The 53,028-nt window shown below is 74.8% G+C and carries 54 protein-coding genes and 1 other RNA gene; 15 read left to right on the forward strand and 40 right to left on the reverse strand.

Going from position 1 to position 53,028, the window contains the following annotated elements; genetic code table 11:
• Both NH342_RS03435 and NH342_RS24050 read right to left on the reverse strand, forming a co-directional pair.
• Positions 1–991 (reverse strand): FAD-binding oxidoreductase (locus NH342_RS03435; protein ID WP_253011275.1); only part of this gene is annotated, 991 nt, incomplete at its 3' end.
• 5 nt (positions 992–996) lie between these two features.
• Positions 997–2,532: an adenylate/guanylate cyclase domain-containing protein gene (locus NH342_RS24050; RefSeq protein WP_253011277.1), complete on the reverse strand. Its 1,536-nt coding sequence runs from the start codon at positions 2,530–2,532 to the stop codon at positions 997–999.
• A 123-nt stretch (positions 2,533–2,655) separates the two neighbouring features.
• On the opposite strand from NH342_RS24050, the gene NH342_RS03445 reads away from it, so the two are divergent.
• A complete protein-coding gene (locus NH342_RS03445; RefSeq protein ID WP_253011279.1) occupies positions 2,656–4,071 on the forward strand; it encodes a glycoside hydrolase 100 family protein in 1,416 nt (471 codons plus the stop codon).
• Between the two features lie 93 nt (positions 4,072–4,164).
• Positions 4,165–4,683 carry a hypothetical protein gene (locus NH342_RS03450; protein ID WP_253011281.1) on the forward strand — a complete coding sequence of 173 codons (519 nt, stop codon included), beginning with the start codon at positions 4,165–4,167 and terminating at the stop codon, positions 4,681–4,683.
• A gap of 7 nt (positions 4,684–4,690) precedes the next feature.
• Here NH342_RS03450 and NH342_RS03455 read toward each other — a convergent pair whose 3' ends face one another.
• Positions 4,691–5,095 (reverse strand): VOC family protein, encoded by a 405-nt coding sequence (locus NH342_RS03455; RefSeq protein WP_253011283.1) that lies wholly within the window; start codon positions 5,093–5,095, stop codon positions 4,691–4,693.
• A 3-nt stretch (positions 5,096–5,098) separates the two neighbouring features.
• Positions 5,099–6,205, reverse strand: a complete 1,107-nt coding sequence (locus tag NH342_RS03460; RefSeq protein ID WP_253011285.1) for an alpha/beta fold hydrolase — start codon at positions 6,203–6,205, stop codon at positions 5,099–5,101.
• 65 nt (positions 6,206–6,270) lie between these two features.
• Here NH342_RS03460 and NH342_RS03465 point away from each other — a divergent pair, with 65 nt between their 5' ends.
• Positions 6,271–7,305, forward strand: coding sequence for a uroporphyrinogen decarboxylase family protein (locus NH342_RS03465; protein ID WP_253011287.1), 1,035 nt, complete (start codon positions 6,271–6,273; stop codon positions 7,303–7,305).
• 103 nt (positions 7,306–7,408) lie between these two features.
• On the opposite strand, the gene NH342_RS03470 is transcribed toward NH342_RS03465, so the two are convergent.
• Positions 7,409–7,975 carry a TetR/AcrR family transcriptional regulator gene (locus NH342_RS03470; RefSeq protein WP_253011290.1) on the reverse strand — a complete coding sequence of 189 codons (567 nt, stop codon included), beginning with the start codon at positions 7,973–7,975 and terminating at the stop codon, positions 7,409–7,411.
• A gap of 65 nt (positions 7,976–8,040) precedes the next feature.
• Between NH342_RS03470 and NH342_RS03475 the strand changes: the two genes are divergently transcribed.
• A complete protein-coding gene (locus NH342_RS03475) occupies positions 8,041–9,045 on the forward strand; it encodes an NADP-dependent oxidoreductase (RefSeq protein WP_253011292.1) in 1,005 nt (334 codons plus the stop codon).
• Here NH342_RS03475 and NH342_RS03480 read toward each other — a convergent pair.
• A complete protein-coding gene (locus tag NH342_RS03480; RefSeq protein ID WP_253011294.1) occupies positions 9,042–9,278 on the reverse strand; it encodes a hypothetical protein in 237 nt (78 codons plus the stop codon). The genes NH342_RS03475 and NH342_RS03480 overlap by 4 nt on opposite strands.
• Positions 9,275–10,150 (reverse strand): sigma-70 family RNA polymerase sigma factor, encoded by an 876-nt coding sequence (locus tag NH342_RS03485; protein WP_253011296.1) that lies wholly within the window; start codon positions 10,148–10,150, stop codon positions 9,275–9,277. Before NH342_RS03485 ends, NH342_RS03480 begins: the two co-directional genes overlap by 4 nt.
• 80 nt (positions 10,151–10,230) lie before the next feature.
• On the opposite strand from NH342_RS03485, the gene NH342_RS24055 reads away from it, so the two are divergent.
• Positions 10,231–12,594: an ATP-binding cassette domain-containing protein gene (locus NH342_RS24055; RefSeq protein WP_253011298.1), complete on the forward strand. Its 2,364-nt coding sequence runs from the start codon at positions 10,231–10,233 to the stop codon at positions 12,592–12,594.
• 78 nt (positions 12,595–12,672) lie between these two features.
• Here NH342_RS24055 and ssrA read toward each other — a convergent pair.
• Both ssrA and NH342_RS03500 read right to left on the reverse strand, forming a co-directional pair.
• Positions 12,673–13,048, reverse strand: a transfer-messenger RNA (tmRNA) gene (ssrA, locus tag NH342_RS03495).
• 28 nt (positions 13,049–13,076) lie between these two features.
• The gene (locus tag NH342_RS03500) at positions 13,077–14,234 is read right to left on the reverse strand and encodes a magnesium and cobalt transport protein CorA (protein WP_253011300.1); all 1,158 of its coding nucleotides are present in this window, start codon (positions 14,232–14,234) and stop codon (positions 13,077–13,079) included.
• A gap of 290 nt (positions 14,235–14,524) precedes the next feature.
• On the opposite strand from NH342_RS03500, the gene NH342_RS03505 reads away from it, so the two are divergent.
• Both NH342_RS03505 and NH342_RS03510 read left to right on the forward strand, forming a co-directional pair.
• A complete protein-coding gene (locus tag NH342_RS03505; protein ID WP_253011302.1) occupies positions 14,525–15,175 on the forward strand; it encodes a YitT family protein in 651 nt (216 codons plus the stop codon).
• Between the two features lie 61 nt (positions 15,176–15,236).
• Positions 15,237–16,724, forward strand: coding sequence for a hypothetical protein (locus NH342_RS03510; RefSeq protein WP_253011304.1), 1,488 nt, complete (start codon positions 15,237–15,239; stop codon positions 16,722–16,724).
• A 10-nt stretch (positions 16,725–16,734) separates the two neighbouring features.
• On the opposite strand, the gene NH342_RS03515 is transcribed toward NH342_RS03510, so the two are convergent.
• From NH342_RS03515 to prfB, 9 genes are read right to left on the reverse strand one after another with little or no spacing between them, the layout of a single operon-like run.
• Positions 16,735–17,301, reverse strand: coding sequence for a carboxymuconolactone decarboxylase family protein (locus NH342_RS03515; protein WP_253011306.1), 567 nt, complete (start codon positions 17,299–17,301; stop codon positions 16,735–16,737).
• Positions 17,298–18,182: a hypothetical protein gene (locus NH342_RS03520; protein ID WP_253011308.1), complete on the reverse strand. Its 885-nt coding sequence runs from the start codon at positions 18,180–18,182 to the stop codon at positions 17,298–17,300. Before NH342_RS03520 ends, NH342_RS03515 begins: the two co-directional genes overlap by 4 nt.
• Positions 18,183–18,202: 20 nt before the next feature.
• The gene (locus NH342_RS03525) at positions 18,203–19,180 is read right to left on the reverse strand and encodes a GNAT family N-acetyltransferase (protein WP_253011310.1); all 978 of its coding nucleotides are present in this window, start codon (positions 19,178–19,180) and stop codon (positions 18,203–18,205) included.
• Between the two features lie 13 nt (positions 19,181–19,193).
• Positions 19,194–20,081, reverse strand: a complete 888-nt coding sequence (locus NH342_RS03530) for an amidohydrolase family protein (protein WP_253011312.1) — start codon at positions 20,079–20,081, stop codon at positions 19,194–19,196.
• 10 nt (positions 20,082–20,091) lie between these two features.
• On the reverse strand, positions 20,092–21,027 hold the full coding sequence (locus tag NH342_RS03535) for an NADP-dependent oxidoreductase (protein ID WP_253011315.1): 936 nt from the start codon (positions 21,025–21,027) through the stop codon (positions 20,092–20,094).
• A complete protein-coding gene (smpB, locus tag NH342_RS03540; protein WP_253011320.1) occupies positions 21,027–21,503 on the reverse strand; it encodes an SsrA-binding protein SmpB in 477 nt (158 codons plus the stop codon). The genes NH342_RS03535 and smpB overlap by 1 nt, the downstream gene beginning before the upstream one ends.
• 39 nt (positions 21,504–21,542) lie before the next feature.
• Positions 21,543–22,427: a permease-like cell division protein FtsX gene (gene ftsX, locus NH342_RS03545; protein ID WP_253011323.1), complete on the reverse strand. Its 885-nt coding sequence runs from the start codon at positions 22,425–22,427 to the stop codon at positions 21,543–21,545.
• Positions 22,428–22,454: 27 nt separating this feature from the next.
• Entirely contained in the window at positions 22,455–23,144 is a 690-nt protein-coding gene (ftsE, locus tag NH342_RS03550; protein ID WP_253011325.1) for a cell division ATP-binding protein FtsE, read from the reverse strand.
• A gap of 52 nt (positions 23,145–23,196) precedes the next feature.
• Positions 23,197–24,312 (reverse strand): peptide chain release factor 2, encoded by a 1,116-nt coding sequence (prfB, locus tag NH342_RS03555; protein ID WP_253011327.1) that lies wholly within the window; start codon positions 24,310–24,312, stop codon positions 23,197–23,199.
• A 38-nt stretch (positions 24,313–24,350) separates the two neighbouring features.
• Here prfB and NH342_RS03560 point away from each other — a divergent pair, with 38 nt between their 5' ends.
• On the forward strand, positions 24,351–24,650 hold the full coding sequence (locus NH342_RS03560) for a DUF6343 family protein (protein ID WP_253011329.1): 300 nt from the start codon (positions 24,351–24,353) through the stop codon (positions 24,648–24,650).
• 6 nt (positions 24,651–24,656) lie between these two features.
• Here NH342_RS03560 and NH342_RS03565 read toward each other — a convergent pair whose 3' ends face one another.
• The 8 genes from NH342_RS03565 to NH342_RS03600 all read right to left on the reverse strand — a co-directional run bounded on the left by NH342_RS03565 (position 24,657) and on the right by NH342_RS03600 (position 34,191).
• A complete protein-coding gene (locus tag NH342_RS03565; protein WP_253011331.1) occupies positions 24,657–28,124 on the reverse strand; it encodes an ATP-binding cassette domain-containing protein in 3,468 nt (1,155 codons plus the stop codon).
• Positions 28,125–28,215: 91 nt separating this feature from the next.
• Positions 28,216–29,988, reverse strand: coding sequence for an EAL domain-containing protein (locus NH342_RS03570; protein WP_253011333.1), 1,773 nt, complete (start codon positions 29,986–29,988; stop codon positions 28,216–28,218).
• A gap of 103 nt (positions 29,989–30,091) precedes the next feature.
• Positions 30,092–30,541 (reverse strand): hypothetical protein, encoded by a 450-nt coding sequence (locus tag NH342_RS03575; protein WP_253011335.1) that lies wholly within the window; start codon positions 30,539–30,541, stop codon positions 30,092–30,094.
• Positions 30,538–30,945: a TadE/TadG family type IV pilus assembly protein gene (locus tag NH342_RS03580; protein WP_253011337.1), complete on the reverse strand. Its 408-nt coding sequence runs from the start codon at positions 30,943–30,945 to the stop codon at positions 30,538–30,540. Before NH342_RS03580 ends, NH342_RS03575 begins: the two co-directional genes overlap by 4 nt.
• Complete coding sequence (locus NH342_RS03585; protein ID WP_253011339.1) at positions 30,935–31,135, reverse strand: hypothetical protein; 201 nt, start codon at positions 31,133–31,135, stop codon at positions 30,935–30,937. The genes NH342_RS03580 and NH342_RS03585 overlap by 11 nt, the downstream gene beginning before the upstream one ends.
• Positions 31,136–31,145: 10 nt before the next feature.
• Positions 31,146–32,087: a type II secretion system F family protein gene (locus tag NH342_RS03590; protein ID WP_253011341.1), complete on the reverse strand. Its 942-nt coding sequence runs from the start codon at positions 32,085–32,087 to the stop codon at positions 31,146–31,148.
• A complete protein-coding gene (locus NH342_RS03595) occupies positions 32,084–32,947 on the reverse strand; it encodes a type II secretion system F family protein (protein ID WP_253011343.1) in 864 nt (287 codons plus the stop codon). Before NH342_RS03595 ends, NH342_RS03590 begins: the two co-directional genes overlap by 4 nt.
• The gene (locus NH342_RS03600) at positions 32,944–34,191 is read right to left on the reverse strand and encodes a CpaF family protein (RefSeq protein WP_253011345.1); all 1,248 of its coding nucleotides are present in this window, start codon (positions 34,189–34,191) and stop codon (positions 32,944–32,946) included. Before NH342_RS03600 ends, NH342_RS03595 begins: the two co-directional genes overlap by 4 nt.
• A gap of 218 nt (positions 34,192–34,409) precedes the next feature.
• Between NH342_RS03600 and NH342_RS03605 the strand changes: the two genes are divergently transcribed.
• Complete coding sequence (locus tag NH342_RS03605) at positions 34,410–34,739, forward strand: group 1 truncated hemoglobin (protein ID WP_253011347.1); 330 nt, start codon at positions 34,410–34,412, stop codon at positions 34,737–34,739.
• 21 nt (positions 34,740–34,760) lie between these two features.
• Here the strand turns inward: NH342_RS03605 and NH342_RS03610 are convergent, their stop codons facing one another.
• Positions 34,761–35,696, reverse strand: coding sequence for an NADP-dependent oxidoreductase (locus NH342_RS03610; RefSeq protein WP_253011349.1), 936 nt, complete (start codon positions 35,694–35,696; stop codon positions 34,761–34,763).
• A gap of 112 nt (positions 35,697–35,808) precedes the next feature.
• Here NH342_RS03610 and NH342_RS03615 point away from each other — a divergent pair, with 112 nt between their 5' ends.
• Entirely contained in the window at positions 35,809–37,086 is a 1,278-nt protein-coding gene (locus NH342_RS03615; RefSeq protein ID WP_253011351.1) for a bifunctional glycosyltransferase family 2/GtrA family protein, read from the forward strand.
• Complete coding sequence (locus tag NH342_RS03620; RefSeq protein ID WP_253011353.1) at positions 37,083–39,176, forward strand: glycosyltransferase family 39 protein; 2,094 nt, start codon at positions 37,083–37,085, stop codon at positions 39,174–39,176. The genes NH342_RS03615 and NH342_RS03620 overlap by 4 nt, the downstream gene beginning before the upstream one ends.
• Here the strand turns inward: NH342_RS03620 and NH342_RS03625 are convergent.
• Genes NH342_RS03625 through NH342_RS03635 form a run of 3 tightly spaced genes read right to left on the reverse strand, consistent with a single transcriptional unit; the run spans position 39,173 to position 41,576 of the window.
• Complete coding sequence (locus tag NH342_RS03625; RefSeq protein ID WP_253011355.1) at positions 39,173–39,775, reverse strand: hypothetical protein; 603 nt, start codon at positions 39,773–39,775, stop codon at positions 39,173–39,175. The two genes, NH342_RS03620 and NH342_RS03625, sit on opposite strands and share 4 nt — an antisense overlap.
• Entirely contained in the window at positions 39,775–40,380 is a 606-nt protein-coding gene (locus tag NH342_RS03630; protein WP_253011357.1) for a hypothetical protein, read from the reverse strand. Before NH342_RS03630 ends, NH342_RS03625 begins: the two co-directional genes overlap by 1 nt.
• Positions 40,377–41,576 carry an acyl-CoA dehydrogenase family protein gene (locus NH342_RS03635; protein ID WP_253011359.1) on the reverse strand — a complete coding sequence of 400 codons (1,200 nt, stop codon included), beginning with the start codon at positions 41,574–41,576 and terminating at the stop codon, positions 40,377–40,379. Before NH342_RS03635 ends, NH342_RS03630 begins: the two co-directional genes overlap by 4 nt.
• A 126-nt stretch (positions 41,577–41,702) precedes the next feature.
• Here NH342_RS03635 and NH342_RS03640 point away from each other — a divergent pair, with 126 nt between their 5' ends.
• On the forward strand, positions 41,703–42,080 hold the full coding sequence (locus NH342_RS03640) for a DUF4190 domain-containing protein (protein ID WP_253011361.1): 378 nt from the start codon (positions 41,703–41,705) through the stop codon (positions 42,078–42,080).
• Positions 42,081–42,104: 24 nt separating this feature from the next.
• Here the strand turns inward: NH342_RS03640 and NH342_RS03645 are convergent, their stop codons facing one another.
• The 3 genes from NH342_RS03645 to NH342_RS03655 form a co-directional block, all read right to left on the reverse strand.
• Positions 42,105–43,058 (reverse strand): CoA ester lyase, encoded by a 954-nt coding sequence (locus NH342_RS03645; RefSeq protein ID WP_253011363.1) that lies wholly within the window; start codon positions 43,056–43,058, stop codon positions 42,105–42,107.
• An 80-nt stretch (positions 43,059–43,138) separates the two neighbouring features.
• Entirely contained in the window at positions 43,139–44,044 is a 906-nt protein-coding gene (locus NH342_RS03650; RefSeq protein ID WP_253011365.1) for a DMT family transporter, read from the reverse strand.
• The gene (locus NH342_RS03655) at positions 44,041–44,895 is read right to left on the reverse strand and encodes a PhzF family phenazine biosynthesis protein (RefSeq protein ID WP_253011367.1); all 855 of its coding nucleotides are present in this window, start codon (positions 44,893–44,895) and stop codon (positions 44,041–44,043) included. Before NH342_RS03655 ends, NH342_RS03650 begins: the two co-directional genes overlap by 4 nt.
• 25 nt (positions 44,896–44,920) lie before the next feature.
• Between NH342_RS03655 and NH342_RS03660 the strand changes: the two genes are divergently transcribed.
• Both NH342_RS03660 and NH342_RS03665 read left to right on the forward strand, forming a co-directional pair.
• Complete coding sequence (locus NH342_RS03660) at positions 44,921–46,159, forward strand: magnesium transporter MgtE N-terminal domain-containing protein (RefSeq protein ID WP_253011368.1); 1,239 nt, start codon at positions 44,921–44,923, stop codon at positions 46,157–46,159.
• On the forward strand, positions 46,152–46,709 hold the full coding sequence (locus NH342_RS03665) for a DUF1003 domain-containing protein (RefSeq protein WP_253011370.1): 558 nt from the start codon (positions 46,152–46,154) through the stop codon (positions 46,707–46,709). Before NH342_RS03660 ends, NH342_RS03665 begins: the two co-directional genes overlap by 8 nt.
• 5 nt (positions 46,710–46,714) lie before the next feature.
• Here NH342_RS03665 and NH342_RS03670 read toward each other — a convergent pair whose 3' ends face one another.
• From NH342_RS03670 to NH342_RS24065, 5 genes are read right to left on the reverse strand one after another with little or no spacing between them, the layout of a single operon-like run.
• The gene (locus NH342_RS03670; protein ID WP_253011372.1) at positions 46,715–48,133 is read right to left on the reverse strand and encodes an aminotransferase class V-fold PLP-dependent enzyme; all 1,419 of its coding nucleotides are present in this window, start codon (positions 48,131–48,133) and stop codon (positions 46,715–46,717) included.
• Positions 48,123–48,623 (reverse strand): hypothetical protein, encoded by a 501-nt coding sequence (locus NH342_RS03675; RefSeq protein WP_253011374.1) that lies wholly within the window; start codon positions 48,621–48,623, stop codon positions 48,123–48,125. The genes NH342_RS03670 and NH342_RS03675 overlap by 11 nt, the downstream gene beginning before the upstream one ends.
• Positions 48,624–48,643: 20 nt before the next feature.
• Positions 48,644–48,961, reverse strand: coding sequence for a CHY zinc finger protein (locus NH342_RS03680; RefSeq protein WP_253011376.1), 318 nt, complete (start codon positions 48,959–48,961; stop codon positions 48,644–48,646).
• A 14-nt stretch (positions 48,962–48,975) separates the two neighbouring features.
• Positions 48,976–49,284 (reverse strand): AzlD domain-containing protein, encoded by a 309-nt coding sequence (locus NH342_RS24060; protein ID WP_253011378.1) that lies wholly within the window; start codon positions 49,282–49,284, stop codon positions 48,976–48,978.
• Positions 49,281–49,967: an AzlC family ABC transporter permease gene (locus NH342_RS24065; RefSeq protein ID WP_253011380.1), complete on the reverse strand. Its 687-nt coding sequence runs from the start codon at positions 49,965–49,967 to the stop codon at positions 49,281–49,283. The genes NH342_RS24060 and NH342_RS24065 overlap by 4 nt, the downstream gene beginning before the upstream one ends.
• 131 nt (positions 49,968–50,098) lie before the next feature.
• On the opposite strand from NH342_RS24065, the gene NH342_RS03695 reads away from it, so the two are divergent.
• Positions 50,099–51,250 (forward strand): Mrp/NBP35 family ATP-binding protein, encoded by a 1,152-nt coding sequence (locus tag NH342_RS03695; RefSeq protein WP_253011381.1) that lies wholly within the window; start codon positions 50,099–50,101, stop codon positions 51,248–51,250.
• 21 nt (positions 51,251–51,271) lie between these two features.
• Here NH342_RS03695 and NH342_RS03700 read toward each other — a convergent pair whose 3' ends face one another.
• Positions 51,272–51,619 (reverse strand): twin-arginine translocase TatA/TatE family subunit, encoded by a 348-nt coding sequence (locus NH342_RS03700; protein ID WP_253011382.1) that lies wholly within the window; start codon positions 51,617–51,619, stop codon positions 51,272–51,274.
• A gap of 52 nt (positions 51,620–51,671) precedes the next feature.
• Positions 51,672–53,028, reverse strand: a 1,357-nt coding sequence (locus NH342_RS03705; RefSeq protein WP_253011383.1) for a S1C family serine protease, incomplete at its 5' end; no start/stop codon positions are given.

Genomic DNA, 53,028 nt, shown 5'->3' on the forward strand with positions numbered 1-53,028 from the left:
CGGCGGCGAACCGGTGCGCGGCGTCCACCGCCGCGGCGGAGGTGTCCCCGCCGAGCTCGGCCATCAGCCAGCCGCCGCCGTCGGGCAGGTCGGGCACGCTGCCGTGCGCCCGGCGGACGACGTCGACCAGCCGGGCGTCCAGGCCCTCCAGCGCCAGCGGGCGCAGCGGCAGGAGAGCGGGGACGTCGTCGGCGGCCGCGGCCATGTCCGGGTAGGCGAGCACCGCCAGCGCGGGGGCGGGCGCCCGCGGCACGAGCCGGACCACGGCCTCCAGCAGCACCCCGCAGGTGCCCTCGGTGCCCACCAGCGCCGCGGCCAGCGACGAGCCGTTCTCGGGCAGCAGGTGCTCCAGCGAGTAGCCCGAGATCTGCCGGGCGAAGCGGCCGAACTCGGTGCGGACGACGCCGAGGTGGTCGCGGACGAACCCGGCCAGCCCGGGGACGGCGGCCAGCGCGCCGGGGCCGGACCCCGCGGTGAGGACCCGGCCGTCACCGGTGAGCCAGGTCAGCTCCACCACGTTGTCGGCGGTGCGGCCGTAGGACAGCCCGTGCGGGCCGCAGGCGTTGTTCCCGATCAGCCCGCCGAGGGTGGCCCGGGAGGCGGTGGAGGGGTCGGGGCCGAACCGCAGGCCGTGCGGTGCGGCGGCGGCCTGCAGGTCGGCGAGCACCACCCCGGGCTGCACCGTGGCGGTGCGGGCCACCGGGTTCACCGCGAGCACCCGGTGCAGGTGCCGGGAGAGGTCGAGGACCAGGCCGGGGCCGATGGCGTTCCCGGCGCAGGAGGTGCCGCCGCCGCGGGGCGTCACCGGCACGCCGTGCGCGGCGGCCAGCGCGACGGCGTCGACGACGTCGTCCCGGGTGCGGGGCTGCACGACCGCGCGCGGGGGTACCCGGTAGTTCGAGGCGTCGGTGGACCACACCGCGCGGGCCAGGCCGTCGAGGCGGGCGGCGTCGCCGAACCGGGCCCGCAGGTCGTCCTCGAAGCCCGGCACGCCGCCTATGGTGCCCCGAGCTGTGGTGCCCCGAGCACCCACAGCCGGGTCGGCTCGGAGCGGCCGCGCAGCACGACCTCCTCGCCGCGCACCCAGTGCGCCCGCTCGCCGGCGTCGGCGGCCTGCAGGGCGGCGTCGCTGGCCACCACCCGGCCGGCGTGGTCCTTGGCCAGCTCGGTGAGCCGGGCGGCGGTGTTCACCGCGTCGCCGATGACGGTGTACTCCGAGCGGCTGTCCGCGCCGATCTGGCCGGCCACGACGTCGCCCCACGCCACGCCGACGCCGACGTCGACCTCGCCGGCCTCGGCCACCGCGGTGCAGATCGCCCGGGCCGCGCGCAGGGCGGCGCCGGCCGCGTCGGGCAGCGGCTGGGGCGCGCCGAAGACGCACAGCGCGGCGTCGCCCTCGAACTTGTTGACCAGGCCGCCCTCGGCGGAGGTGGCGTCGACGACGACGGCGAAGAACCGGTTGAGCAGGCCGACCATCTCCTGCGGGCCCAGCCGCTGCGCCAACCCGGTGGAGCCGGCGACGTCGACGAACAGCGCGGCGACCGTGCGGACCTCGCCGCCGAGCTCGACGCCGTCGGACAGCGCGCGGGCGGCGACGTCGGCGCCGACGTGCCGGCCGAACAGGTCGCGCAGCCGCTCCCGCTCGGCCAGGCCGCCGGCCATGGTGTTGACCCCGTTCTGCAGCAGCCCGATCTCCCCGGCGTCGTCCACGACCACCCGGACGTCGGTGTCGCCCTCCCCGATCCGCTGCACCGCCCGGCGCAGCTCGCGCAGCGGGGTGCCGACGCCGCGGGCCACCAGCAGCGTGGCCAGCAGCCCGACGACCAGCGCGACCCCGGGCAAGAAGATCGCGGTGAACCGGCCCGGGGTGCCCTGGCCGGTGGGGTCGACCACCAGCAGGATCAGGCCGAGCATCGGCACGCCGCTGGTCAGGCCCCAGGTGAGCAGCAGGCGGCGGCGGACGCTGAGCGTGCGCGGCTGGTCGGGGGGCTGCGCGGCCAGCGCGCGGGCGGTGACGTGCCGGGCGGCGCGGGCGACCAGCAGGTAGGTCACCCCGGCGGTGACCACGCCGCCGAGGACGACGGAGATGCCGATCCGCAGCCCCACCAGGGCCTCCGGGTACACCGCCGCGGACACCACGCCCAGCCCGACCGCGGCCAGCGCCCACACCCAGGCGACCAGCCGGGCGACGTCGCCGGGCAGCCGCAGCGCCAGCAGCACCTCCTCGGGTGCGGGGGTGCGGCCGGTCCACAGCCAGCGGTTGGTCCGGCGGTGCTTGTGCAGGCCCAGGACGACGCCGACCGGGATGGCCAGCAGCAGGTAGGCCGCGCCCACGACACCGGTGACCAGCCGGCCGGTCGGGGACTCCACGTCGCTGCCGCCGTTGACCCCCAGCAGCAGCACGGTCACCACGCCCGCGCCCACGAGGTTGGCGGCGACGACGAGCAGCGCGATGCCCGGGGCGACGACCCGGTCGGCGGGCACCACCCGCCGGATCCCGGGGACCACCACGCGCAGCAGCGCGGCGGGCACGCCACGGACGGTCCCCAGCACAGCGGTGATCATCCCGGCCCCACAGCACCGGTCAACGAGCACCCGCCCCCAGGGGTGACGCAGGCCTCTACCGCCGGGCGGGCCGGCCGGTGAGGATGGGTCATGCCGGTCGCCCAGCCCACGCCCAACGACATCGCGCTGATGGCCGGTCGGGCCGGCTACGTGCTGAAGGCCAACGACCGCGGCCGGTTCACCGTTGCCTCCCCGACGCTGTACCCGCACATGTGGAGCTGGGACGCCGGGTTCGTCGCGCTCGGCATCGCGACGGTGTCGGTGCCGCGGGCGCTGGACGAGCTGCGCACCCTGCTGAGCGGGCAGTGGACGACCGGGATGATCCCGCACATCCTCTTCCACTCCCCCAGCGACTACTTCCCCGACCCGGACCGCTGGCGCACCCAGGTCGCCGCGGCCCGGCCGGTCGGGGTGCCGACCAGCGGGATCACCCAGCCGCCGATCCACGTGGTCGCGCTGTCGCGGATCCTGCACGACGCCCGCCGCAAGGGCGGCGCGGACCAGGAGCTGGCCGAGGCGTTCGTCGTCGAGACCTTCCCGCGCTGGCTGGCCTGGCACCGCTACCTGGCCACTGCCCGCGACCCGCAGGGGTTGGGCCTGGTCGAGATCCACCACGGCTGGGAGTCGGGGATGGACGACTCCCCGCGCTGGGACGCGCCCTACTCCCGGGTGGTGCCCGGGCCGATGCCGCCGTTCGTCCGCCGCGACCTGGCGCACGTCGCCGACCCCTCGCAGCGGCCCAGCGACGCCGAGTACGCCCGCTACCTGTGGCTGGTCGAGCAGAAGGTGCGGGCCCGCTACGACGACGCCGTCTACCGGGCCACCGGTGACTTCGTCGTCGGCGACGTGCTGGTGTCGGCGCTGCTGGCCGCGTCCTCGGACCTGCTGGCCGACCTCGGCGCCGAGCTCGGCGCGGACCCGGACGGCATCGAGGAGTCCCGGGCCATCGCGCGCCGCTTCCGCACCGGGGTGCTGCGCTCGGTCGACCCGGCCACCGACCTGGCCCGCGACCTGGACCTGCGGACCGGTGAGTACCTGTCGGTGGAGTCCGCCGCCGGGTTCGCACCGCTGGTGTGCGGGGGTGACGACGCGCTGCTGCGCCGCCAGCGGGACCTGCTGCTGGGCCCCCGCTGGTGCGGGCACTCCCGGCTGCGCTGGCCCGTCGTCCCCTCGGTGTCCCCGGCCTCGCCGGCGTTCCGGGAGCGCACCTACTGGCGGGGGCCGCAGTGGCCGGTGCTGAACTGGCTGATGGCCTGGGCGCTGAACCGCTCCGGTGAGCAGGAGGCGGCCAACGCGCTGCGGCTGGCCGGGCTGGCGCAGCTGGTCGACTGCGACTTCGCCGAGTACTACGAGCCGCTGACCGGCGAGCAGCTCGGGTCGAAGGACCAGTCCTGGACGGCGGCGATCGCACTGGACTTCCTGGCCGCGCGCCGCCCGGGCCGCCGCAGGCACGTCCGCCTGCTCACCGCCGAGCTGCCGGCGGTCACCCCTGCCGGCCCGCGGTAGGTCACGACCGCGCATCGGATGCGGGCCCCCCGGTGTCGGACCCCCGCCACCCCGGGCACGCCCTCGTCGACACCGACGAGCCGAGGAGGAACCGTGACCGCTCGACCCCGCCTGCTGGCGGCCCTGGGTGCCGCTGCTCTGCCGCTGGCCCTGGCCGCCGCGTGCAGCAGCCCGTCCACCAACGGGCCCGGCAGCGACGCCGACCCCTCGCCGGTGGTCTCCGAGCCGGTGCCCGTCGAGCGCAGCGCCGAGCTGCAGGACGCCGGGGGCAGCACCATCGGGTCGGCCACCCTCAGCCAGGCGGCGACCGCAGCCGGGACCACGGTGGAGCTCGACGCGGCCGGTCTCTCGGTCGGCGAGCACCCCCTGACCTTGCTCGACTCGGCCGACTGCGCGGCCGCGCTGGAGGGCTCGGGGCAGCCCGTCGAGGGAGCCGAGCTGGCCGGCCTGGTGGTGCAGGACGACGGTGGCGGCCAGGTCTCGGCGACCGTCGACGTGCAGCTGGAGGACCTGCTGGACGACGACGGCAGCGCGCTGCTCGTCGGACCGGCCGACACCGACGCGGCCGGTCCGACCGGTTCCGAGCAGGCCTGCGCCGCCTTCGGGGGCTGAGCCGGGCTCAGCCCTGCCCGCCGGGGCGGTAGGTGCAGATCGACCACTGGTAGCCCTCACGGTCGAGCAGCTCGGCGCGGTGGTTGCCCCAGGGCGTGTCCTGCGGTGCGATCAGCGAGGTCATCCCGGCCGCCACCGCCCGGGCGTGCACCGCGTCCACCTCGTCGGGCCCGTCGAGGGTGAGCACGGTCCCGGCTCCGACGCACCGGTCGGTGACCTCGGGTTTGCGGTAGCCGACGTGGTCGGTCTGCACCAGGACCACCGCGTCGCCGAGCCGCAGCTCCGCGTGCGCGATCCCCCCGTCGGCGTCGGGCCAGACGACCAGCTCCTCGAAGCCGAGGCCGGCGACGAGCTGGTCGACCAGCGCCCGCGGGTCACGGGCGCACAGGAACACCGACATGGCGGCGGCCACGGCTCAGACCTCCGTGGCCAGCAGCTCCCCCAGGTTCGCGTCGACGGCGTCCAGGTAGGTCTGCTCGAAGCCGAACAGGCCGAAGTGGCCGGCGATGCTGGGCAGCACCCGCAGCTGCGCCCCCGGGACCAGCTCGGCCTCCCGACGGCAGTCCCGGACCGGGAAGAACATGTCCTCGTCGATGGGCATGACGAACGTCCGCGCGGTGACCCGGCCCAGCGCCGCGGCCAGGTCGCCGCCGGTGTGCCGGGCGACGTCGCCGCGCTGCCACTTCCAGCCCATGACCAGCAGCGCGTTGGGGTCCATCGCGCCGAACACCGCGCGGGTGAACCGCTCCTGGAACTCGGTGAAGGTGTCCCAGCTGGTGTCGGGCAGCTCGATGCCGCGCCAGAACCCCGACCGCCAGAACTCCGTCGACAGGCCCATGATCGCCCAGATGTCGGCGTGCCGGGCCAGCCCGGCGGCGACCTCGGTGTGGCTGGCGTACTCCCCGCCGTTCCACCCCGGGTCGGAGGTGATCGCGTCCATGAGGGTCTGGGTGAAGAGGAAGTCGTGCGGGGTGTTCTGCGCGGTGCCGGCGATCGGGGCGGCCCGCTGCACCGCCTCGGGGTAGCGCACCGCCCACTCGTAGACCTGCTGCGCGCCCATCGAGCCGCCGACCACCAGGGCCCACCGGTCGATGCCGAACACCTCCTGGGTCAGCTGCCGCTGAGCCCGGACGTCGTCCCCGATCCGGACCTGGGGGAACCGCGACATCGCGATGGTCGGGTCGTCGGTGGTGTGCGGGGACGTCGAGAGCCCGTTGCCGATCTGGTTCACCACGACGATGAAGTACTTCTCCGGGTCCAGCGCCCGGCCGGGCCCGATGTAGACCTGCCACCAGGTGGCGTGGGTGCCGCTGAACCAGGTCGGGACCAGGATCGCGTTGTCCCTGGCCTGGTTCAGCTCGCCGTAGGTGGCGACGGCCAGCTGGAGGTCGGGGATGGTCCCGCCCTCCTCCAGCTCGAAGGACCCCAGGGAGTGCAGCTGGTAGGGGCCCTGCACCTCGGGTGTGTAGAACGGGTTCTCGATCACGGGCAGCTCCTCGTCGAGCCGGGTGGGTGAGGCCACCCTGGCCCACGCCCGGGCCCCTGTCACCCCTGGGGCCGGCGAGGGCGTCGGGCAGGATCGACGGCATGCCCCGCCCGCTGCCGCCGCTGCCCACGACCGTCGTCGGGAGCCTGCCCCAGCCCGACTGGCTGATCGACCGCGACCGGCTGGGCCACCAGTTCCCGCCGCGGGTGCGGGCCGCCGAGCTCTGGCGGATCCCGGCCGACCGGCTGGCCGAGGCGCAGGACGACGCCACCCTGGTCACCATCCGGGCCCAGGAGGAAGCCGGGCTGGACATCATCGGGGACGGCGAGGTCCGCCGGGAGTCCTACTCCAACCACTTCGCCACCGCCCTGGAGGGCATCGACCTCGACTCCCCGGGCACGGTGCGCAACCGCTCGGGCCTGGACATCCCGGTGCCCCGCGTGGTCGGCCCGATCACCCGGCCGCGGCCGGTGCAGGCCGACGACGTGCGGTTCCTGCGCGCGCACACCGACCGGGCCGTCAAGATCACCGTCCCGGGGCCGTTCACCATGGCGCAGCAGGCGCAGGACGACCACTACGGCGACGACCGCGAGCTGGCACTGGCCTACGCCGACGTCGTCCGGGCGGAGATCGCCGACCTGTTCGCCGCCGGCGCGGACGTCGTCCAGCTGGACGAGCCGTGGCTGCAGGCCCGGCCCGAGGTCGCCCGCCGGTACGGGGTCGAGGCGCTGAACCGGGCCCTGGAGGGCGCGGCCGGCACCACCCACGTGCACCTGTGCTTCGGGTACGCCGCGATGGTCGCCCAGCGCCCCGACGGCTACTCGTTCCTGCCCGAGCTGGCCGACGTCACCTGCGACGCGGTGTCGGTGGAGACCGCGCAGTCCCACCTGGACCCGGCGACCCTGGAGCCGTTGCGCGGCAAGGGCATCGCGCTCGGCGTGCTGGACCTCTCGACGCCCGAGGTCGAGACGCCGGTGCAGGTCGCAGACCGGGTGCGCCGCGCGCTGGACCACGTGGACGTGGCGAAGCTGGTGCTCTCCAGCGACTGCGGCCTGAAGTACCTGCCGCGGGAGTCCGCCGCCGGCAAGATGCGCGCCCTGGCGATGGCCGCGGAGCTGGTCCGCGGCGAGCTCTGACCCCGGCGTGGATCAGGTGCGACGACGGATGTGCATCCTCCGCCACCGACGTCGGCCGGGGAGGATGCACGCTGCTCGTCGCAGCTGATCCACGTCGGGCCCCTCAGGCGACCTGTGCCAGCGCCACGTCCAGCGACCGGACGGCGCCGTCGGGGTCGACCCGGGCCAGGGCGAAGGCGGCGACCACCAGCGAGGTGAGGGTGTCGGCGAGCTCGGCGGGGTCGCGGCCGGGGAACCGGGCACGCCCGCCGCGCTCGAACGCCGTCCGCAGCTCGGCGCGGTAGCCGGCGACCACGGCGCGCACGGCGGCGTCCCCGCCGATGGGTGCGGTGGCGGTGTTGACCAGCAGGCATCCCTGCCCGGCGCCGGGCGGGTCGGCGTCGGCGATCGCCGCGCGCAGGCCCGCGAGGTACTCGACCAGGGCGTCGGGGGCGACCTCGGACCCGGTGAGGACGGCGAGGCGCGGGCGGACGACCTCGTCGAGGTAGCTCTGCACGGCGGCGTCGAACAGGCCGCGCTTGCTGCCGAAGGCGTGGTAGATGCTCGAGCGGTTCAGGCCGGTGGCGCGCTCGAGCTCGGGCACGGAGGACCCCTCGAATCCCTGGGTCCAGAACACCCCGCGCGCGGCGCGGACGGCGTCCTCGGTCACGTAGGCCTGCGGTCGGGGCACGCGGCCTCCTCGGACGTGTACGGTCGGATCTGAACCGATCGTTCCACTACTCCGTCGGGAGCGCCATGACCGAGAGCACCCAGGTCCAGCTCGTCCGCCGTCCCCAGGGCTGGCCGACGCACGAGGACTTCGCGACCGTCACCGTCACCTACGGCGACCTCGCCCCCGGCCAGGTCCGGGTGCGCAACGAGTTCCTCTCCGTCGACCCGTACATGCGGGGCCGGATGAACGACGTGAAGAGCTACATCCCGCCCTTCGCGCTCGGCGAGACGATGACCGGCGGCGCGGTCGGCCGGGTCGAGGAGTCCACCTCCGACGCCCACCCGGTCGGCTCGCTCGTGCTGCACAACTTCGGCTGGCGGGACGTCGTCCAGGAGGACGCCCGCGGCTTCCGGGTCGTGCAGGAGGTACCCGGTGCACCCCACTCCCTGCACCTGGGCATCCTCGGCCTGACCGGCATGACCGCCTACGTCGGGCTCACCGCCATCGCGCAGCTGCAGGAGGGCGACACCGTCTTCGTGTCCGGTGCCGCCGGCGCGGTCGGCTCCGCGGTGGGCCAGATCGCGAAGCTGCTGGGCGCCGCACGGGTCATCGGCTCGGCCGGGTCGCCGGAGAAGGTCGCGCTGCTGACGGAGAAGTACGGCTACGACGCCGGCTTCGACTACAAGGCGGGCCCCGTCCTCGACCAGCTGCGCGCGGCCGCCCCCGACGGCATCGACGTGTACTTCGACAACGTCGGCGGCGACCACCTCGAAGCCGCGCTCGCCGTCTTCAACGACGGCGGGCGGGCCGCGCTGTGCGGTGCGATCAGCGGCTACAACGCCGAGCAGGCGCCCCCCGGGCCGCGCAACCTGATGAACGTCATCAAGGGCGGACTGACCCTGAAGGGCTTCACGCTGGGCAACTACGGTCACCTCGCCCCGGAGTTCCGCGAGCACATGACCGGCTGGTTCGCCGACGGCCGCATCGCCTGGGACGAGACCGTGGTGGAGGGCATCGACCACGCGGTCGACGCCTTCCTCGGCATGATGCGCGGGGAGAACACCGGCAAGATGGTCGTGAAGATCTAGCCCTCGGGAAGGGCCTCGAAGGCCCGCTGCGCGTCCCGGTACCAGTCCATCGACTTCTTCGGGTGCCGCCAGCGGGCCTTCATCGCGTCCCGGGCGTCGGTGTGCGTGGCGTCCCCGGCCGCCTCGCGCTCCTTCAGGTGCGCATCCTGGGCGTTGATGACGGCGTTCGCGTCCTCGCCGCGGTGCGGGTGGTCGCAGGGCCCGCCGAGCTGCGCGCAGGTCATCGTCTTCATGGGTGCTCCTCCGTCGTGGTGGTGTCCTGCTCCTCTGACGACGGCGGCGCCCCGGGTGTGACCGACCGGCGCTGCACCGACGCGAGCACGTCGGGCTCGGCCCGGAAGACGATGGCGGTGACCTGGCCGTCGACCACGGTGAAGTCGAAGACCACCTTCACCTCGCCGCGGTGGTACCAGGCGTAGCCGGGCCGGTCGTCCACCAGCACCGGCAGCGCGGCGTGCGCGCTGCCGTCGAAGAACGCCGCGACGGCGTCCCGGCCCTCGATCCGCTCCGGCGTGCCGGCCTGCAGCGCCGCGGCGTCCGCGGTGACCCCGGCCCCGGGGGCCAGCAGCTCCAGCAGGCGCGCCAGGTCGCCCCCGCGCGCGGCGGCCATGAAGGCGTCGACCACCTCCCAGTCCGCCAGCCGGTCCTCCGGCGCCGGCTGCCCGATGCGAGCCCGGGCCCGGGACGCGAGCTTGCGGGCCGCGGCCGGGGTGGTGCCCAGGACGGCGGCGACGGTGTCGAAGGCGTAGCCGAAGCTGTCGTGCAGCACGAACGCCACCCGCTCCCGCGGCGGCAGCCGGTCCAGCACCACCTGGAGCGCGACGCCGACGGTGTCGGCCAGGACGACGTCGTCCGCGGGGTCGGGTGCGGCGCCGGGCAGCTCGACGTCCTCGACCGGCACCGGCACGCGTGCCTTCAGCCGGTCCAGGCAGAGCCGGGTGGTCACCGTCGTCAGCCAGGCCGGCAGGTCGTCGACGTCGGCGTCGGTGCGGTCCAGCCGCAGCCACGCCTGCTGGACGACGTCCTCCGCCTCCGCCCGGTCGCCCAGCACCCGGGCGGCCAGCGCCACCAGCCGCGGCCGCTCCGCCTCGAACCCCTCGGTCATCGCCACATCCTCCTGTCGACCGGGCCCGATCGGGTGTGACCGGCTCGGAATCGTCGTCCGGGTGCGGTAGACACCACGCCGTGGAGCACCCGGCCGACAGCCACGACCTCATCCGCGTCCTCGGCGCCCGCGAGAACAACCTCAAGGACGTCGACGTCGAGATCCCCAAGCGCCGCCTCACGGTGTTCACCGGGGTGTCGGGGTCGGGCAAGAGCTCGCTGGTGTTCGCCACCATCGCCGCGGAGTCCCAGCGGCTGATCAACGAGACCTACCCGGCGTTCCTGCAGGGCTTCATGCCCTCGCAGGCCCGCCCCGACGTCGACCTCCTCGACGGCCTGACCACCGCGATCATCGTCGACCAGGAGCGGATGGGCGCCAACCCGCGCTCCACCCTGGGCACCGCCACCGACGTCAACGCCCTGCTGCGCATCCTGTTCAGCAAGGTCGGCCAGCCGCACATCGGCTCCGCGCAGGCGTTCTCCTTCAACACCGCCACGGTCAGCGGCAAGGGCGGGCTGACCGTCGAGCGCGGCGACCCGGCGGCCGGGAGGAAGGTCGAGCGCAAGGAGTTCCACGTGCAGGGCGGCATGTGCGCCCGGTGCGAGGGCCGCGGCTCGGTCACCGACGTCGACCGCAGCGCGCTCTACGACGACACGAAGTCCATCAACGGGGGCGCGCTGACCATCCCCGGCTGGTCGATGGACGGCTGGCAGGGCCGCATCCTGCGCGGGGCCGGCCTGTTCGACTGCGACACCCCGATCCGCGACCTGCCCGAGCGCGAGCTGCGGGCGCTGCTGTACCAGGACGCCACCAAGATCAAGGTCGAGGGCATCAACCTGACCTTCCTGGGGATCATCCCGCAGATCCAGAAGTCTTTCCTGTCCAAGGACGTCGACGCGATGCAGCCGCACATCCGCGCCTTCGTCGAGCGGGCGGTCACCTTCACCACCTGCCCCGACTGCGACGGCACCCGGCTCAACGAGACCGCCCGCAGCTCCCGCATCGCGGGCAAGAACATCGCCGAGCTGTGCCAGATGCAGATCAGCGACCTGGCCGCGTGGGTCCGGGAGCTGCAGGAATCCTCGGTGGCGCCGCTGGTGGCCGGGCTGCGCGACACCCTCGACGCGTTCACCGACATCGGGCTGGGCTACCTGTCGCTCGACCGCCCGGCCGGCACGCTGTCCGGCGGCGAGGCGCAGCGCACCAAGCTCATCCGGCACCTCGGGTCCTCGCTGACCGACGTCACCTACGTCTTCGACGAGCCCACCATCGGCCTGCACCCGCACGACATCGGCAAGATGAACACCCTGCTGCTGCAGCTGCGCGACAAGGGCAACACCGTGCTGGTGGTCGAGCACAAGCCCGAGACCATCGCCATCGCCGACCACGTGGTCGACATGGGCCCGCGGGCGGGCACCGCCGGCGGCGAGGTGGTCTACGAGGGGTCGCTGGCGGGCCTGCGGGCCAGCGGCACGCTCACCGGGCAGCACCTCGACGACCGGGCCCGGCTCAAGGACGCCGTCCGCACCCCGACCGGCGTGCTGGAGGTGCGCGGGGCGAGCACGCACAACCTGCAGGACGTGGACGTCGACGTCCCGCTGGGCGTGCTGGTGGTCGTGACCGGGGTGGCCGGGTCGGGCAAGAGCTCGCTGGTGCACGGCTCGGTCGCCGGCCGCGAGGGCGTGGTCAGCATCGACCAGAGCGCGATCAAGGGGTCACGGCGCAGCAACCCGGCCACCTACACCGGGCTGCTGGAGCCGGTGCGCAAGGCGTTCGCCAAGGCCAACGGGGTCAAGCCGGCGCTGTTCAGCGCCAACTCCGAGGGCGCCTGCCCGTCCTGCAACGGCGCGGGCGTGATCATCACCGAGATCCCGACGATGGGCACCGTCTCGACCCCGTGCGAGGAGTGCGAGGGCAAGCGGTTCCAGGCCGCGGTCCTCGAGTACCGCCTGGGCGGGAAGAACATCGCCGAGGTGCTCGCCCTGTCGGTCGCCGAGGCCCACGACTACTTCGGGGACGGCGAGGCGAAGACGCCCGCCGCGCACGCGGTGCTGACCCGCATGGCCGACGTCGGCCTGGGCTACCTCACTCTGGGCCAGCCGCTCAACACGCTGTCCGGCGGCGAGCGGCAGCGGCTGAAGCTGGCCACCCAGATGGGCGAGGGCGGCACGGTCTACGTGCTCGACGAACCCACCACCGGCCTGCACCTGGCCGACGTCGACCAACTGCTGGGCCTGCTCGACCGGCTGGTCGACGCCGGGAAGTCGGTCATCGTGATCGAGCACCACCAGGCCGTCATGGCGCACGCCGACCACGTCATCGACATCGGGCCCGGCGCCGGGCACGACGGCGGTCGGGTGGTCTTCCAGGGCACGCCCGCGCAGCTGGTCGCCGACCGCTCCACCCTCACCGGCCAGCACCTCGCCGCCTACGTCGGCGCCTGACCGACGGGCCCCGGACGCAGCAGAGCCCGAGCGGTCCGAGGACCGTCCGGGCTCTGCTCTGCCAGGGGTGGTGCAGTGATGTGGAGGTGGCGGGAATCGAACCCGCGTCCTTCGACGCGCGACCAGGGCTTCTCCGAGCGCAGTCCGCTGTGTCCCTGCTCGACCTTCCCGATCCCACGAACAGGTCGGGACGACAGGCCCAGTCGCTGTGGGGTGTCCCGTGCCGGTCCGCGACCGACCAGCACGGTGAGTCATCTAGCTGATGCCAGGATCCGGGCCGATGACAGAACCCGGGCTGACAGACTCACTCCGGCTGCTTACGCAGCGAGAGCGAAGTCGCGCTGACTGGAGTCGGCGCTTGTGTGTTTTCCAACGCGTGGTTAACGAGCTCATCGTTGGCTTCCTCGGCTCGCTTCCCCTGGTGACCCGACCGAAGTCGAGACCAATCACCCCCTGTGCAGTTGTGCTGGTCGAGCTTACGCCTAGATCCAGTCGCGGCGCTTGAAGATCACGTAGAGCGTCAGGCTGGTCGCGAGCATCAGTGCCAGGGCGAACGGGTAGCCGTAGACCCACGTCCGCTCGGGCATGTGGTCGAAGTTCATCCCGTAGACCCCGCCCACCAGGGACGGCGCGAACAGGATGGCCGCCCACGCGGAGATCTTCTTGACCTCCTCGCCCTGCGCGATCGAGGTCTCCGAGAGCGTCTTCATCTCCTCGTTCTGCCGCTGCGCGACCAGCGTGGCGTTCACGGTGAGGATGTCGCGCAGCTGCGACCGGAAGGCGTCCACCCGCTCGTTGATGCCGGTGACGTGGTCGGCGACGTCGCGCAGGTAGGCCCGCAGCTCCTCGTCGACGCCGTACTTCTCGAACCCGGCCGCGATCGCCGCGCAGATCCCCGACAGCGGCGCGGTGGCCCGCTGCACGTCGAGCACCTCCTGGGACAGCTCGTAGATCCGCCGCGAGACCTTCGGGTCCCCGCGGAACACCTCGAGCTCGATCTCGTCGATGTCCTTGTCCAGGCCCGCCAGCACCGGCAGGTACCCGTCGACGACGGCGTCGAGGATGGCGTAGAGCACCGACTCGCTGCCCTTGGCCAGCAGCTCCGGGTCGCTCTCCAGCCGCCGGCGCACCCGCGCCAGGTCCGGGGACTCCGCGTGCCGGATGGTGATGACGAAGTCCCGGCCGAGGAACAGGTGCAGCTCGCCGAACTCGACCTCCTCGCGGGCGTCGAGGTAGCGAGCGGCCTTGAGGACGACGAACAGCGTCTCCCCGTACCGCTCGAACTTCGGTCGCTGGTGGGCGTGGATGGCGTCCTCGACCGCGAGCTCCGGCAGGTCGAACAGCTCCGCCAGCTCCCCGACCTGGCGGGGCTCGGGCCGGTAGAGCCCCAGCCAGGCCAGCCGGCTCTCGGTGAACCCGTCGGCCAGCTGCAGCAGCGTCCGGCTCTCGGCGGGCGACTCGGCGGTGGCCACCCGCTTGCCGTGGCTGTAGACGGCGTTGTCGATGACCTTCGGCCCGCGGCCGGGCAGCTCGAGCCGGGTCGCGGGCTCCGGCGACAGCCCGTTCGGCCGGGGCCGGCGGGCGAGGGTGGTCAGCGCGGTGAGGGGTGCGGTGAGCTGGGGACGGCGGCGGTCGGCCACGGCGGGCTCCCTGGGGGTCGAGCGGTTCGGGGCACCGGAGGAGGTCCCGCCCGCAGGACGCACGTGCGCTCAGGCGGCGGGGACCTCGGGACTACTCGGGGGTTCGCTGCGCACCGCGGCACCTCCCTGGTCGTGGGCCCGCCGTCCGGGCCGTCGTCCATGGTGACACGCCCGGGCGCGCCGATCACCTGCAGCGGACCTCCGCGCGGCGGGAACCACCCGCCCGGAGCAGTCCACCGGGCCACGGTGGACCGCTCCCCGCGCCGCCGACGCGGTCCACGCTGGACGTCGTGCCCCCCGAGCTCTCCCCCCTCCGGCAGCTGCGCACCGGCCGGCTGCCCCGCCGCCTGGTGCAGCTGTACGCCGGCCTCGCGCTGTACGGGTTCTCGATGGCCCTGGTGCTGCGCGCCGACCTCGGCCTGGACCCCTGGGACGTGCTGCACCAGGGCCTGTCCGAGCAGCTGGGCTGGTCCTTCGGCACCGTGGTCATCGTGGTCGGCGCGCTGGTGCTGCTGCTGTGGGTCCCGCTGCGGCAGCGGCCGGGGCTGGGCACGGTCAGCAACGTCGTCGTCATCGGGGTCGCGGTGGACGCCGGCCTCGCGGTGCTCCCGCCGGTGGACTCCCTGCCGGTGCGGATCGGCCTGCTCGTGGGCGGCGTCGTCCTCAACGGCCTCGCCGGGGCCACCTACCTGGCCAGCGCGTTCGGGGCCGGCCCGCGGGACGGGCTGATGACCGGCCTGGTGACCCGCACCGGCCGCAGCGTGCGGCTGGTACGCACCTGCCTGGAGCTCACCGTGCTCGCCGTCGGCCTGCTGCTGGGCGGCACGGTCGGCGTCGGCACCGTGCTCTACGCGGTGGCGATCGGCCCGCTGGTGCAGCTGTTCCTGCCGCTGGTCGCCGTCCGGCTCCCCGCCCGCGAGGGGGAGCCGGTCCCGGCCTGACTCAAGGAGCCGGCGCCGCGGGCCGACGGAGGGAGGGACCGCCGCCCGACCCGAGGACACCGTGACCGCCACCCTGAGCCCACACCCGGCCACCGCACCCGACGGCGCGGGTGCCCCCCGGCGCCGGCCGGACCGGTGGCGCTGGCTGCTGCTCGGCGGCGCGCTGCCGTTCGTGCTGGTCGCCCTGGCCCGGTCCACCCGTTTCTCCGAGGGCGACACGTACTGGCAGGTCACCACCGGCGCGGAAATCCTGCAGCGGCGCACCACCGCGCTGGTGGAGAACGACAGCTGGGACGCCGCCGGCACGCCGTGGCACCCGAACTCCTGGTTGTACGACGTGCTGGTGGAGCGCGCGTGGGCGCTGGGTGGCTGGGCCGGCCTGGGCTGGTGGACCGTGCTCACCGTCTCCCTCGTCGGCGCCGCCGTCGCGCTGGTCGGGCGCGGGCTGGGGGCGTCCGTCCCCCACCTGACGGTGCTGGGCACCGTCGCGGTCGTCCCGCTCGTCGTGTGGCTGTCGGCCCGGCCGCAGACGGTCAGCTACGCGCTGGTGGTCCTGGTCGTCGCGCTCGCCGCCCGGGTGCTGACCTCCCCCCGCCGCCTCCTGAGCGGGGCCGCCGCCCTCCTCGCCCTGACCGCGGTGTGGGTGAACCTGCACCTGGCGGCGCTGGGCGGGCTGGCCGCGGTGGCGGGTGGGGTCGCCCTGGCCGCGCTCACCGGCCCGGCCCGGGCACGGCTGGGCCGCTCGGCGGTCGTCGTCGGCGCCGTCGGGGTCGGCTGCCTGCTGTCCCCGCTGGGGACGGGCATCCTCGCCGCCGCCGGCGCCACGGCCGGTGCGTCGGTGGACCTCATCGACGAGTGGGCGCCGCTGTGGCGGGCGAAGGGCTACCTCGTCCTGACCTGGTCGGTGGCCGCCCTGCTGTGCGCCGCGCTGGTGGTGGCGTGGCGCCGGTCCGCGCGGACCGGGACCACGCCGTCGTGGCTGCCGTACTGGACCGGGGCCACGGCCGTGCTGGTCGCCGGCGGCGTCACCGCTGCCCGGTTCTCCCCGATGGCGCTGCTGGTGGCCCTGCCCGCGGTGGCCGCCGTCGTCCCGCTGCTGCGCCCGGCGCGCCTGCCGTGGCTGGTCAGCCGCTTGTCCCTGGCCCTGCCGGTCGCGGTCGGCGCCGCGGTGCTCGGCGTCGCCCTCTCCGACCTGGGCGACTTCGGCCGGCCCGGGCCGCTGTTCCCGACCGCGGCCACGATCGCCGCCGTCCCCGACGGCTGCCGGGTGCTCAACGAGTACGACGAGGGCGGCCTGCTCACCCTGCTGCGCGGGTCGGACGGCGTGCTCGTCTCCGCCGACGGCCGCAACGACGTCTACGGCATGGACACCCTCGTGTGGGCCGAGCGGCTGATGGCCGGCCGGGACGGCGCGCTGGCCGAGCTGGCCGAGCACCGCGTCGGGTGCCTGCTGCTCGAGCCCGACCGGCCGCTGGTCGCCCAGGCGGTGGCCGCCGGCTGGCGGATCACCGCCCGGGACGACGTCCGGGTGCTGCTGATCGCCCCCTAGTTCGAGGCGACTAGCTGGACCCCACCTCGCCCTCGGGCGGGGGCACCTGCAGCGCGACCAGGAACCGGCTGACCATCGCGTAGCCGCCGATGGTGACCATCAGCTCGACGATTTCCTGCTCGCTGAACTCGGCGCGCACCTGCTGGAAGAGCAGGTCGGGGATCTCGACGCCGAAGGTGGAGGTGTCGGCGAGCTCCAGCACCAGGTTCTGCCGGTAGTCGAAGTGCTGGTTGGGGTCCATGTCGTACAGCGCGTCGATCTGCGCCTCGGTGACCCCGGCCCGGCGGGCGGCCTCCTTGTGGGCCACCCACTCGAACGCGGCGTTGTTGAGCACCGCGACCCGCAGGATGACCAGCTCCCGCAGGTCCGGCGCCAGCGAGGACTTGTGCCGCAGCGCGCCGAGCAGCTCGTTCCAGCCGTCGGCGACCGGGGGGCTGTGCAGGAGCAGCTTGTCCAGCGCGGACAGCTCGCCGCCGCGGCGGGCGGCCATCCGCTGGGCGACCGGCTCGGCGTCCGGGCCGATCTCGGGGAAGGGCAGCCGGGCCGGGCCGGTGGACTCGTGCCGGGCCGCGCTCACCGGGAGCTCCCGGCCAGGACGCCGGCGGGGTAGGCCCCGTTCGCCACCAGGGTGCGGGCCATGCCCTTGGCCAGCTCCACCACCCGCCCGGTGCGGTCGGCCCCCAGGTGCTCGAAGGGCTGCACGCTCAGCATGTCCGTCGCCTCCTCCACGGCCCCGCGCAGGGCCACGCCGTCCTCGGTCAGGCCGTGCTCGTCGAGCAGGCCCCGCTCGGTGAGCCGCTGCTGGGCCGCCGTCCACTCCTCGGGGCTCCAGCCGCGGGTGCGCTGGGCCGCCTCGACGGTGAAGCCGCGGCCGGTGGCGGTGTGGGTGACCAGCGCCTCCGGGCCGGGCAGGCCGTGCAGCTGCAGGGCCATCAGGTGCCCGTCGCCGCGGTGCTCGCGCAGCAGGGTCGCCGCGTGCCACAGCCGCCCGACCGGGTCGGTGGGCCACGGCACGTCGGCGTGCGCGGCGTAGAGCGGCCGGGCCTCGGGGGTGAGCGCGGTGCAGGCCTCGGCGAGCAGGTCGCCGAGCTCGGCGACCTTCTCGGTCGGGGTGTCGCCGAGCAGCCGGGTCAGCGAGGCGGTCGCGCTGGCCCAGCGGGCGGCCACGACGGCGTCCGGCGACGCGAGGGTCCAGCAGCGCGGCACGTGCCGGGCCACCAGGGACGGGGAGAAGTTGTAGAACGTGGCGACGACGGTGCCCGGGCCGACCGCGCCCATCGGCGCTGCCCGGCCGGCGAAGTAGGCCATCCGGCCGGGGCGCAGCCCCGTGGCGGCGAGCTGCTCCTCGTGCTCGGGCGAGAAGTAGTGGTGCGAGTGCAGCGGCTCCACCGCCCGGTGCGCGCGGCCGACGAGCCGCAGGTCGACCCCCGGCGGTGTGAGCTGATCCACAGTGACCATGCCCGGACCCTACTGGTCGATCAGCGGAGTGCGGGCACCTGCACCGACCAGGACACCCGGGTCCGACGGACCGCGAACCCGAGCGAGGTGTAGAGACCCTGCGCGTCGGAGACGTTGTCGGTGTCCACCTCCAGCGAGGCGCTGTCGCAGCCGGCAGCCGCGGCGGCGGCCAGGGCCGCGGTGATGACCGCCTTGGACAGCCCCCGGCCCCGCGCGGACGGGACGACGCCGATCTGGCCGTAGTAGGCGTCGGCCTCCCCGGTCGCCGCGGTGTCGGCCTCGTACAGGTAGGCCAGCACGTAGCCCAGCACCTCGTCGTCCTCGACCGCAAGCACCGACAGGTCGGGCCGGAAGGCCCGCTGGCCGGTGAACATCGACTCCCAGGACGTGCGGTCGCGCTCGCTGGACCCGTAGTGCTCGGTGAAGGCCGCGTTGTGGGCGTGCCGCACCTGCTCGTCGCGGGCCCAGTCGAAGGGCACGAGCTGCACGCCGTCGACGACCCGCGGGGCGGGCAGGTCGGTGAGCGGGCGGGCCATGGTCTGGAACCAGCGCGCCGGCTCGAAGCCGGACCGGCGCAGCAGCCCCTCCAGCCCGGCGACGGTGTCCAGCGCGAGCACGGTCAGCCGGCCGTGTGCCTCCGGGTGCCGCTCGGCGTGGATCTGCCGGCCACGCTCGACCTGCCACGCCAGCAGGGCCCGGCCGATGCCCTCGCCCCGGCGGTCGGGGTGCACCCGGCCGTCCAGGTGCACCGCGTAGGCGTCCCGGAAGGTGGGCGGCGCCACCGCCGCGCCCGCGGCGACGACGTCGTCGCCGTCGACCACCACCCGCAGGTCCCGGTCGGCGTCCACGAAGGGGGCGAACCAGTACTCGGCCAGGTCGTCGGCGTCGTGGTGCTCACCGGTGTCGTCGACCCGCTCGGCGGCGGCGAGCAGCCCGGCCACGGCCGGCAGGTCCTCCTGGGTCAGCGGGCGGTCGACGAGTCCGGCGGGGAAAGGCACCCGGCGACCCTACTCAGAGCCCGAACAGCGCGGTCGCGTTGCGCCACAGCACCGCGCGCAGCCACTCCTCGCCCAGGTCCAGCCGGTGCAGCGCGGCCAGCTGGTGGGCGTAGGGGTAGGGGATGGAGGGGAAGTCGCTGCCCAGCAGCACCTTGTCCCCGAGCGCGGCCAGCCGCGGCAGCAGCTCCCGCGGGAAGGGCATCAACCGCTCGGTGAAGTCGGTGGCGAACATCGTGGTGTCCAGCCGGACGCCGTCGTGGGTCTCGGCCAGGGTCAGGAACTCGGCGTACTCGGGCATGCCGAGGTGGGCGATGACCAGCTGCAGCCGGGGGTGGCGCTGCAGCAGGCCGGCCATCGGCTCGGGCCCGGTGTGCTCCCCGGCCAGCGGACCGGACCCGCAGTGGATGACCACCGGCGTGCCCGACTCCTCCAGCTGCGCCCAGACCCGCTCCAGCAGCGGGTCGCGGGGGTCGAACGAGCCGACCTGCACGTGCACCTTGAACACCCGGGTGCCGGCATCGAGCGCCTCGGCGACGTACTGCGCCGCCTCGGGCTCGGGGAAGAACGTGGCCGAGGGGATGACCTGCGGGTGCTGGTCCGCGAACTGCCGTGACCAGTCGTTCAGCCCGGCGGCCATGCCCGGCCGGTGCGGGTAGTTCAGCGCGGAGAACGCCAGGACGCCGAGCTGCCCCAGCCGGGCCAGCCGCTGCTCGACCGGACCGCGGTAGGTGATCGGCCACGGTGCCCCGTAGTGCGTCCGCGCCTGGTCGAAGTAGTCCCAGACCGCGGCCTGCACGCGGTCGGGCATGAAGTGCACGTGCACGTCGGCCAGCCCGGGCAGGCCCAGCTGCGCCACGTACCGCGGGACGTCGGCGTCGTCGACCGGCGGCTGCACCGTCATCGGGGGCGGCTCATCGCAGGGTGACGACGACCTTGCCGCGGACGTGGCCGGCGGCGACGAGCTCCTGGGCCTCGGCGGTGCGCTCCAGCGGGAACGCCTTGGCGACCGGGACCCGCAGCTGGCCGTCGTCGGCCAGGCGGGCCAGCTCCTCCAGGTCGTGCGGGTCGGGCCGGACGAACACGTACCGCCCACCCAGGTCGAGCACCGCGGGGTCGACGACGGACGCGATCCGCGCGGGGTCGCGGACCTGGTCCGGGGCGTCGGCCAGGGTGGCGCCGCCGACCAGGTCCAGGACGGCGTCCACCGGCTCGGTCAGCTGCTGCGAGAGCGGGCCGTCGGCGTAGTCGAACACCTCCGCGCACCCGGCGTCGCGCAGGAACCCGTGGTTCTTCGCGCCGGCGGTGCCGATGACGCGCGCACCCAGCGCGACGGCGATCTGCACCGCGTTGAAGCCCACGCCGCCCGAGGCCCGGTGCACCAGCACCCGGTCGCCCTCGCCGACGTCGAGGGCCTCGGTGAGCGCCTGGTAGGCGGTCAGCCCGGCCAGCGGCAGGGCGCCGGCCTCGGCGAAGGACAGCGACCGGGGCTTGTGCGCCACGCACCGCTGGGGTGCCGCGACGTACTCCGCGCAGGTGCCCAGGCCGACGTCGTCCCGGCGCACGTAGCCGAACACCTCGTCGCCGGCGGCCACCGCCGTGACGGCGGGGCCCACCTTCTCCACCACGCCCGAGACGTCCCAACCGGGCACGACCGGGAAGTGGTGCGGGAAGGCCTCGGCGAGCCCGCCGGAGCGGATGGCCATGTCGACCGGGTTGACCCCGGCGGCGTGCACCCGGACCAGCACCGTGTCCGGGCCGACCGGCGGGACCGGCAGGTCCTCGCGCAGCTGCAGGACGTCGACGCCGCCGAAGCGGTCGTAGGCGATGCCCTTCATCACCTCGGGCATCAGCGGCGGCCCTTGACGTAGCGGCCGAAGGCGCGCTCCATCTCCCGGCGGCTGTCGCGCTCGGCGAGGTCCTGGCGCTTGTCGTAGGTCTTCTTGCCCTTGGCCAGCGCGAGGGTGGCCTTGGCCCGGCCGTCCTTGAAGTACAGGTCCAGCGGGACGAGGGTGAGCCCGCCCTCCTTGGTCTTGCCGATCAGCTTCTCGATCTCGGCGCGGTGCATGAGCACCTTCCGCTTGCGCCGGGGCGTGTGGTTGGTCCACGTGCCCTCGGTGTACTCGGGGATGTGCACGTGGTGCAGCCACACCTCGCCGTCCTCGACCATGGCGAAGCCGTCGACCAGCGAGGCACGACCCTGGCGCAGGCTCTTGACCTCGGTGCCGGTCAGCACCAGGCCGACCTCGTAGGTGTCGAGGATGGAGTAGTCGTGCCGCGCCTTCTTGTTCTGGGCGATGAACTTCCGCCCCTGTTCGCGTGGCATGGGGCCCAGGTTAGTGGGCCCCCGCCACCCGGAATGGCGCTACAGCCGGACGTAGAGGCGCAGCGTCACGTACGCCGCGATCGCGGCCAGGCCGACGCCGGCGGCGGCGATGATCGGGCTGATCGTGGCGATGACGCCCCAGTCGACCGGCGGGATGATCCCGGCGCGGATCGGCCCGGCCAGGGTGCGGTCGATGAACAGCACCTTGGTCAGCACCAGGCCCACCGTGGCCAGCACCGCGCCCAGGAAGCCGGCCAGCGCCGCCTCGAGGATGAACGGCAGCTGGGTGTACCAGCGCGAGGCGCCGACCAGCCGCATGATGTTGGTCTCGTTGCGCCGGTTGAAGGCCGCGAGCTGGATCGTGTTGGAGATCAGCAGCAACGCGGCCAGGGCTTGCACGACGGCCACCGCGATCGTCGCGTTGCGTGCCCCGTTGAGCAGGCTGAACAGGCGGTCCAGGAAGTCGCCCTCGTCGCGCACCTGGTCCACGCCGTTCTGCCCGTTGGGGAACTCCGCGGCGATCACCGAGTACCGCTCGGGGTTGACCAGCTCGACCCGGAAGCTCTCCGGCAGCGCGTTCGGGTCGGTGTTCTCGACCAGCGCGGGCTGCTGGGAGAACTGCTCGGTGAACCGCTGGTAGGCCTCGGCCTTGGACTCGTAGATGTAGCTCTTGACCTCGGGCGAGGCGTCCAGCTCGGCGGCGATCGCCTCGCGCTGGGCGTCGGTCACGTCGTCGGCCAGGTAGATCGAGACCTGGACCTTGTCGTAGTAGATCGCCCGCATGTCGCTGATCATGTTGGCGATGACCAGGCCGGTGCCCATGAGCGCCAGCGAGATGCCGGTCGTCAGGATCATGGCGACCGTCATGGTCAGGTTCCGACGCAGCCCGGTGGCCACCTCGGAGAGGACGAAGTTGACGCGCATGGGTTCCTTCGAGAAGTCGGGGGTCGGTCAGCGACCGACGCCGTAGACGCCGCGGGACTGGTCGCGCGACACCTGGCCGTCGTTGAGCTCGATCACGCGGCGGCGCATCGAGTCCACGATGTGGTAGTCGTGCGTGGCCATCACCACGGTCGTGCCGGTGCGGTTGATGCGCTCGAGCAGCAGCATGATGCCCTGGCTGGTCTCGGGGTCCAGGTTGCCGGTGGGCTCGTCGGCCAGCAGCACCAGGGGGCGGTTGACGAACGCGCGGGCGATGGCCACGCGCTGCTGCTCACCACCGGAGAGCTCGTTGGGCAGCCGCTCGGCCTTGCCCTCCAGGCCCACCATCTCCAGCACCTCGGGGACGACCCGCCGGATGGTGCGCTGCGGCTTGTTGATGACCTCCAGCGCGAAGGCGACGTTCTCGGCGACGGTGCGGTTGCGCAGCAGCCGGAAGTCCTGGAAGACGCAGCCCATCGTGCGGCGCAGCTTGGGCACCTGCCACTTGCTCATGGTGCCCAGGTTCTTGTCGTTGACCTTGATGGTGCCCTTGGTCGGGTTGTCCTCCTTCAGCAGCAGCCGGAGGAAGGTGGACTTGCCCGAACCGGACGAGCCGATGAGGAAGACGAACTCGCCCTTGTCGATCTCCATGGAGACGTCGTCCAGGGCGGGCCGGGGGGACGTCGGGTAGACCTTGGTGACGTGTTGCAGTTCGATCACGGGAGATGACCGTACCCGCCGAACCTGGTCATCCTGGTCGGCTCGCCGAGTCTCACACCGCCTCGGCGGTGGCCTCCTGCTCCTTGCGCCACCGGATCCCGGCCTCGATGAAGGCGTCGAGGTCGCCGTCCAGGACGTTGGACGGGTTGCCGCTCTCGGTCTCGGTCCGCAGGTCCTTGACCATCTGGTAGGGGTGCAGGACGTAGGAGCGCATCTGGTTGCCCCAGCTGCTGCCCTCGCCCTTCAGCGCGTCCAGCTCGGCCTTCTGCTCGGCCTGGCGGACCACCAGCAGCCGGGCCTGCAGCACCCGCAGCGCGGCGGCGCGGTTCTGGATCTGGGACTTCTCGTTCTGGCAGGACACCACGATGCCGGTGGGGATGTGGGTCAGCCGGACGGCGGAGTCGGTGGTGTTCACCGACTGCCCACCGGGCCCCGAGGAGCGGAAGACGTCGACCCGGATCTCGTTCTCGGGGATGTCGACGTGGTCGGTCTGCTCGACCACCGGCAGCACCTCGACGCCGGCGAAGGAGGTCTGCCGCCGTCCCTGGTTGTCGAAGGGCGAGATGCGCACCAGGCGGTGGGTGCCCTGCTCGACCGACAGCGTGCCGTAGGCGTAGGGCTGCTTGACGGCGAAGGTGGCCGACTTGATGCCGGCCTCCTCGGCGTAGGAGGTGTCGTAGACCTCGGTCGGGTAGCCCTTGCGCTCGGCCCAGCGCAGGTACATGCGCAGCAGCATCTCGGCGAAGTCGGCGGCGTCGACGCCCCCGGCCTCCGAGCGGATGGTCACCAGCGCCTCGCGGCTGTCGTACTCGCCGCTCAGCAGGGTGCGGACCTCGAGCTCCTCGATGGACTTCTGCAGGCTCTCGACCTCGCGCTCGGCCTCGGCGCGGGTGGCCTCGTCGTCCTCCTCGGCGGCCATCTCCCACAGGACGGCGGCGTCGTCGATGCGGCTGCGCAGCTCCTCGACGCGGCGCAGGTCACCCTGCAGGTAGGACAGCCGGGAGGTGATCTTCTGCGCGGCCTCGACGTCGTCCCACAGGTCGGGGGCCCCGGCCTGCTGCTCGAGGTCGCGGATCTCGTCGCGCAGGTCGTCGAGCTTCATCACGGTCTCGATCGAGGCCAGGGTGCCGTTGAGGTCGTCCAGGCGGGAGGAGAAGTCGGCAGCCACGAGGGTCGAGGGTAGTCGCGCCCGGGTACCGGACGCCGATGACGGATCCGCGACGACCCCGTACGCCCGACCGCAGCCGCGAGGACTACGCCCGCGGGCTGCCCGGCCACCACGACCCGACCGCCGGCATCGGCGGCGCGGCGCCGGCGCAGAGCGCGCTCACCCTGCGCCTGGTGCTGGCCTGCTTCGGGCTGGTGACCTGCACCGCCGGCGGGGTGGCAGCCCTGGTCCTGGGGGTGCCGGTGGCCTTCGCGGTCGTGCTGTTCGTGCTGGCCGCCGTCGCGCTGGTCGACGTCGGCGTGGTGGCCCGCCGCAAGGCGCGCGGCGAACCCGGCTGAGCCGCCTCACCCGGCCAGGTGACCCCACTCCGGCGCGAGCTCGGACCAGCGGCCGGTCGCAGCGACCCGGCCGCCGTCGAGGACGACGACCCGGTCGGCCAGGGCCAGCGCGGCCCGCTTGGAGCTCGCGCCGACCACCGTCGCGCCCCGCTCGCGCAGCGCACCCCACAGCTCGAGCTCGGTGCGGGCGTCGAGGGCGGAGGAGACGTCGTCGGCCAGCACCAGCTCGGCGCCGGTGGCCAGCGCGCGGGCCAGCGCCAGCCGCTGCACCTGCCCGCCGGACAGCCGGACGCCGCGGTGACCCACCAGGGCACCCACTCCCCCGGCGTCGGCGACGTCGCGCTCCAGCCGGGCGTCGGCCAGCGCGCCGCCGATCTCGCGGGCGTGGCCGAGGGCGACGTTGTCGGTGATCGTCCCGGACAGCACCCTCGGCACCTGGGCGACGTGGGCGACCTGGCCCGGCCGCAGGAACAGCTGCGGGTCGCCGACCTCGGTGCCGTTCCAGCGGATGGCGCCCTCGTGGTCGACCAGCCCGGCCAGCGCGGCCAGCAGGCTGGACTTGCCCGACCCCACCCGGCCCACCAGCAGGGTCAGCGAACCGGCCGGCACGTCCAGGTCGACGCCGGCCACGCCGACGGTGCCGTCGTCGTGCACGGCGGTGACGTCGGAGAGCTCCAGGCGGCGCAGCGGCACCCGGTCGGCGTCCGGCGGCGGGGGCGCGACGCCGGTGACCAGGTCGACGTCGGGCGGCAGGCCGACCAGGTCGTCGCGGCCGGCCAGGGCGGTGGCCTCGCGCAGCCACGCACCGGCGATCGGCCGCTCGACCACGACCAGCCCGGCGGTGATGCCGTACCAGGCGGCGCCGGAGACCGCCGTGCTCACGGTCAGCGCGGTCGCCAGGCCCCAGACGTCGAGCAGGTACAGCCCCCACGCGGCCACGATGCCGACCTGCACCAGGACGACGGCAGTGCCCTCGAGCAGCGTGCGGATCCGGGTCTCCCGCACCGTGGCCTGCACCCGGCGGGCGTCGACGGCCTCGAGGTGCCGCTGCACCGGGCCGGTGGCCGCGGCCAGCTTCACCGTGCGCACGGCCTCCAGCGCCGAGGCCAGCGCCCGGCCGAACGCGGCCCGCCGGTCCCCGGCCAACCGTCCGGCCCGGCCGGCGGCCGGCGCGCCGAGGAAGGCCACGAGCACCGACCCGACGATGACGCCGCCGGTGATGGCGCCGGCCAGCGGCTGCCCGGTGACGACGACGGTCAGCACGGTGACCGCGGCGCCGATGCCGACGTCGACCCACCGGTCGGCCCAGTTCATCAGCCGGTCGGAGTCCAGGGCCCGCGCCGTGACCTCCCCGGCCGGGGTGCGGGCCAGCCGGCGCTGCTCGGTCTGCCCGCGCAGCACGGCCAGCCGCAGCCGCAGGGTCACCGCCGTCCACCACACCGGGTACACCAGGAACGCCCAGGCGACGAAGACCGTCGAGGCCAGCAGCGAGACCGCCAGCAGCACCGACTCCGTCGTGGGGTCCTCACCGGCCTGCAGCCCGGCGACGAGGTCCCCCCACAGGGCGCCGGTGAGCACGCCGTAGGTGCCGCACAGCGACGCGGCCAGGAAGGTGAGGGTGCCCAGCACGCCCCAGCGGGGGTGGGCGAGCAGTACCCGGGCGATGGTCGGGCCGAGCCGCACCCGGGGTGCCGGCGGCGCCGGGCGGGGGTCGCGGCGGTCGGTGCCGGCGACCAGGCCGACGTGCTGCACGGGCGTGGCGGGTGCGGGCGGTGCGTCCACGGCACCGGCGCTGCCGGCGGCCACCAGCAGGTCGCGGAACGGGCCGATCGTGGCGGCGAGGTCGGCGCGCGGACCCTGCTGCACGACCCGGCCGCCGTCGAGGACGGCGACCGTGTCGCACCAGCGCGTGGTGCCCAGCCGGTGGGCGACGACGACGCCGGTGCGCCCGGCCAGCAGCCGGCGGGCGGCCCGGGTGACCAGGTCCTCGGTGGTCGGGTCCATCCGCGCGGTGGCCTCGTCGAGGACGACCACCCGCACGTCGCGGACCAGCAGCCGGGCGAAGGCGACCAGCTGCTCCTGGCCGGCGGACAGGGTGACCCCGCGCGGGCCCAGCACGGTGTCCAGGCCATGGGGCAGGGAGGCCACCCAGCCGTCGATGCCGAGCTCGGCGACCGCGCGCTCGACGTCGGCGCGGGGCACGTCGGCGAACAGGGTGATGTTCTCGGCGAGGGTCGCGGCCAGCAGCTCGGTGCGCTGGGTGACCACGCCGACGCCGGCCCGCAGCTGCTCCAGGTCCAGGCCGGTGACGTCGGCCCCGCCGACGTGCACGGTCCCCGGCGGCGGGTCGACGGCCCGGGAGAGCAGCTTGGCGAGCGTGGACTTGCCGGCGCCGCTGCGGCCGACCAGCGCGCAGCTGGTGCCGACCGGGACCGACCAGTGCTCGACCTGCAGGGAGAAGGGCTCCCGGTGGCCCTCGGTGCGGTAGGAGAAGTCGAGGCCGCGCACCTCGATGGCCGCGCCGGTGAGCGGCGCCCCGCCCGGCGGCTCGGGCTCGGCGGACATCAGGGTGCGGATGCGGGTGAGCGCGCCGATGCCCTCGTGCATCTCGGGCAGGTGGTGGTTCACCTCGTCCAGCCGGCCGACGAACGTGGTGACCAGCAGCCACAGGGTGACCAGGGTGGCCACGTCGAGCGCGCCCCGGCCGACCAGCGCGATCGCGGCCAGGGCGAGGGCGGCGAGCATGCCGTGCAGCACGAGGCCGCTGCGCAGCGCGACCCGGGCCCCGATCCGGGAGGTGCGGGCGTTGCGCCGCACGATCTCGGCCGACCGGGTGGCGAACTGGGCGAGCACGTGCGGCTGCCCGAGCGAGGTGCGGACGTCGTCGCGGCCGGCCACCGCCTCCTCCAGCTGCGCGGCGCCGTCGGACCAGGCCTCCTCCTCGACGGTCTTGGACGCGGCCAACCGCGGGGTGAGCCGTCGGACGGCGGCCAGCACCACCACCGCGGCGACGGGGAAGGCGACCCAGGCCGGCCACCAGACCAGGCCGGCGGCGACCCACGCGAGCCCGGAGCGGAGCACCGCGCGGCCCATCGCCCAGCCGGTGATCCGCAGCAGCGTCGCCAGCTGCCGGGTGTCGTCGTCGACCCGGTCGATCAGCTCGCCGACGCCCTGTCCCTCCAGCGTGGTGAGCGGCTGGTGCAGGGCGGCGTCGAGCAGGTCGGCGCGCAGCACGCCCTCGGCGCGGCCGACGGCGGTGGCGAACAGCGTGCGGCCGACCACCTCGGCCAGCGCGGACCCGACCAGCAGGACGGCGAGGACCGCGAGCAGCCGCCCGGTCGGGCCGTCGGCGATGCGTCCGGCAGCAACGGTGCCGAGGGTCTCGGCGACCGCGGCGAGGACGGCGAGGACGACGGCGACGGTGCACCCGGGCCCGGCCAGCCGCCGCCAGCCCAGCGGTGCGTGCTCCCGCACCGTGCCACCTCCCCCGTCGTCCGACCGTCGCCGACCGCACGGTACGGACGACGTCCGACACTCCGCGCCTGGTTTTCCGCAGGCGCCGGGGTCAGCCGGTGAGGGCGGCGCGGCGGCGGCTGCGGGAGCCCATCCAGCGCGGCAGGTCCTCGGCCGGCATGGGCCGGGCGATGACGAACCCCTGCGCGTAGGTGCAGCCCAGCGCGGCGACGGTGGCCAGCTGCTCGGGGGTCTCCACGCCCTCGGCGACGCTGCGCATGCCGCAGGCCCGGGCCAGGCTGACCACGGTCTCGACCGCGGCGGCGGACTGGCTGGCCTGCTTGTGCCCCGAGCCGGCGATGCCCTGCACCAGCGACTTGTCGATCTTCAGGATGCCGGCGGGCATGGACACGATCTGCCCCAGGCAGGAGAACCCGCTGCCGAAGTCGTCGATGGAGACCTCGATGCCCGAGACCCGCAGCTCGGCGAACTGCTCCGCGGCCCGCTCGGGGTCCTCCGCGACGCTGGTCTCGGTCAGCTCCAGCACCAGCCGCTCGGGGCGGAGGCCGCTGGTGGCCAGCGCACTGGTGACGTCGGAGACCAGGGTGCCCGAGCCCATGTGGGTGGCGCTGATGTTCACCGCGGCGGTCAGCGGCAGACCCATGGCGTCCCAGGCGGCGGCGTCGCGGGCGACGGTGGCCAGCACCCACCGGGTGAGCTCGTCGACCAGGCCGCTGGCCTCGGCGACGGGCACGAACTCCGACGGCGGCAGCAGCCCGCGCACCGGGTGCTCCCACCGCACCAGGGCCTCGACGCCGGTGACGGTGCGGGTGCGCAGGTGCAGCAGCGGCTGGTAGTGCACGACCATCTGGCCGGCCTCGATGGCCTCGCTGAGCTCGGAGGTCACCCGCAGCCGACGCTGGGCGCTGGCCCGCAGCTCGTCGGAGAACGCGGCGACGGTGTTCCGGCCGGCGGCCTTGGCGGCGTAGGTGGCCAGGTCGGCGTCGCGGACGAGGTCGGCCGCGGTGTGCGTGCCGGCGTCGGCGACGGCCACCCCGATGCTCGCGGTGAGCGGCACCATCGCGCCGGCCAGGGCGAACGGCTCGGCGAACACCGCCTTGCAGCGCTGGGCGAGGGCGTGCGCGCCGGCGGCGTCGAGGTCGCGGCCGAGGACGACGAACTCGTCCCCGCCCATCCGGCCCACGGTGTCCAGCTCGCCGACGGCGTGGGTCAGCCGGGTGGCGACCTGCCGGATGAGCAGGTCGCCGACGTCGTGGCCCAGGCTGTCGTTGACCGACTTGAACTCGTCCACGTCGAGCACCAGCACCGCGGTGGACCGGCCGTCCGTGCGGGCGAGCTCGGCCTCCACCAGCTCCTGCAGGTGCACCCGGTTGGGCAGCTCGGTGAGGTGGTCGTAGAGCGCGCGACGGGCGCTGTCGCGCACGGCCTCGACGCTGGCGGTGATGTCGGTGTGGGTGACCACCAGCTGGCCGGAGTCGTCGAGCCTGGCCGCCTGCACGTGCACCCAGCGCCCGACGGGCGCGGGCCCCAGGGCGACGTCGACCGAGACCGGGGCCCCGCCGCGCTCGGTCAGCTCGCCCAGGCCGTCGAGCAGCATCCGGACGTCGTCGTCGTCCCGAGTGAGCAGGACGGCCTCGGCGTAGTCGTCGCCGACCGCCAGCGGCAGCACGGTGCCGGCCAGGTCGGCCTGCGCCCAGGCGGCGTTGCGGACCAGGACGGTGCCCTCGGCGTCCAGCAGCACGGTGGGCGCCGGCAGCGCGTCCAGCACCGCGGCGGGCAGGGCGGGAGCGGGGGGCGCCGGCCGGCGGGAGCGGTGCCCGCCCGCACGCCCGCCGTCCGCGACGGGGACAGCGGGTGACGACACGGTGACCACCCTAGGGAACACCGGGGCCTCCGCGCGTCCCGACGAGCACGGTTGCACGTTGCATCCGTGTGTCGTCGTCCCACCCGTCACACGCCCGCCCGGCTCAGGGGTCGACGTAGCGATCCCGCTCGACCACGAACTGGCCCGTCGCGGTGTTCGCGTCGACGAAGTCGGGCAGCAGCGGCACCCGGACGGTGACCGTCACGCAGACGCTGAACTCCTCGCCCGGGACCAGCGCCGGGGTGTAGCCGCCGTTGCCGGCCGTGCACGCGACGCCGGCGGGCACGTAGGCCACCCGGACGTCGGTGGCCGACACCGACTGGTCCTCCACCGCCAGCGCCGCGGCGGCCTCGGCCCGGGCCTCCCCGGTCACCGGGTCGGGGGCGGTGCCGATCGCCCGCCCGGCCTCCCGCGCGGCGGCGTCGGCGGCGAAGACACCGCGCTGCACCGCGGAGAACCCGGCGACCAGGTAGACCAGCGGCACGAAGACCACCAGCGCGACGAAGACGAACTCCACGATCGCCGACCCCCGCTCGCCGTCGTCCTCCCTCACGGCCCCTCCTCCACGGCCCGGCCGGTGACCTGCAGCGGCAGCAGGTCACCCAGGGCGGCCAGCAGGCTGGGCACCGCCCCGGAGCACCGGACCACGACCAGCACCAGCCCCGACGCGTCGGTCTCCTGGCCCGCGGTGCACGTCAGGCCGGCCGCGGTGCGAGGACTGGTCGCCGCGGCGACCACCTCCAGCGCCCGGTCGGCGCCGGCCGCGGCGGGCACGTCGGCGTTGGCGGCGTAGCGCGCGCCCTCCTGCGCGCTGGAGGTCGCGACGTTGCGGACGTGCACGTAGACCGCGACCTGCAGCACCGCCAGCAGCAGGACGACGACCAGCACGGAGACCAGGGCGAAGTCGACGACGGCGCTGCCCCGCTCGCCGTCGCGGCGGTCGGGGTCAGCCGCCACCGCTGGTGACCGAGGTCAGCGCGTTCTGCACCGCGGCCACGATGGCCTCGCGGAACGGGACGAGGATGGCCAGCACGAGCGCCGCCGTCATCACGGTGATCATCACCCAGCCGGGCACGTCGCCGCGTTCGCCGTCCTCACCCCGCAGGCGGTCGACGAGGCCGGCGAGCAGCACGGTCAGGACGGTCATGCGGGTCTCCTCACTGGGCCAGGGTCACGATGCTGACCAGGCCCGGGAACAGGGCGAACAGCACGGTCACCGGCAGCACGAGGAACACGACCGGGACCATCATCTGGATCTCCTTCGCACCGCCGGACTCCAGCAGCCGGCGCTTGCCGGCCTCCCGGACGTCGGCGGCCTGGGCACGCAGCACCTCGGCCAGCGGGGTGCCGCGCTCGATGGCGACCACCACGCCGTCGACGAAGCGGGCCAGCGCGTCGACCGAGGTGCGGTCGGCGACCTCCTGCAGGGCGGTCACCAGCGGGACGCCGGCCCGGGCGCGGCCGAGCGCGCCGCCGAGCTCGCGGGCCAGCTCGCCCCCGGAGAGCCGGGTGACCCGGGCGAGCGCGGCGACCGGGCTCTCCCCGGCCGTGACGGCCAGGGCCAGCAGCTCGGCGACGACCGGGAACTCCGCCAGCAGAAGGGCCTCCCGGCGCTGCACCTGCTGGGTCAGCCACCAGTCGCGGCCCAGCACGCCGGTGAGCAGGCCGCCGAGGCAGACCAGCACCGCGCTGAGCAGGACGAGCCCACCCGACACCGCGGCGACTACGACGGTGGCCAGCCCGCCGGCGAGCAGCCCGAGGCCACCCCACACGACCTGCTCCACGCGGAAGTCCTCGACCGTGCCCTCGGCGGCCAGGGCGTCCAACCGCCGCCGGACGGCGACCCGGCCACCGAGCAGCCGGTCGACGAAGCGGGCGCCGTCGACCAGCGCGGGGCCGAACACCCGACGCGCGGCCGAGAGCAGGCCCGGCTCGGTGGCGGTGCCGAGCAGCCGGGACGGCGCCGGGGTGTCGGCGACGTAGGGCGCCAGCCGGTCGACCAGCCGCACCGGCCGGGACGGCGGGGCGTACCGCAGCACGAGCACCAGCCCGGTGGAGGCGGCCAGCCCGAGCAGGATGCCGACCACGCCGGGGCTCACGCGAGCACCCGCAGGTCCTGGGGCAGCCGCCCGATGCGCAGCATGAGCCGGTAGGCGCCCAGGCAGACCGCCCCGCCGCCGAGCAGGATCGCCGTCCCCACCGGGCTGTCGTAGGCGTCCAGGGTCTGCCGCTGGGTGGCCAGCAGGAGCAGCACCACCCAGGGTGCGGCGACGGCGAGCCGGGCGGCCTGCACGATCCAGCCCTGCCGGGTCTCCAGCTCCGCGCGGGCGCGGGCGTCCTCGCGCAGGAACGTGGCCAGGGTGCGCAGCACCCGGCCGAGGTCGCTGCCGCCGACCTCCCGGGCGACCCGCAGGGTCTCCACGATCCGGTCGCCGACCGGGTCGGCGAGGTCGTCCTTGAGCCGGTCCAGGGCGTCGGAGAACCGGCCGGTGGCGCGGTGGTCGGCGGCGAACCGGGCGAAGGGTGCGCGCAGCGCCTCCGGGCCGCGGGTGGCCAGCGCGGCCAGCGACTCGGGCAGCGAGAGCCCGGCGCGGACGGCGGAGGCCAGGTTGTCGACCACCTCCGGCCAGACCTCGCGCAGGTCGGCCCGGCGCCGGGCGGCCAGCCGGCGGACCAGCAGGTGGGGGGTGGCGGCACCGAAGGCGCCGAAGGCCAGGGAGATGGTGACCGTGCCGGTGGTGACCAGCACGACCACCGCGGTGAGCAGGCCGAGGGCGACCTGCAGGGCGGTGAGCTGGGCGGGGGTGATGCCGGTCAGCCCGGCGGCGGCCAGCAGCTGCCGCCGACGGCCGGGCCGGCGCGGTCCGGTCCGGCGCTGCGGGGCGCGCGGGCCGCTGCGCCACACCAGCAGCAGCCCGACGCCGAGGGCCAGGCCGAGCAGCGCGCCGGGGACGGTCATCGCCGGTCCCCCAGCAGGGCAGGCAGGTCGAATCCGGCCGCGGCGAACCGCTCGGCGTGCGGCGGGTAGCCCTCGGCGCGGACCAGCCGGCCCTCGCGCACGGTGAACACGTCGGCGGTCTCGATGACCGCGCCCTCGGCCCGGCCGGGCAGCGCCACGACCTCGCGCACCCGGCGCTGACCGGAGGGGTCGGTGCCCACGTGCACGACCAGGTCGACGCTGCTGGCCACGGTTGGGACGACGAAGGCGTGGCCGATGTTCTCCCCCGCGAGCAGCGGCAGCGTGCACATCTTCACCACCGCCTCGCGGGCGCTGTTGGCGTGCAGGGTGCACATGCCGGGCAACCCGCTGTTGAGCGCGATGAGCAGGTCCAGGCACTCCTCCTGGCGCACCTCGCCGACCACCAGCCTCGAGGGCCGCATCCGCAGCGCCTCCCTGACCAGCCGGCGCAGCGGGATCTCCCCCGCGCCCTCGAGGTTGGCCTGCCGGGTCTGCATCGACACCACGTCGGGCAGCGGCACGCGCAACTCGAAGACCTCCTCGGCGGTGATCACCCGCTCCCGCGCCGGGATGGCCGCGCACAGGCAGTTGAGCAGCGTCGTCTTGCCGGCCTGGGTGCCCCCGCTGACCAGGATGTTCAGCCCCGCGGCGACCGCGCCCTCGAGGAAGCGGGCCACCTGCGCGGTGAGCGTGCCCAGCCCGACGAGCTCGTCCAGGCTGTGCGCCTGCAGCACGAACTTGCGGATGTTGACGGCCATGTGCCGGCGGGTGACGTCGGGGATCACGACGTGCAACCGCGACCCGTCGGGCAGGGTGGCGTCCACGAACGGGGTCGACATGTCGACACGTCGACCCGACGTGCGCAGCATCCGCTCGACCAGGTCGGCCAGCTGACCCGCGCCGAGGATCGTGGTGGTCAGCTCGCTGCGGCCGCGCCGGGCGACGAACACCCGACCGGGCTCGTTGACCCAGATCTCCTCGACCTCGGGGTCGTCCAGCCAGCGCTGCAGCGGCCCGAACCCGGCGACCCGGTCGAGCACGTCGTGCAGCACGCCCTCGGGGTCGGCCAGCGGCGGCAGGGAGGAGGACGCCGCCCGCTCGGCGTAGTCGGCCACCACCTCGCGGGCCAGCGCCCGCACCGGCGCCGGGTCGACCGCGGGGTCCAGGCCACGCCTGCGGACCAGCTCGCGGACCTCGGCGTCGACGAGGTCCAGCGCGGTGGCCGCCGCGGGCAGCACGGACACGCGTTCCCCCGTTCGCTGTGAGCTGGACCAGCGCAAACTACGAGGCGGAGGGGGTCCGCAGAAGCCCGTCGCCGCGGCCTGTGGACAACCCCGGGCACCCGTACCCGATCGGGTGAACGCCTGCTGCACGGTGCGCAGCGGGACCGGCACGCCGGGTCACCCGCGGAACACGACCGGCCGATAGTGTGCGCGCCACCGAGACGACCGCGGAGGACCCCGTGCCCGAGACCACCCTGCTCGCCACCGCCGTCGGCCGCTTCTACGACCTGGTCCTCGCCGACCCGGACCTGACCCCCTGGTTCGAGGGCGTCGACATGGGCCGGCTGCGCCGCCACCAGGCCGAGTTCCTCGGCAGCGCGCTGGACGGCGGCACCAGCCGCTTCGACCTGCGCCGGGCGCACCGCGGGCTGGGCATCGACGACGCCGCCTACGACCGGGTCTGCGCGCACCTGCTGGCCGCGATGGCCACCGTCGGCGTCGGCGACGGCTACCTCGGGGAGCTGCGGCAGGCGGTCGAGGGCCTGCGCGACCAGGTCGTGGAGGCCTGACCGCCCGCCGCAGCCATCAGCTCAGAACTGCAGCACCAACCGCCCGCGCACGCCGCCGGCCTCCAGCCGGGCGTGCGCCGACGCCGCCTCCGCCGCGGGCACCACGTCGGCCACCCGCAGCGTGACCTCCCCCGCCTCGGCCTGCCGGCGCAGCGTGTCCAGCGCGGCGGTGTTCTGCGCGTAGTCACGCACCATCACCGGCTCGAACCGCACGCCGCGGGCCAGCGCGTCGTCCTCGCCCCGGTAGCCGCGCACCGTCGTCACCACGCCGCCGTCGCGCACCGCCCGGACGACCTCGGCGCCCTGCAGCGAGCCGTCGGCCAGGCCGTCCACGCCGCCGGGGTAACGGTCGAGCACCGCGTCGGCGAAGCCCTTGCCTCGGTCGAGGACGACGTCGGCCCCCAGCGCGCGGACCAGCTCGCGGTCACGCTCGGCCGCATCGGCCACCACGACCAGGCCGTCGGCCTTGGCCAGCTGCACCACGTAGCCGCCGAACGCACCGGCCGCACCGGTCACCGCCAGCACCTGCCCCGCCGCGAGGCCCATCCGGTCCAGCGCCAGCCGCGCGGTGAGGCCGTTCATCGGCAGGGTCGCGGCCGCGGCGTCGTCGACCCCGGCGGGCACCGGGACGACGGAGGCGGCCGGCAGCACGATCTGCTCCCGGTAGCCGCCGTGCGCACCCACGGGGACCACGATCGCCATCACCCGGTCGCCCACCGACAGCGGGGTGTCGGTGCCCTCACCGACCTCGTCGACCGTGCCGGCGACGTCCATGCCGGGGATCCACGGCATCCCCTGCGGGGCACCGGGGCGTTGCGCGTACGTGCCGTTGCGGGCATAGGTGTCGGTCGGGCTGATCGCGGCGGCGGTGACCCGCAGCCGCACCTCCCCGTGGCCTGCGTGCTCCTCCGGCACGTCGAGCAGGTGCAGGGCCTCGGGCCCGCCGAACTCGGTCACTCCGACAGCTCTCATGACCGGGTGCAAGGCGCGCGGCGCCGTCCGCGATTCCCACAGCAGGCGTGCAGGTACCTCTGTGCCCACCGTCAGGGTCCCAGCCGACTGTGCCCCCATGCCCCCGCTGATGGCGCCCTCCGGTGAGCCCCGCACCACCGCCCCCGTGCTCGACGTCGTCGTCCCCGTGCACAACGAGGAGGCCGACCTCGAGCAGTGCGTGCGCCGCCTGGACGCCCACCTGCGCACCCTGCCCTTCAGCTACCGCATCACCATCGCCGAGAACGCCAGCACCGACGCCACCGTGGCCATCGCCCAGGCGCTGGCGGCCGAGCTGCCCGGCGTCGTCGTCCGCGTGGAGACCCAACCTGGCCGCGGCCGGGCGCTGAACCGGGCCTGGGCCGCCAGCGACGCCGCCGTGCTGGTCTACATGGACGTCGACCTGTCCACCGACCTCAACGCCCTCCTGCCCCTGGTCGCCCCCCTCATCAGCGGCCACTCCGACCTGGCCATCGGCACCCGCCTGGCCGGCTCGGCCCGCGTCGTGCGGGGCGCCAAGCGGGAGTTCATCTCCCGCAGCTACAACCTCCTGCTGCGCGGCACCCTGGCCACCCACGTCTCCGACGCCCAGTGCGGCTTCAAGGCCATCAGCGCCGACGTCGCCGCCCGCCTGCTCCCCCTGGTGGAGGACACCGGCTGGTTCTTCGACACCGAACTGCTCGTCCTGGCCGAGCGCGCCGGACTGCGCATCGCCGAGGTCCCCGTGGACTGGGTCGACGACCCCGACAGCCGCGTGCACATCGTCTCCACCGCCCGCGCCGACCTCGCCGGCATCGTCCGCATGTGGCGCGCCTTCACCACCGGCCGCCTCCCGGTGGCCGACCTGCGCGCCCAGATCGGCCGCGGCCCCCTCGTCGAACCGACCCTGGACGGCGTCCCCACCGGACTGGTCGGCCAACTCGTCCGCTTCGCCGCCATCGGCGCGGTCTCCACCCTCGCCTACCTGGCCATCTTCGTCGGCCTGCGGCACACCCTGGACCCCCAGCCGGCCAACCTCATCGCCCTGGCGGTCACCGCCGTCGCGAACACCACCGCGAACCGGCGGCTGACCTTCGGCATCCGCGGCCGCAGCGGCGCGGCGACCGCCCAGTTCCAGGGCCTGCTCGTCTTCGCCCTCGGCCTGGCGCTCACCAGCGGCACGCTCGCCGCGCTCAACGTGTGGGACCCGCACGCCCACCGCCTGGTCGAGCTGACCTTCCTGGTCGCGGCCAACCTCGCCGCCACCCTGCTCCGGTTCGTCCTGTTCCGCGCCTGGGTCTTCCGCAGCCGCACCCCGCGGGCCCGGACCGCCACCGCCGGCGCCACCGTCCCCGACCTGGAGGCCAGCGTCCGATGAGCACCCTCCTCGACCGCCCCGTCGATGCACCGGGACCGGCCGGGGAGCCCGACGCCCCGGGACCCCGGCGGGGCCGCGGCCGGGCCGCCACCCTGCTGCTCGGCCCGGACGGCGACCCGCGCTGGGTGCGCCCCTCCCTGGTCACCCTGCTCGCCGCCACCGGCGTGGTCTACCTGTGGGACCTGGCCGCCTCCGGGTGGGCCAACGCCTTCTACGCCGCCGCCGCGCAGGCCGGGTCGCAGAGCTGGGAGGCCTTCTTCTACGGCTCCTCCGACGCGGCGAACTCCATCACCGTCGACAAGCCCCCGGCGTCGCTGTGGGTGATGGACCTGTCGGTGCGGCTGTTCGGGCTCAGCTCCTGGTCGGTCCTGGTGCCGCAGGCGCTCATGGGCGTCGCGACGGTCGGCGTCCTCCACCTGGCGGTCCGCCGGGTCGCCGGGCCCGGCGCCGGGCTGCTGGCCGGGGCGGTCGCCGCGCTGACCCCGGTCGCCGTCCTGATGTTCCGGTTCGACAACCCCGACGCGCTGCTGGTCCTGCTGCTCACCCTCGCCGCCTACCTCCTCACCCGGGCCCTGCAGTCCGGCCGGCGCGCCACCCTCGTCGGGGTCGGCGTGCTCATCGGGTTCGCGTTCCTGACCAAGACCCTGCAGGCCTTCCTCGTCGTGCCCGGCTTCGCGCTCGTCTGGCTGGTCTGCGCCCCCACGACCTTCCGCCGGCGGCTGGTCGACCTGCTCTGGGCGACCCTGGCCATGGTCGTCGCCGGCGGCTGGTGGGTCGCCGTCGTCGAGCTGGTGCCCACCGACTGGCGGCCCTACATCGGCGGGTCGCAGACCAACTCGGTGTGGGAGCTGATCTGGGGCTACAACGGCCTGGGCCGGCTCACCGGCGACGAGACCGGGTCCGTCGGCGGCGGGGGCGGCGGCTGGGGCCAGACCGGCTTGGGCCGGCTGTTCGGGTACGACGTCGGCGGCCAGGTCGCCTGGCTGCTGCCCGCCGCGCTGGTGCTCGGTGCGGCCGGGCTGGTCCTCGTCGGCCGCGCCGCCCGCACCGACCTCCGCCGCTCGGGCCTGCTGGTGTGGGGCAGCTGGCTGGTCGTCACCGGCCTCACCTTCAGCCTGATGGCCGGCATCTTCCACGCCTACTACACCGTCGCGCTGGCCCCGGCGATCGGCGCGGTGGTGGGCATCGGCGGTGCGCTGGTGTGGTCCCGGCGGCACTGGAGCGCCCGGCTCGTGCTGGCCGCAACCGTCGCCGGCACCGCGTGGTGGGGCTCGGCCCTGCTCGGCCGGACGCCGTGGTTCCTGCCGTGGCTGGCCCCCACCGTGCTGGCCACCGGGCTCGTCGCGGCGGTCGCCCTGCTGGCCGTGCAGGTGCTGCCCCGGGTGGTCGGCGCCCTCGTCCTCGCGGCGGGCGTGCTCGCCGCGCTGGGCGGGCCGGCCGCGTCCGCGCTGCAGCCCGCCGGCACCCCGCACACCGGCTCGATCGTCACCGCGGGGCCCGACGCCGCGACCCGCTTCGGGCCCAGCCGGTTCGCCCCCACCGGCGGCGGGTTCTCCCTCGGCACCCCGCCGCCCACGGCCACCGCCGGCACCGCCACCACCAACGCGCCGACCTTCCCCGGCGGCGCGGGCGGGGCCGCCGTCCCGGGGCGGACCAACAACCCCACGGGCGCGCTGCCCGGCAGCACCGCCGTCCCGGGCGGCAGCGGTCAGCTCGCCGTCCGCGGCAACCTGCTGGGCGCCAGCGTCCCGACGCCGTCGGTGGTCGCCGCCCTGAGGACGAACGCGTCGGCCTACACCTGGGTGGCCGCGGCGGTCGGGTCGCAGAGCGCGGCCGGGTACCAGCTGGCCACCGGCGACCCGGTCATGGCCGTCGGCGGGTTCAACGGCAGCGACCCCTCCCCCACCCTGGCGCAGTTCGAGCAGGACGTGGCCGCGGGCCAGATCCACTGGTTCGTCGGCGGCACCGTCGGGCGCAGCTCCGGTGGCTCGGACGCCTCCATCCAGATCGCCCAGTGGGTCACCCAGCACTACACCGCGACGACCGTGGACGGCATCCAGCTCTACGACCTGAGCAAGCCTGCCGACTAAGGGGTCGCCCAGGGGGCGAAGAGCGTGCGGGCCGTGTCGTCGGGGGTGCGGTAGGTCAGGGTCGAGCCGTCCTGCAGCAGCACCGACACCACCAGCGGGTCGGCCGGGCCGGGGTGCTCGGGGCCGCTCAGCACGACGGCGCCGACCTGCTCCGCGCCGACCCGCCGCACGCCGTCCAGCCAGCTCGCGTACTGCGCGGACGACGCCGCCCGGCGGAACAGCGGCGCCCCCGGGCGCCGGGTGACCCGCCGACCCGCGGCGCGGGCGGCCTGCGCCTGCGCGCGGTCCCCGGCTGCCTGCTGCCGGTCGCGGGCCCGGAACCGGGCGACCTGGACGACGGAGAACAGCAGCAGGCCCAGCGCACCGGCCGACAGCACGAACGACAGCGGCCCCACGCCGTCCAGCCGGCCGGCCAGCTGGGACAGCAGCACCAGCACCCCGAACGCGCCGACCAGGAACAGCAGCTGGCGCAGCTGCGCCCGGGTGTCGGACAGCCCGCGGGCGAACCCGGGCAGCTCCACCCAGCCGTCGTCGTAGACGGCCAGCCGCCACCAGTCGCCCGCGGCGTCCTCCACCGACACCCATCCCCGGCGGGCCATCAGCCCACGACCGGGCCGTGGCTCCAGCGCTGGAACAGCCGCACGGCGGTGCGGTCCGGTGTCCGGTAGCCCAGCCAGGACCCGTCCGTGCGCCACACGTCGACCACGACCGGTTCCCCCTCCGAGGGCGGGACGCGCACGTCGACCCGGCTGACCTCCTCCGCCCCGACGCGGCGGACACCCTGCATCCGCTGCGCCCACTCCGCCGACGACCGGGGCGGTCGCCAGGCGGGCCGCCCCTCCCGCACCCTCGGCTCGCGGCCCTGCTCGCGCATGCGTCGCCGCTGGTCGCGGTCGGCCAGCGCCTGCCCGCGGTCCTGCAGTCGCATTCGCCGGGTGCGCCTGGAGGTCACCAGCAGGACGACGACGCCGATCCACGCGATCACGGTCGGCAGCACCGGCACGCCGTTGCGGTCGAGGATGATCGCGGCGGCCCACAGGCCGATCACCCCGCCCAGCCCGGAGAGCGCGGTCCGCAGCTTGCGGCGGGTGTCGGCGAGGTCGCGGGCCCGACCGGGCACCTCCACCCAGCCGTCGTCGTAGACCTGCAGCACCCACCAGTCGCCGGCCGGGTCCTCCGCCGACACCCACCCCAGCTTGCTCATCCCTTGAGCTTGTACTCCTTGAGCAGCCCGCGGCTGATGATGGTCTTCTGGATCTCGCTGGTGCCCTCGCCGATGAGCAGGAACGGCGCCTCGCGCATGAGCCGCTCGACCTCGTACTCCTTGGAGTAGCCGTAGCCGCCGTGGATGCGGAAGGCCTGCGTGGTCACCTCGGCGCAGTACTCGCTGGCCAGCAGCTTGGCCATGCCGGCCTCGACGTCGTTGCGATGGCCGGAGTCCTTGAGCTTCGCGGCGTTGACCATCATCAGGTGGCTGGCCTCGACCTTGGTGGCCATCTCGGCCAGCTGGAAGGCGATGGCCTGGTGGTCGGCGATCTTCTTGCCGAAGGTCTCCCGCTGCTGGGCGTAGGCCACGGCCAGCTCGAAGGCCCGGATGGAGATGCCGCAGGCACGCGCCGCGACGTTGACCCGGCCGACCTCGACGCCGTCCATCATGTGCGCGAACCCCTTGCCGGGGACGCCACCCAGGATGTCGGAGGCCTTCGCCTGGTAGCCGTCGAACACCAGTCCGGTGGTGTCGACGCCCTTGTAGCCCATCTTCTCGATCTTGCCGGGGACGGTCAGCCCCGGGACGACCTCGCCGAACCCGGTGGGCTTCTCGACCAGGAACGTCGTGAGGTTCTGGTACGGCTTCTCCGCGCCCTCGTCGGTGCGCACCAGGGCGGCGACCAGCGTCGAGCTGCCGCCGTTGGTCAGCCACATCTTCTCGCCGTCGATGACGTAGTCGCCGTTGGCGTCCTGCTTGGCCCGGGTGCGGATCGCCGCGACGTCGGACCCCAGCCCGGGCTCGCTCATCGAGAAGGCGCCGCGCACCTCGCCGGTGGCCATCCGGGGCAGGTACTTCTCCTTCTGCTCCGGGGTGCCGTGCTGGTTGATCATGTAGGCGACGATGAAGTGGGTGTTGATGACGCCCGAGACGCTCATCCAGCCGCGGGCGATCTCCTCGACCACCAGCACGTAGGTCAGCAGGCTCTCGCCGAGGCCGCCGTACTCCTCGGGGACCATGAGCCCGAACAGGCCCATCTCCTTCATCCCGTCGACGATCTCCTGCGGGTAGGTGTCGGAGTGCTCGAGCTCCTGGGCCCGCGGGATGATCTCGCGGTCGACGAACCGGCGGACCGTCGCCAGGATCTCGGTCTGGACCTCGGTGAGGTCGGCGGTCTGGGCCAGGCGGGTCATGGCTGCTCCTTCTCGGACGTCGGTGTCCTCGGGGTCAACGGCGAGTATGGCGGGGACCGCCGCCGCGTCGGGCGTGCTGTGCGACACACGGGTGCGACCCTGGGGGCCGCCCGACGAGGAGGACGCATGACCCAGCCGGACGACGGCTTCTACCGCGGCGACCCGCCGGTGCAGTCGACGCAGCAGCCGACCTACCGCCAGCCGCAGGCGTACGGACCACCGCAGGCGTACGGGCCACCGCCGGGCTGGGGCCAGCCCACCTACGTGCTGCGCCGTCCCACCAACGCGACCGCCGTCCTCGCGCTGGTGTTCGGGTTCGTCTTCCCGCCGGTGGGGCTGGGCCTGGGCATCTCGGCCCGCCGGCAGATCCGGCGGACCGGCGAGGAGGGCGACGGCCTGGCGCTGGCCGGGATCGTCGTCGGCGCGATAGGGACGACGGTCTACGCGCTGCTGTTCCTCGTCTGGCTGTGGGCGCTGCTCACCATCACCAGCTTCGGCCCCTGACCGGCAGGGGCCGAAGCCGGCGGCTCACTCCTCGGGCGGGGTGAAGGACGACGTCCGGCTCATCCCGGCCGCACGGCCCTTGCCGGCGATGACCAGCGCCATCTTGCGGCTGGCCTCGTCGATCATCTCGTCGCCGAGCATCGCCGAGCCCTTCTTCCCGCCGGCCTCACTGGTGGCCCACTCGTAGGCGTCCAGGATGAGCTCGGCGTGGTCGTAGTCGGACTGCGAGGGCGCGTAGATCTCGTTGGCCGCGTCGATCTGGCCCGGGTGCAGCACCCACTTGCCGTCGAAGCCGAGCATCGCCGACCGCCTGGCGACCTCCTCGAAGGCCGGCACGTCGCGCACCTGCAGGAACGGGCCGTCGATGGCCTGCACGCCGCGGGCGCGGGCGGCCATGAGGATCTGCATGAGGATGTAGTGGAAGGGGTCGCCCGGGTAGTCCGGGTGCAGCGCGCCCACCACGAGGGACTTCATGTTGATCGAGGCCATGAAGTCGGCCGGGCCGTAGATGATCGTCTCGATCCGGGGGCTGGCGAAGGCGATCTGGTTGACGTTGATCAGGCCCTGCGCGGTCTCGATCTGCGCCTCGATGCCGATCCGGCCGACCTCCAGGCCGTTGGCCTTCTCGAGCTGGGTGAGCAGCATGTCCAGCGCCTGGACCTGACCGGCGTCGACGACCTTGGGCAGCATGATGCAGTCCAGGTTCGCCCCGGCGCCGCCGACGACCTCGATGACGTCGGTGAAGGTCCACTCCGTGGTCCAGTCGTTGACCCGGACGGTGCGGATCTTCTCCCCCCACCCGCCCTCGTTCAGCGCCGCCACGATGTTCTTGCGGGCGCCGGGCTTGGCCAGCGGCGCGCAGGCGTCCTCCAGGTCCAGGAACACCTGGTCCGCCGGCAGGCCCTTGGCCTTCTCCAGGAACCGGGGGTTGCTGCCCGGGACGGCGAGGTTGGAACGACGGGATCGGAGCTCGGCCACGGTGCCTCCACGATCGACGATGGGTTACCGGACAGTAACGAGCACCCCGGGGCCCGGCTGCGTGATCGTTCCCACAGGCCTCAGGTGATCGGCTCGGTGACGGTGGGCGGCCGGGAGGCGCGCACCACCAGCGCGACGCCGACGACGACCAGCGCCATGCCCGGCAGGGCCAGCAGCGGGGGCAGCTGGCCCAGCAGCACCAGCGCCACCAGCAGCGACCCGGGCACCTCCAGCAGGATGGCCAGGCCCACCACGGTCGGCCCGACCGAGGACACCACCAGGTTGAACAGGGTGTGCCCGAGCAGCTGGGCGACGAGGGTGATGCCGGCGATCAGCCACCAGTCGCGCGCGCTGAACCCGGCCAGCGGGTCCCCCACGACCAGCGCCGCGACGGCGAGCACGACCGCGCAGGTGGAGTAGCAGACCACCGCGTAGGCCGACGTCGACAGGTGCTGCCGGGCCCGGGCGCCGGCCAGCACGTACCCGGCCGCGGCGACCGCGCCGAGCAGCGCCAGCCCGTCCCCGGCCAGCGCCCGCAGCGAGACGGTGACGTCGACCCCGGCGATCAGCGCGGCCCCGGCGACCGCCAGCACCAGGCCCCACCACACCTGGGCGGGCAGCCGGACACCGGACAGCCGCGCCGCCACCGCCGTCCAGATCGGCGTGGTGGTGACCAGCGCGATCGAGGCCGCGACCGACGTCATCGACAGGCTCGGCAGCCAGGCGGCGAAGTGCGCGGCCAGGAACAACCCGGCCACCACGGAACTGCCCAGCTGCGACCGGCGCAGCGCGGGCCGCTCACGCAGCAGCACCGGCAGCAGCGCCGCCGCACCGGCCGCGTTGCGCCAGAACGCGATGGCCAGCGCCGGGGCGGTGACCAGCGCGGTCATCGGCCCGGACAGCGAGATGCCCACGACGGCCACGGCCATGACGGCCAGGTCCCGGCCGGCCGGCCGGTGCAGCGCCCAGGCGTCGGTGGCGGTCACGCGGGGACGGCGATCTCACCGTGCGAGACCGGGTGCACGTCGCCGGCCACGGTGGCCGCGACGGCGCGCCCGGCGTCCACGGTGACGGTGCAGTCCAGCACCGAGGGCCGCTGCAGCGCCGCCCCCTGGTGCAGCCGGTAGGCCGAGGTGCCCTGGGGCACCAGCCCCTCGGCGGCCAGCCACACGCCGGTGGCCAGCGCCGCCGACCCGGTGGCCGGGTCCTCCTCCCAGGACAGCCCGCCGGCGAACACGCGCACCGTGTGCTCGCCGTCCGGGCCGCGGCCGATGACCGACACCCCGCCACCGACCTCGGCGGGCAGCAGCGCGGCCAGCGCGCGGCGGTCGGGCACGGCGCGGGCGACGGCGTCCGGGTGTACGTCGAGCTGGGTGAACTCCAGGCCGCAGCCGACCAGGTGCGCCGGGCGGCCGGTGACGTCGTCCGGGCGCAGGCCCAGCGCGGCGCCGAGCGCGACGGGGTCCGGACCCGGGCGCAGCGACACCGGACCGCCGGTGAGCCGGGCGCCGTCCGCGGTGACCTCGACCGGGACCGTCCCCGCGCCGCACTGCTGGCGCACCGTCCCGGGGGCCAGGAGGCCGAGCCGGACCAGGGTGTGCGCGGTGCCGACGCTGGGGTGCCCGGCGAAGGGCAGCTCGGTCTCGGTGGTGAAGATCCGCACCGCGTAGCCGCCGTCGTGCACCGCCGTCACGAAGGTCGTCTCCGACAGGTGGAACTCCCGCGCCAGCGCCTGGCACTGGCCGGTGGACAGGTCGCCGGCGCCCAGCACGACCGCCAGCGGGTTGCCGGCGAACGGGCGGGGGGCGAACACGTCCACGACCTCGAAGGACAGCACGGCCGCGACGGTAGCCTCCGGGACCGTGACCACGGTGACCCGCGCCTACGTCTCCCGGGTGGCCGGGCTGACGGTGTTCGACCCGGACGGCGACCGGGTGGGCAAGGTCCGCGACGCCGTCGTGGCGCTGCGGGTGGGCACCGCTCCCCCGCGGGTGCTCGGCCTGGTGCTGGAGGTCGTCGCCCGCCGCCGCATCTTCCTGCCGATGGGCCGGGTGACCCGCATCGACGCCGGCGCCGTCACGCTGTCCACCGGCACGCTGAGCCTGCGGCACTTCGAGCAGCGCGCCGGCGAGACCCTGGTGCTGGGCGAGCTGCTGGACCGCCGGGTGACCCTGCTGGAGGACGACCGGCCCGGGGTGGTCGTGGACGCCTCGATGGAGCAGACCCGCACCGGCGACTGGGCGCTGACCCGCCTGGCAGTGGCCGAGCCCGGCCGGTTCGGCCGGCGGGGGCAGCTGCGCCAGGTCGCCTGGGACGAGGTGGCCGGGCTGGCGCTGGAGGAGGCCGGGCAGAGCGCGGAGGCGCTGCTGGCCGCCTACCGCGAGCTGAAGCCGGCCGACCTGGCGCACGCGCTGCAGGAGCTGCCGAGCAAGCGCCGCCTCGAGGTCGCCGACGCCCTGGACGACGAACGGCTCGCCGACGTGCTGGGCGAGCTGCCCGAGGCCGAGCAGATCACCATCCTCGGCACCCTGGACGACGACCGCGCGGCCGACGTCCTGGAGGAGATGGACCCCGACGACGCCGCGGACCTGCTCAACGAGCTGTCCAACGTGGACCGGCACCGGCTGCTGGACCTGATGGAGCCCGACGAGGCCAAGTCGGTGCGCCAGCTGCTGGAGTACTCCGAGGACACCGCCGGCGGCATGATGACCAGCGAGCCGGTGATCCTGGCCCCCGACGCCACCATCGCCGAGGCGCTGGCCCGGGTGCGCGCCGAGGAGCTCACCCCGAGCCTGGCCAGCCAGGTCTACGTGTGCCGGCCGCCCTCGGCCACCCCGACCGGCCGGTACCTGGGCCTGGCGCACATCCAGCGGCTGCTGCGCGAGCCCCCGTTCACCCTCGTCTCCGGCGTCCTCGACGACCTCGAGCCCCTGCGCCCGGAGGCCCCGCTGGCCGAGATCACCCGCTACTTCGCCACCTACAACCTGGTCGCCGCCCCGGTGGTCGACGGCGCCGGCCGGCTGCTGGGCGCGGTGACCGTGGACGACGTGCTGGACGCGCTGCTGCCCGACGACTGGCGGGACCGGACCCGCCGTGGCTGAGCGCCCCGACGCCTCCCGCCGCGCGGACCTGCAGCTGGACCAGCCGTCGGGCACCCGCAGCTTCGCCCAGTTCCTGCGGTTCAACCCCGACGCGATCGGCCACTACGCCGAGGTCATCGCCCGCTTCCTGGGCACCGGCCGGTACCTGGCCATCCAGACGATCATCGTGATCGTCTGGATCTCGATCAACGTCGCGTGGGTGGCGCTGCGGTTCGACCCGTACCCGTTCATCCTGCTCAACCTGGCCTTCTCCACCCAGGCCGCCTACGCCGCGCCGCTGATCCTGCTGGCGCAGAACCGGCAGGCCGACCGGGACAAGGTGCAGGCCGAGGAGGACCGGGCCCGCGCCGCGCAGACCCGCGCCGACACCGAGTACCTGGCCCGCGAGCTGGCCTCGCTGCGGGTGGCGATCGGCGAGCTGGCCACCCGTGACTTCATCCGCGGCGAGCTGGACCGGCTGTCGCCCCCCGACGACGAGGCCGCCGCCCGCCGGAAGAAGGAGCGCAAGCGCCGCCGGGAGCAGCAGGCCCGCGAGGCCGCCGCCGACTGAGGTCCTCAGCGGACGACGCGCAGGGTCGCCAGCGTGGGGTCGGCGGCGTAGGCCACCCGCACCCCGGCGTCCCGGGCGGCCAGCAGCGCGGCGGCCGCGGCCTCCGTCACCCGCTCGCCGGGGGCCAGCACCGGGATGCCCGGCGGGTAGGGCGCGACCAGCTCGGCGCACACCCGGCCGACCGCCGCGGCGAAGGGCACCGGCTCGGCGACGGCGAAGAAGGCCTCGCGCGGGGGCAGCACCTGGTCGGGGTCGACGGCGTAGACCGCCGCGCCCACCACCGCCCGGGCCGGCCCGCGGCGCCGCTGCAGCGAGGCGACGACGGCGTCGGTGAACCGCTGCAGGGTCGCGTCGTCGTCTGCCAGGGACACCACGGCGACCAGCAGGTCGCGCTCGGCGGCCTCGACCGGCACCCCGGCGGCGAGGAGGTCCTGCTCGACGAGGCTGCCGTCCGCGCCGGTGCCGGGCAGCACGAGGACCAGCTTGAGCGGGTCGGTGCCCGGCCCGTCCAGCACGACCAGCCCGGGGACGGCGGCCAGCCGCTCCCGGGCCCGGGCGGTGGCGGCCAGCGCGGCGCCCAGCAGCTGCTCGCCGTCGCGGGCCAGCAGCGCCCGGGCGGCGTCGGTGCTGGCCTGCACGGCGCCGGCCGGGCTTGTGGTGGCGGTGGCCTCCACCCCGGCGTCCAGCCTGGCCGGGTCGACCCGGTCGGTGCGGGCGAGCACCAGCGCGGCCTGGCTCCACGCGGGCAGCGTCTTGTGCGCGCTGGTCACCAGCACGTCGGCACCCAGCTGCAGGGCGTGCCGGGGCAGGTCGGGGTGGAAGCCGGCGTGCGCGGCCCAGGCGCCGTCGACCACCAGCGGCACGCCGTGCGCGTGCGCGGCGTCGGCGAGCCCGGCGACGTCGCCGACGGTGCCGACGTAGGACGGGTCGCCGACGAGCACCGCGACCGCGTCGGGGGCCCCGGCCAGCGCCCGGGCCACCGCAGCCGGCGGGACGCCGAGCGGCAGGCCGGTGGCCGGGTCGACGTCCGGCCGGACCCAGACCGGGACCAGGCCGGCCAGCACCAGGCCCAGCAGCAGGGACCGGTGCAGGGTGCGGCTGACCACCACCCGGTCGCCGGGCCGGCCCAGGGCGAGCGCGACCGCCTGGTTGGCGTGGGTGGCGCCGCCGGTGGAGAACCGGCAGACGTCGGCGCCCCACAGCGCGGCGGCGCGGGCCTCGGCGTCGGCGAGCAGCCCGCCGGCCAGCTTGACGGTGTCCAGGCCGCCGTAGAGCGGGACGTCGCCGGCCACCACGTCACCGACCAGGTCGGTGCGCTGCTTGTGACCGGGGATGGTGAACGGGGTGGGCGGCTGCTCGCGGAAGCGCAGCCAGGCATCCAGCAGCGGGGCGTCGCCGCGCAGGCCGCGGGGGTCAGCGGCCACCGGCGAGCCCCGCCAGGACGTGCAGCTGCTTGCGCATCATCACCAGGTCACCCCAGCACAGCGCCCGGTCCACCGGCCAGGGCAGGCGGCCCACCCGCAGGATGCCCAGCAGCCGGCTGCCGGCGGGGCCGGGGGTGACGGCGTAGCCGAGGACGACGTCGCCCAGCGCGCGGGACACCGGCCCGCCGGGCGCGACGAGGGTGACCTGCTCGCCCGGGCGCACCGTGCGGATGCGGAACGGGCCGGCCATCCGCTGGCCGGGCTCCAGGTGCTCCAGGCCCGGGGTCAGCGTGCGCGGGCTGCGCCGGCCGAGGTTGTCGACCCAGTCGTAGCTGTAGGGCGCGGCGCGCAGCTGGCAGACCCACCGCCAGGTGGTGACCGGGTCGGCGGCGACGTCCACCCCGCGCAGCCAACGCCCGGGCCGGTCGGGGTCGCGGGCCTCGGCCACCTCGTCGGCGTCGTACCGCCGGAGGACCTCCTCGGTGGTCACCCCCCACCGGTCGGGCAGCCTCATCCGAAGTAGAGGTGGTGGTGCGCCCGGCAGCCGGGGTTGAACGGCGCGGCGCAGTGCGGGCACCCGTCGGCCACGACGTAGTCCTCGACCGCCAGGGTGTGCCGGCAGACCCCGCAGACCACGGCGTGGGCCGCCCGGTCGTCGGCGGGCCACACGACGGCGGGGTGGTCGGCGCACTCCGCGTGGCAGAGGTGGCAGCCCCAGTACGGGGTGCAGCAGGCGAACCGGATGGCGACGACGTCCAGCGCGGTCGCGTAGTGCGCGCACCGGCTCTGGTCGTCGACCAACCGCCCGCCCAGTTCGACCCGCGCCACGGGCCGACGGTAGATCACCCCAGGGTGTGCACCAACGCCCCCGTGGCCCCCGCCAGCAGCAGGACCAGGACGAACGGCGCCCGCAGCGCCAGCGCCACCGCGGCGACCGCCAGCGCGGCCAGCCGCCCGTCGACCACCAGCTGCGGCCCCGACGTCACCGCCTGCACCGCCACCAGCGCGGCCAGCAGCGCCGCGGGCACGAAGTCCACCACCCGCCGCACCACCGGGTGCTCCACCCACGCGGCCGGCACGCTCAGCCCGGCCAGCTTCAGCAGGTAGCAGCCCAGGCAGCCGGCCAGCACCGCGACCCAGGTAGCGCTCACCGGCGCCACCCCCCGGCCAGCGCCACCGCCGCCACCGCGGCGATCACCTGCACCCCGGCCGGCACGACCGGCGTCAGCACCAGCGCGACCACCGCTCCCCCGAGGGCCACCCGGCGCTGCGCCGCCGGCTCGGCCCAGGTCCGCTGCAACCGCGGCCAGAGCAGCGCGAGGAACGCGGCCGGGACGACGGCGTCCAGCGCGGCCAGCCAGGGCCCGGTCAGCGCGTCGGCACCCAGCGCACCGAGCAGCGTGGTGAGGTTCCAGCCCAGGAAGATCGAGCCGCCACCCACGGTGAACGCCAGCCGCGCGTTGGCCCGGTCCGGGGCGGCCAGCGCGAGCGCCGTCGACTCGTCGATCACCAGGTGCGCCGTCCCGAGCCGCCGCAGCCCAGCGGCCGGCTGCAGCAGCGGCACCAGCCGCACCCCGTAGATGGTGTTGCGGGTGCCCAGCAGCACCGCACTGCCGACCGCGGCCAGCACCCCTCCCCCGGCACCCAGCACACCCACCAGCGCGAACTGCGAGGCGCCGGTGAACATCAGCAGGGACAGCGCGCAGGCCTGCCAGGCGTCCAGCCCCGCGGCCACGGCGGCGGCCCCGAAGGCGGCGCCGTAGAGCCCGACGGCGACACCGAGACCGAGGGCGTCCCGGATGGTCGCCCGCCTGGCGGCTGCGGCATCGGTCACGTGGGCCGACTCTAGGTCCGGCCCCCGCCGTAGAGTTGGGGGACGGCCTGCGCAGCGGGTCGCCGCCCCGACGGGGCGCGGGCGACCGCGAGGACGCGGGCCCCCACCGATGCGAGGAGACACACCACCGCATGTCCGAGACGCTCACCGGCACCCCGGCGCCCGACGCGGTCAACGCCGCCCTGGCGACCGTGCAGGACCCGGAGATCAACCGGCCGCTGCCCGAGCTGGGGATGATCAAGGACGTCCGTATCGGCGACGACGGCCTGGTCGAGGTCGACGTGTACCTCACCGTGGCCGGTTGCCCGATGCGGGAGACGATCACCAGCCGGGTGACCGAGGCCGTGGGCCAGGTCGCCGGCGTCACCGCCGTCAAGGTCGGCCTCGACGTGATGGACGACGCCCAGCGGGCCGAGCTGCGCAAGACCGTGCGCGGCACCGACGCCCCCGACGCCGTCATCCCCTTCGCCCAGCCCGGCTCGCTGACCCGCGTCTACGCGGTGGCCTCCGGCAAGGGCGGCGTGGGCAAGTCCAGCGTGACCGTCAACCTGGCCGCGGCGCTGGCCAAGCGCGGGCTGTCCGTCGGCGTGGTCGACGCCGACATCTACGGCCACTCCGTGCCGCGGATGCTGGGCGTGGACGACAAGCCCACCCAGGTCGACAACATGATCATGCCGCCGCAGAGCTACGGCGTGAAGGTCATCTCCATCGGCATGTTCACCCCGGGCAACACGCCGGTCGTCTGGCGCGGGCCGATGCTGCACCGGGCGCTGCAGCAGTTCCTCGCCGACGTCTGGTGGGGCGACCTCGACGTCCTGCTCATGGACCTGCCCCCGGGCACCGGCGACGTCGCGATCTCGGTGGCCCAGCTGGTGCCCAACGCCGAGATCCTCGTCGTGACCACGCCGCAGCAGGCCGCCGCCGAGGTGGCCGAGCGGGCCGGGGCCATCGCCACCCAGACCCACCAGCAGGTGGTCGGCGTCGTGGAGAACATGTCCTGGCTGGAGCTGCCGGACGGCTCACGGATGGAGCTGTTCGGCGCCGGCGGCGGACAGGCGGTCTCCGACGCGCTCACCAAGACCCTGGGCGCGCGGGTGCCGCTGCTGGGCCAGATCCCGCTGGACACCCGGCTGCGCGAGGCCGGCGACGCCGGTGCACCCATCGTGCTGGCCCAGCCCGACGCCCCGGCGGCCCAGTCCCTGGAGAAGATCGCCGAGGGCCTGGCCGTGCGCTCGCGCGGGCTGTCCGGGATGTCGCTGAACCTCACCCCGGTCCGCCGCTGACCTCCCCGGCGCCGGCGCCGCCTAGGTGGCGTCGGCGTCGAAGGGGGCGGGGCGGGACCGGTCGCGCGGCACGGTGACCGCAGGCCGGGCGGGGCGCGCGGCGACGGGCGCGGCCTCGTCGTCGCCCATCAGCTGGTCGCGGATGAACGTCTTCGGGTGGTACTTGCGCAGGTCCAGGTCGCGCAGCTGGTCGAAGTCGTCACCCAGGCTGTCGTGCAGCTGGCCGCGCACGCCGGTGATCGCCTCGCGGGCCTTCTTCAGCCCCTGCGCCGCGTCGCGGGCCAGGGTGGGCAGCCGTTCGGGCCCGAAGATGAACAGCGCGGCCAGGCCGAGGACGACGACCTCGCCCCAGCCGATCGAGTCGAACACGTCTGCCTCCTCCGGTCGCGGCCCACTGTAGGCAGCCGACCTGCGAGCCCGCCTAGGCCTGGGTGAGCGTGGCCTGGACCTCCTGCGAGGAGCCGCCGTTCCGCACCAGCTCGATGGTGACGGTGTCGCCCGGCGACTTGCTGTCGACCGCCACCTGCAGCTCCTCGGAGCTGCCCACCGGCTGGCCGTCGACGGCGATGATGACGTCCTGCTCCTCGATGCCGGCCGCCTCGGCCGGGCTGCCGGGCTCGACGTTGACCACCAGGGCGCCGTCGCGGGTGCCGTCGGTGACCGAGCGGGCCTGCACGCCGAGGGAGGCGTGCACCGCCGTCCCGGTGCTGATCAGCTGCTCGGCGATGTCGCGGACCTTCTCGATCGGGATGGCGAAGCCCAACCCGATCGAGCCGCCGGTGGTGCCGTTGCCGCCGAGCGAGGCGATCGCGGTGTTGATGCCGATGACGGCGCCGGTCACGTCGACCAGCGCGCCGCCGGAGTTGCCCGGGTTGATCGGGGCGTCGGTCTGGATGGCGCTGATGACGGCGTTGGTGTCGCTGCCCTCGCCGGACAACCGCACCGGCCGGTCCAGCGCGCTGACGATGCCGCTGGTGACCGTGCCGGCCAGGCCCAGCGGGGAGCCGATCGCCACGACGGGGTCGCCGACCACGACGTCGCCGCCCTCGGCCAGCGAGGCGGCCACCAGCCCGGGCTTGTCGACCTTGATGACGGCGATGTCGCTGGCCGGGTCGCGACCGACGATCTGCGCGGGCGACCCGCTGCCGTCGGAGAACACCGCGCGGATCTCCGCGCCCTCGACGCCGTCGGCGCCGGAGACCACGTGGTTGTTGGTGACCACGTAGCCGTTGTCGGCGTCGACGACCACCCCGGAGCCGGTGGCGCCGGAGTCGCCGACCCGGACCTCGATGGAGACCACGGCCGGGGTGACCTGCTCGGCGATGTCGGCGACGGAGCCGGGCTGGCGGGTGATGCCCGGCGAGACGGCGGACAGCTGCGTGCCCGGCGTGAGCAGCGGCTCCTGGCTGGCGGTGCGGCCGAGGTACCAGCTCAGCGTGCCGCCCAGCGCGGCGACGAAGAGGAGGGAGAGGACGGCGAGCGCGGCCACGGGGACCGAGACGTCGGCCAGCCGCAGCCGCCGGCGTCCCTTGCGGTCGACGACGACCGGACCGGTCTGCTCCTCGGGCTCCTCGACGTACTCCGCGGGCCGGCCGAGCCCGGACGGGGCGAGCGGGTCGCGCCACGGGTCGACGGCGGCGTCGGTCTTCCAGAACGGCCCACCGGAGGTCCGCCTCGGGCCCGGGCGGCCCCCCGGCGGGAGGCCCAGGCCGGTCTCGCCGTCCCGCGGTGCGAAGGCGCGCAGCACCGCCTCGGGCGGCGGGGCCGGCGCCGGGCGG

Origin of the sequence: Klenkia sp. PcliD-1-E, assembly GCF_024124375.1 — a bacterium.
Taxonomy (GTDB): Bacteria; Actinomycetota; Actinomycetes; order Mycobacteriales; family Geodermatophilaceae; genus Klenkia.

Coding starts and splice junctions, on each gene's coding strand:
- NH342_RS03445 (WP_253011279.1), top strand. CDS start 2,656: ATGCCGGTCGCCCAGCCCACGCCCAACGACATCGCGCTGATGGCCGGT.
- NH342_RS03465 (WP_253011287.1), top strand. CDS start 6,271: ATGCCCCGCCCGCTGCCGCCGCTGCCCACGACCGTCGTCGGGAGCCTG.
- NH342_RS03475 (WP_253011292.1), top strand. CDS start 8,041: ATGACCGAGAGCACCCAGGTCCAGCTCGTCCGCCGTCCCCAGGGCTGG.
- NH342_RS03480 (WP_253011294.1), bottom strand. CDS start 9,278: ATGAAGACGATGACCTGCGCGCAGCTCGGCGGGCCCTGCGACCACCCG.
- NH342_RS03485 (WP_253011296.1), bottom strand. CDS start 10,150: ATGACCGAGGGGTTCGAGGCGGAGCGGCCGCGGCTGGTGGCGCTGGCC.
- NH342_RS03520 (WP_253011308.1), bottom strand. CDS start 18,182: ATGGTCACTGTGGATCAGCTCACACCGCCGGGGGTCGACCTGCGGCTC.
- NH342_RS03530 (WP_253011312.1), bottom strand. CDS start 20,081: ATGACGGTGCAGCCGCCGGTCGACGACGCCGACGTCCCGCGGTACGTG.
- NH342_RS03535 (WP_253011315.1), bottom strand. CDS start 21,027: ATGCCCGAGGTGATGAAGGGCATCGCCTACGACCGCTTCGGCGGCGTC.
- smpB (WP_253011320.1), bottom strand. CDS start 21,503: ATGCCACGCGAACAGGGGCGGAAGTTCATCGCCCAGAACAAGAAGGCG.
- ftsX (WP_253011323.1), bottom strand. CDS start 22,427: ATGCGCGTCAACTTCGTCCTCTCCGAGGTGGCCACCGGGCTGCGTCGG.
- NH342_RS03560 (WP_253011329.1), top strand. CDS start 24,351: ATGACGGATCCGCGACGACCCCGTACGCCCGACCGCAGCCGCGAGGAC.
- NH342_RS03585 (WP_253011339.1), bottom strand. CDS start 31,135: ATGACCGTCCTGACCGTGCTGCTCGCCGGCCTCGTCGACCGCCTGCGG.
- NH342_RS03595 (WP_253011343.1), bottom strand. CDS start 32,947: ATGACCGTCCCCGGCGCGCTGCTCGGCCTGGCCCTCGGCGTCGGGCTG.
- NH342_RS03615 (WP_253011351.1), top strand. CDS start 35,809: ATGCCCCCGCTGATGGCGCCCTCCGGTGAGCCCCGCACCACCGCCCCC.
- NH342_RS03620 (WP_253011353.1), top strand. CDS start 37,083: ATGAGCACCCTCCTCGACCGCCCCGTCGATGCACCGGGACCGGCCGGG.
- NH342_RS03625 (WP_253011355.1), bottom strand. CDS start 39,775: ATGGCCCGCCGGGGATGGGTGTCGGTGGAGGACGCCGCGGGCGACTGG.
- NH342_RS03630 (WP_253011357.1), bottom strand. CDS start 40,380: ATGAGCAAGCTGGGGTGGGTGTCGGCGGAGGACCCGGCCGGCGACTGG.
- NH342_RS03635 (WP_253011359.1), bottom strand. CDS start 41,576: ATGACCCGCCTGGCCCAGACCGCCGACCTCACCGAGGTCCAGACCGAG.
- NH342_RS03640 (WP_253011361.1), top strand. CDS start 41,703: ATGACCCAGCCGGACGACGGCTTCTACCGCGGCGACCCGCCGGTGCAG.
- NH342_RS03695 (WP_253011381.1), top strand. CDS start 50,099: ATGTCCGAGACGCTCACCGGCACCCCGGCGCCCGACGCGGTCAACGCC.